The following is a 41,645-nucleotide window of genomic DNA, read 5'->3' on the forward strand; positions in this document are numbered from 1 at the left end:
ACTTTAAATCAGAAAGGACTGTACGGATATGAAAGGTCGGATGCCGATTGTTGAAGCACTGTATGCTCATGTAGAAAGGAAAGCTACTTCTTGGCACGTTCCCGGTCATAAAAACGGAACAGTACTAAACGGCTTACCTTCTTTTTTAGAATGGGATAAAACAGAGTTGGCTGGTTTGGATGATTTTCATCATCCTGAAGAAGCCATCTACGAAGCAAAACTTTTGTTGCGTCAAATCTATGATGCCTCGGACAGTCATTTTCTGGTGAATGGATCGACTGTCGGAAATTGGGCGATGTTAGCGGCAGTTGCGAGTCGTGGAGACCGGATCTATGTGCAACGGAACTCACACAAGTCTGTTTTTAATGCGTTGGAATGGTTGGGGTTATCGCCTGTTTTAATGGAACCGGACTACCATGCAACAGGAATCAGCGGAAATGTTTCACGTGAAACATTAGAAGAGGCCTTGAAGCTGTATCCCGGAGGAGTAGCAGTCTTTTTGACGTCACCCACCTATTATGGAGAAAGCGCCGAGATTGATAAATGGGTTCAATTGACGAAGTCGCACGGGTTACCCTTACTCGTCGATGAAGCACATGGTGCACATTTTGGGGAAGCTTTTGGAGTCCGTTCTGCTTTTGAGTTAGGTGCAACCGCCGTTGTTCAATCTGCCCATAAGACCTTACCTGCATTGACGATGGGGGCATGGATCCATGAACGTTTCACGGATGACGAACGAAGACGGCTAACACGTGCGCTTCAAGCCTTTCAAACGTCCAGTCCTTCCTATTTGCTTATGGCTTCGCTTGATTTTGCCCGTGATTACCGTCAACAATTTACGGTTGAACAGATGTTGGAAATACGGAACAGCCATGAAGACTTTCACGAACAACTCAATCAAAACACTGAGTTGGACGTATTTACGTTTGATGATTGGTCGCGGATGATTGTGTCCTGCCGCGGGTATTCCGGGAGTCAAGTGTTAGCAGCATTGGCCAAGCAGGGGATAGATGCAGAGTTTGCTCTCGGGGAACATGTCGTTTGTATTTTACCGTTGCGCCTCTTACCGGAATCCGAACGAAATGCATGGATTGAACAAATCAAACAGGCACTTGATATGATGAAAACAGAAGGAATTCCCGATAAAAGGTATATGGAACAACCTATTATGGGTAAAATAAAGGTATCATCACTTGCTTGTCCACTCGATCAACTGGAGCGTACCGTGGCAGTCGAACGGTCTCTTGAAGAGGCAGTCGATTTTGTTTCACTTGAGACGATCATTCCCTATCCCCCCGGTGTTCCACTCTTACTACGGGGCGAACGGGTGACGCAAGCACACATCGAAATGATGAAGCAGTATATGACCACATCCGTCCATCTCCAAGGTGGAGAGCTTCTATATGAAGGGAAATTGCGTGTGATACAGGAAGGAATTACAGAATGACAGGAACTTTTATTACCGTAGAGGGGCCAGATGGCGCCGGAAAAACGACTCAATTACAACTACTTGCAGATCATTTGAAAGCCGAAGGATATGAAATCGTGATGACGCGGGAACCGGGCGGCACACGAATCGGTAATGAAATTCGATCATTGATTTTGAATCCGGATTTTAAAGAGATGGATGAGATGACCGAAATTCTACTGTACGCAGCGTCACGCGCGCAACATGTCAATGAATTGATCCGTCCGGCTCTTGCCGCCGGGAAAATCGTGTTATGCGACCGGTTCATCGATGCATCGATTGCCTATCAAGGGTATGGACTGGGTTATTCCATTGAACAGGTGCAGGAAATCAACCGGCAAGCTACAAACGGTCTGACACCCGATCGGACTTATCTGTTTGACTTGACGGTCGCGGATTCGAAACGACGGATGGTGGAGCGGGGGGCGCTCGATCGGATTGAGCAACGAGATGACGGCTTCCGTCAACGGGTATATGAAGGATTTTTGACATTAGCCGAACAGGAGCCGGAGCGGATTCAACTGGTGGACGCCAACCACTCAATCGATGACTTACAACAAATCTTGCGTCAGGATGTCCTGACCTATCTAGAGAAAAGGGAGCGATTATCATGAAAATGGTTATTACGATTGTTCAAGATAAAGACAGCTTACGTTTAGCAGAAGCATTAGTCGAACATGATTTCCGAGCGACAAAACTTGCAACGACGGGTGGATTCCTGAAAGAGGGAAACACGACGTTCATGATTGGTGTTCAGAGTGAACGCCTGGATGACTTGATGCGTCTGATTAAAAAGAATTGTTCGAGCCGGGAACAGATGGTTTCGCCAATCTCCCCAATGGGCGGTCATGCTGATTCCTATATCCCTTATCCTGTTGAAGTACAGGTCGGTGGGGCGACGGTGTTCGTCTTGCCAATCGAAGGGTTTCATCAATTCTGATGCAAACATTCCATGAACTAGAACAAACACAATCGGTCATCGCGACCATTTTACAAAATTCGTTACGGACCAATCGGATCAATCATGCTTATATCTTTACCGGAGACTATGAGCCGCTTCTTTTGGAGGCGGCTCAGTTGTTCGCCAAGAGTCTGTTTTGTGAGAAAAAAGATCAAATCGAGCCGTGTCAAACATGCCGGAGTTGCCGCCGGATGGACAGTGGGAACTTGGTCGACTACTATCAAATCGAACCGGATGGGGCGACCATCAAGAAGGAACAAATTCAGCAGTTGATGCATGATCTGTCGTTGCGTGGTCTCGAAGGGGATCGCCAAATCTACGTCGTGACACAAGCGCATAAGATGACGCCCCAAGCTGCGAACAGTTTATTGAAGTTCTTTGAAGAACCGGGTGCGGGAAAAGTGGCGATTTTAATCACGAATCAGCCGCAGTTGTTGTTACCGACGATTCGTTCACGCGGTCAATTGTTAAGTTTTCGACCGGCGGATCGCCTGTTGATCGGACAGGTCTTATCCGAAAAAACGGGACGGGATAGCGAATTAACCCAACTCGCAGCACGGGTCTATCCGAAAATCGAGGATGCGGAGCAGGCATTGGTCGAAGACTGGTTTGTAAATGCGCGAGTGTCAGTGTTACAATTGATGGAGGAATTAGCGAATCGTCCGGCCGATTTACCTCTGTTCGTCCAAGAGAAATGGATCACTCAATTTAAAAACCGGCAAGATGCGCGGATTGGTCTGGAACTGGTGACGTGTTTCTTTGAAGATGTCCTGCATCTTAAACTGAATCCGTCATGGGAAATGATCACCTATGCGAACAGCCGACCATTACTTGAACAGATGGGTGGAAAAAGTCAGACGACGATCACACGTTGGTTGCAGGCAGTACTCGCAGCCGTTAAACGGATCGAAGCAAATGTTAATCCTCAATTAACAGTTGAGCGTCTCATGTTTGACTTACAGAAAGGGTAGAGCGATATGCTAGAAGTAGTAGGCGTTCGCTTTAAAGAAGCGGGCAAAATTTATTATTTTGCACCTGGACAAGAGTCATTATCACGAGGACAATCCGTCATCGTTGAGACAGTGCGGGGCATTGAATATGGTGAAGTGGTAATTGCCGATAAACAAATGGACGAAGATGATGTGGTCTTGCCGCTGAAATCGATTCTTCGCGTCGCGGATGATAAAGACGCGATGATTGTCCGTGAAAATAAAATGGCGGCGTTTGATGCGCACGCTGTCTGCGTCGAAAAAATTCGGGAGCACAAGCTCGATATGAAATTAGTCGACGTCGAATATACATTTGATCGAAATAAAGTCATTTTCTATTTCACAGCGGAAGGTCGTGTCGACTTCCGTGAACTCGTCAAAGATTTAGCCGCGGTCTTCCGGACCCGGATTGAACTACGTCAAATCGGCGTACGGGATGAAGCGAAGTTGCTTGGTGGAATCGGTCCGTGCGGCCGCGTCCTCTGTTGTTCTTCTTTCTTAGGAGAATTTGAACCCGTCTCGATCAAGATGGCAAAAGATCAAAATCTATCCTTAAATCCAACCAAGATTTCTGGTGTGTGCGGTCGCTTGATGTGTTGTCTCAAATACGAAAATGACACGTACGAAGAAATGCGACGCGATTTGCCGGATTACGGAAAACGTCTGACCGTTCCTGAAGGGGAAGGACGGGTCGTTGGTCTGAATATCCTCGATCAAATCGTCCAAATCGAATTAAAAGACCGTTCCCGGGTCCTCACATACTCGATGGAGGAATTACTGTCCGTCGGTGCCGTAAAACAAAAACGACCAAAAGAATGACGGGGTGCATACGCGTGGAGAGAGTCGATAAAAAAGAAATCATTACGCGTGTCGATGCGATCGAGCAACAGATTCACTTGCTGACGGAGCATCTGAGCGTGTTAAAAGATCAGCTTGCTTATATGATGGAGGAGAATCAACACCTTTATCTTGAGAATCACCACCTCCGTGAGAAAGTGGAGCGTGATGAACAACAACCGATCACGGAAGAAGCGGAAGCGGAAGCCGGGGTTGGAGCCGGTTATGACAATTTAGGACGGCTCTATCAAGAAGGGTTCCATATTTGTAACCTGCATTATGGTCAAGTCCGTAAAGACGGAGACTGTCTGTTCTGCTTGTCCATGTTAACGAAACATTGAGAGGCTGACTTCCTAGGAGTCAGTCTTTTTTTCAGAAAGGAAGAACTGTATGGCTGAATTACTATCAGATGAGCGACTTGATCATCTGCTTGGAAAAGAAGGGCACATCATTCAAAGTCCCAGCGTATTTTCATATTCGCTTGATGCCGCGTTACTCGCACAATTCGCCTGGGTACCGATCCAACAAGGGAAATTAGTGGATCTTTGCGCCGGCAACGGGGCCATTCCGTTATTTTTATCGTACCGGACCAAAGGGACGATCACCGGTCTTGAAATTCAACCGCGTCTGGTCGACATGGCACGGCGCAGCATCGCGTTTAACGAAAAACAGGACCAGTTGAAGATGATCGAAGGAGATGTCAAGGAAGCAGGAAAACAGTTGGGATACGGGCTGTACGATGCCATCACGTGTAACCCGCCATACTTCTTGGCTAACGAATCCTCGAACCGGAACCAAAGTGAACATTATACGATTGCCCGGCACGAAGTCTTGTGTACGCTGGAAGATTGTATCCGGTCGGCCGCCGATCTCCTGAAGCAAGGCGGGAAAACGGCATTTGTCCATCGCCCGGAGCGTCTGCTCGACATCGTGACCTTGATGCGTCAGTACCGGCTCGAACCGAAGCGGATGCAACTGATTTATCCGAAAGAAGGCAAAGAAGCCAACATGCTGTTGATTGAAGGCATCAAAGACGCCAAACCGGGGTTGAAAGTATTGCCCCCGTTCATCGTGTATGAACAGGATGATACGTACACCGAGCAGATGCGGAACCAGTTCGATGTCTGAGCACCACGCCGTCTATATCGTCCGTTGTCGGGACGGCAGTCTCTATACCGGATATGCCGTCGATGTTGAAAAACGGCTGGCGACACATAATGCCGGACAAGGGGCAAAATACACCCGGGCCAGACTGCCGGTCGTGCTCGAATACACCGAAACATTCACGACGAAGTCAGACGCCTTGAAACGAGAGTATGCAATCAAACAACTGACACGGACCAAAAAGGAACAACTCATTCAAGGAGGGATGACATCGCATGAAAGCAACCAGCAGCTTTAAAGGACAAACGGCGGGACTGTACATCGTTCCGACGCCGATCGGAAACTTAGAAGACATGACGTACCGGGCTGTCCGGATTTTACAAGAGTCGGATCTCGTCGCGGCGGAAGATACACGACAAACGATGAAACTCTTTAATCATTTTGAGATCGAGACGAAACTCGTCAGTTACCATGAACACAATAAACAGGTCAGCGGAGCACGTTTGCTCGCGGACTTACAGGACGGCAAACAAGTCGCACTCGTCTCGGACGCCGGGATGCCGGGCATTTCCGACCCGGGCAGTGATTTGATTCGCTTGGCGATCGACGCCGATGTACCGGTCATCGTCTTACCCGGAGCGAATGCAGCTTTGACGGCACTTGTCGCATCCGGTCTTGCGACGGAACGGTTCCTCTATTACGGGTTTTTACCGCGCAAGAAAAAAGAACGCCGGGAGGCACTGGAAACGGTTCGGTATGAGAGCGGCACCCTGATCTTCTATGAAGCACCCCATCGTTTAAAAGAGATGCTGGGGGCCTTGCGAGACGTACTCGGTGACCGTCAGCTGACGTTAGCCCGGGAACTGACGAAACGGTATGAAGAATACATCCGTGGATCAGTGACGGAAGCCCTCGAATGGGCGGGAGAAGACGTCCGCGGCGAGTTTGTCGTCATCGTCGAAGGAACAACCGAGGAACGGCCGAGCGAAATCGCGCAAGAAGCCGATCCGCTGCAACAAATCGAACGGTACATCGAACAAGGGGAAAAACCGAATGCTGCCTTGAAACGAGTGGCCAAGGAGCGGGGACTTGATCGTCAGGAACTGTACCTCCGTTATCATGAATCCTAAAAAAAGAAGCGACTCCGTTTGGAATCGCTTCTTTTGGCTTATTCGTTTCCTGCGTAATGACGATCGAGGAAATCTTTTAACTCAACGAGGACACGTTGTGCGCCGTCTGGAGAGAGAATCAATTTACCGTCTGCCAATTTGAAGTTATCTTCTGATACTTCGCCTGTTACTTGGCAAGTCATGTTTGGTTTGTATTTTTTAAGGATGATCTGCTCGTTGTCGACATAAATCTCGAGTGCATCCTTCTCTGCGATTTGAAGAGTCCGACGAAGTTCAATTGGAATAACTACCCGACCGAGCTCGTCTACTTTACGTACAATACCTGTTGATTTCATTTTGTTGTTCCTCCTCTGATGTCTAGGTTCTCTTTTTTTTTGGAAAATCGTCAAAATTCGACATCACTTCTATAGAATGTAGAATACTAAACTTTCCAAAAGTAGTCAACCAATCTGAATAGCTTGAAATCAAAATGTCATTTATTTCTCAAAAAAACCATATCTGAAACGATTTATTAATAGTTTTTCCCTTTTTAAAGGAAACGAAACTATTGAGTGTGTTTTTCTGTAATTTGATGTCTGATGTCAAAAAATGTTTCGATTCGACAAAAAACGAGTTTCGACACAGACGACAGAACAGCGTATAATAATGAAATGAAATACAGAACGGAGGAATATCATGGCAAAAACATTTTATATCACGACACCGATTTATTATCCTAGCGCAAAGCTACATATCGGTCATGCATACACGACGGTCGCGGGAGACGCGATGGCACGTTATAAACGCCTTCAAGGATTTGATGTTCGTTACTTAACAGGAACAGATGAGCACGGACAAAAAATTCAGGAAAAAGCAAAAGAAGCGGGCGTGTCGGAACAAGAGTTTGTCGACGGCGTCGTTGAACAGATCAAAGTCTTGTGGAATCGCCTGGATATCTCGTATGACGACTATATCCGGACGACAGAACCGCGTCACAAGGAAGTCGTGGAACGTGTGTTTGAGACGTTACTCGAAAAAGGGGACATCTATCTCGGCGAATATGAAGGATGGTATTCCGTTCCGGACGAAACGTATTACACCGAGTCACAACTCGTTGACGGCAAAAGCCCGGACAGCGGTCATCCGGTCGAACTCGTTCGGGAAGAGTGTTACTTCTTCCGAATCAGTCAATACGCGGATCGTTTAGTCGAGTACTATGAAGCGAACCCATCGTTCATCCTACCGGAATCGCGGAAACATGAGATGATCAACAACTTCATTAAACCAGGTCTTCAGGATCTTGCGGTCTCCCGGACAACATTCGATTGGGGCGTAAAAGTACCGTCGAACCCGAAACACGTTGTCTACGTCTGGGTCGATGCGTTGACGAACTACATCTCATCGCTTGGTTACGGGACGGATGATCAAGGAAACTTCGATAAATACTGGCCGGCGGATGTTCATCTGGTCGGAAAAGAAATCGTCCGCTTCCATACAATCGTTTGGCCGGCATTGCTGATGGCGCTTGACCTGCCGCTTCCGAAGCAAGTCTTTGCACACGGCTGGTTACTGATGAAGGATGGGAAGATGTCGAAGTCAAAAGGAAACGTCGTCGATCCGATTCCAATGATCGACCGGTATGGACTCGATGCGTTACGTTATTATCTGCTTCGTGAAGTGCCATTTGGATCAGACGGGATGTTCACACCAGAAGCATTCGTCGAACGGATGAACTTTGACCTTGCGAATGATCTCGGTAACTTACTCAACCGGACGATTGCGATGATCACAAAATACTTCGACGGTGTCATCCCGACCTATGTCGGAAATGTCACGCCGTTTGATGAGACATTGTCGACGCTTGCGAAAGAAACGGTCGAGAAAGTCGAAGCATCAATGGAGCATATGGAATTCTCGGTCGCTTTGTCGCACATCTGGCAATTGATCAGCCGGGCGAACAAGTACATCGATGAAACACAGCCGTGGGTGCTTGCAAAAGACGAAGCGAAAACAAACGAATTGGCTTCTTCGATGGTCCATCTGGTCGGCGCATTACGCCACGTTGCGATCATGCTGCAACCGTTCATGACACGTTCTCCAAAAGAAATGTTCCTTCAGCTTGGTCTTGAAGGACAGCCGATGGACTGGACAGCCCTTGAACAATTCGCAGCAATCGAGGAAGGAACAAAAGTGGGCGTCGCCCAACCGATCTTCCCGCGTCGCGACATGAAAGAAGAAGTCGAGGCAATCGTCGAGATGATGAAACAAGCGTCTGCTGCACGTGTCGAAGAAGAGACTGTCGAAGAAGAGGTCGATGCCGACGAGCGTCCGGAGACGACGATTGATGTCTTCGATCAAATCGAACTGCGTGTCGGGGAAGTCGTAACGGCTGAAAAAATCAAAAAAGCAAAAAAATTGTTGAAGTTAACCGTTGATATGGGGAAAGAGACCCGTCAAATCGTCTCTGGAATCGCTGAATGGTACGAGCCGGAAGATTTAGTCGGTCGGAAAGTCATCGTTGTCGCCAATTTAAAACCGGTCACATTACGGGGAGAATTGTCACAAGGAATGGTGCTGGCTGCTGAAAAATCAGGTAAGCTTGAACTAGCGACGGTCCCATCAACGATGGCAAACGGAGCAAGCGTAAAATAATTCAGATGCCTGTGGACTTCATGTCGCAGGCGTTTTTTTGAAAGAGGGAGTCGAACGGTATGTTAATTGATACACACACACATTTAAATTCGGATCAATTCGACGGTGACGTCGAGGAAACGATTGAACGGGCACGCGCAAACGGCGTGTCACCGATGATTGTCGTCGGATTTGATCATAAGACGATTGACCGGGCGATGGAACTGGTCGAGCACTATGATGATCTTTATGCGGTCATCGGCTGGCATCCTGTTGATTCGATTGATTTCGACGACGCGGCCTATCAGAAAGTCGAACGGTTGATGGATCATCCGAAAGTCGTCGCCCTAGGGGAAATCGGACTGGATTACCACTGGGATACATCACCGAAGGATGTCCAAGAAGAGGCGTTTCGAAAACAAATCCGCTTGGCGAAACAAAAAAATAAACCGATCGTCATTCACAACCGCGAGGCGACGGAAGATACACTCCGTATCCTCGAAGAAGAAGACGCCAAGGAAGTCGGTGGGATTTTGCACAGCTACAGCATGAGCGCAGAACTGTTACCGCGCTGTCTGGCGATGAACTTCTATATCTCACTCGGTGGACCCGTGACGTTTAAAAATGCGAAGACACCAAAACGGGTGGCGCAAGAAGTGCCGCTCGATCGTTTGCTCGTTGAGACGGACTGCCCGTACCTGACACCAACTCCATACCGCGGAAAACGAAACGAACCGGCGTACGTCCGATTCGTTGCGGAAGAAATCGCACAGTTGCGCGGGATGATGTATGCGGATATCGAACAGGCGACGACTGAAAACGCAAAACGCGTCTTCCGGCTTCCATGATTCGATCGGTCGCTTATATGACGATTGGCGCGACGCTGTTGCTGATCGCCAGTCTACTGTATCTGTCGATGGATCACCCCCGTACGGTTACGATCATGGTGGATGGACGCGAAACACAGGTCGAGACGCTTGAGACTTCGGTGTACGGCGTGTTGCAGGAAGCGGGGATTTCCGTCCGCGCTCAGGATGAAATCGAGCCGGCGCTCAGTGCCGATCTTCCGGACAATGATTTGATTGTCGTTCAACCGGCGAAAGAAGTCACCTTGATCATGGGGTACGGGGAAGCACAAACCGTCAGAACCCAAGCACGGCGGGTGGATGATCTATTGAAGGAACGCGGCATTAAACAAATGGAGACCGACGACATTTATCCGGCAAAAGATGCGGTCTTGACGACCGGGATGACGGTCCGGTACCGGGAAGCGTTCCCGGTCGAATTGATCGTTGAAGGAAAAGCCCGGGAAATCTATACGTATCAGACGACAGTCCGGGAGCTGTTGGCGATGCAGGGCGTGAAGCTGCAAGCGGAAGATAAAGTATTGCCGAGTCTTGAGACGACGGTCCAAAAAGATATGCTCGTCACGGTCAATACGACGCGGCGTGCTGTTTTGACGGAAGAACAGCTGTTACCGTTTGAGGTCGAGACGATTGAAGACGATACACTGCCGGTCGGCGAACAGTTAGTGACGAAAACCGGACGCCCCGGGATCCGGACGCAAAAGTACCAATTGACGCTTGCGGACGGTCTGAGCAAAGAAAAGAAATTAATTGCGAATGATGTGACGAGTCAACCGGTTAAACAAGTCGTGAAAGTCGGAACAAAACCCGTCGAGGCGGTTGCCGCCACACCGGCACCGGTCTTCGATACGGAAAAAGCGACAGTGCCGTTAGCGGAAGCACCTCAGGCTGCAACGGATTTGGATTTTAAAGAAGCGAAAACCCTGATGGTGGAAGCAACAGCCTACACCAATGATCCGGCATCGAACGGAAGTCGGTTGTATGATGGACGTGCCTTGACGGCAACCGGTTACGACGTGACGGATACGATCACGTACCAAGGGTTACCAATCATCGCCGTCGATCCGAAAGTCATCCCGCTCGGCACAAAAGTTTATGTCGAAGGAGTCGGGCTTTCGATTGCGCTTGATACCGGCGGTGCGATCAAAGGCAATAAAATCGATGTTCTTGTAGACGGTGAAACGACAGCGAAACAGTTTGGTCGAAAAACGATTCAGATTTGGGTCATTCCGAACGAAGCAGAGACGGAAGCGGGCAATTGACGCTTCCTTGTTTTTTTTGTGGAAACAGGTACAATTACGGAAGTGTTTGAAAAAGGTGGAGAAGAAACGATGCGGAAACGCTTAAAAGAAGTCATCGTCGTAGAAGGACGGGACGATACGACACGGTTACAGGAAGTATTCGATGTCGATACAATTGAAACAAACGGTTCTGCTGTCAACGAACAGACGTTGCAACGCATCGCGAAAGCGCTCGAACGGCGCGGTGTGATCGTCTTTACGGATCCGGACTTCCCCGGGGACCGGATCCGGGCACGGATCAACGAGCGGGTTCCGGGATGTAAACAGGCTTACTTGCCACGGGCGGATGCCAAAGACAAACGCGGTAAAATCGGCGTCGAACACGCGTCACCGCAGGCGATTGAACGAGCCCTCAGCGCAGTGTATGAGACAGAAGAACAGCAGGAAGCGGAAGTGACGCGGGACATGATTCTCGCAGCCGATTTGATTGGCGGACCTGCTGCTTCGAAACGTCGCAAACGGCTTGGACAGGTGCTTGCAATCGGAGAGCCGAACGCGAAACAACTCGTCAAACGGGTGGCGTCGATTCGGATTACGAAACAAGAATGGGAAGATGCTTTGAGACAGATAGAGGAGGAACAGGATTGAAAGACATTGCAACATTGCACCGGACAAAGGAAATCTTGGCAAAACACGGATTTTCCTTCAAAAAGTCGTTAGGGCAAAACTTTTTAATTGATTTAAATGTACTGGGGAACATCGTTGGTGCCGCCGATTTAACACCGGACAGCGGAGTGCTTGAAATTGGTCCCGGGATTGGCTCGTTGACGGAGCAATCTGCGAAACAAGCGAAAAAGGTCGTGGCCCTTGAAATTGATCAACGGCTTTTACCAATCCTGGATGATTCACTGGCACCGTATCCTCACGTCAAGGTCATCCACGGTGATGCGCTTGAGCTCGATCTTGAGACAATCGTCGATCAGGAATTCACGCAACAAGGCATTACCGATCTTGCGGTCGTCGCGAACCTTCCATACTATGTGACGACGCCGATCATCATGCGGATTTTGGAAGCACGGACACCGTTCCGGACATTGATCATGATGATTCAAAAAGAGGTGGCGGAACGAATCGGAGCGAAACCGGGGACAAAAGCCTACGGCTCGTTATCGATTGCCATTCAATACTATGCGGAAGCGGAAGTGTGCTTCACGGTTCCGAAACACGTGTTCATTCCGGCACCAAACGTCGATTCGGCTGTCATCCGTCTGAACATCCGAAAGGAACCGGCCGTTAAGACGTTGGATGAGAATTTGTTCTTTGAAGTGACGCGTGCCAGTTTCGCGCAACGTCGGAAGACGATTTTGAATAACTTATCCAGTCACTTCGGAAAAGCCGAGAAAGAGGCGGTTGAGGCAGCGTTGCACGAAGCGGGAATCGATCCGCGCCGTCGCGGTGAGACACTCAGTCTGCAGGAATTCGCACAGCTGGCCGACGCACTTTTGCCGATTAAAAAACGTTGACGGTAGACAAAAGAACGGATATAATATTTGCCCTTTCTAATATTTAATTCATATGCTATAATAAATATTAGTGAGGTGAAGCGTATGCCAAAGACGTTGAACGAAATCAGACATGTTTTTGAAACACATGTTGGTGAAAGACTGACGCTAAAAGCAAGCGGCGGTCGTAAAAAGGTCGTAACCCGAATCGGAACGCTCGTTGAGACGTATCCATCGGTGTTTGTAGTCAAGCTAGACGCAGAGCGCCACAATGTCGAGCGAGTTTCTTATAGCTATGCCGACGTATTAACCGACTCCGTACAAATCGAATTTGCGAATTCGTAAACTTACCTTCCGAAGCGGACAGAAATGTTCGCTTCTTTTTTTGTGCAAAGGTTGATACAATTCGTACAGGATACGTACTAGAGGAGGAACGGCACGATGACGATTATTGTAAAAGCACCAGCAAAAATCAATTTAGTATTGGATGCGACGGCGAAACGTCCGGACGGTTATCATGATGTACATATGGTGATGACGACAGTTGATTTGGCAGACCGGCTCGAACTAACGGAATTAGCTTCGGGTGAGATTCGGATGAATGCGCAACATGCGTATGTGCCGAACGACGAACGCAACTTAGCGTACAAGGCGGCAGCGGTCTTGAAAGAGCGCTTTGATATCAAGAGCGGGGTCGAGATCTACCTTGAGAAACACATTCCGGTCGCAGCCGGATTAGCGGGCGGCTCGAGTGATGCGGCAGCGACGCTGCGTGGGCTGAACGAATTGTGGAAGCTCGATTTAACGCTTGAACAATTGGCGGAAATCGGAGCAGAAGTTGGTTCCGATGTTCCCTTCTGTGTCATGGGCGGAACAGCGATCGCGACCGGACGTGGTGAGAAACTGGAGAAACTCGTGTCTCCTCCGCCGTGCTGGGTCGTCCTCGCGAAACCGACGATCGGTGTCTCGACGGCAGACGTGTACGGGGCACTGGATTTAAAGACAGCCGAGCGCCCGGATGTCGAGGCGATGATCGAGGCCGTTAAAAACCAGGACTTCACGGCGATTTGTGATGCGCTGGGCAATGTTCTTGAGTCGGTGACCTTACCGATGCATCCGGAAGTCGAACAGATTAAAGCATTTATGACGAGTTGCGGCGCGGAAGGCGTCTTGATGAGCGGGAGCGGACCAACTGTCTTCGCTTTGACGGAACATGAGAATCGTGCACAACGGCTCTATAACGGATTACGAGGTTTTTGCAACGAAGTCTACGTCGTTCGTCTTTTAGGGGAAAACCATTGATAGTTTCCGTATGAAAATGATATATTCACTAGTGAATATTCGGAATTACGGAGAGGTGGAACAATTTAGATGAAAATTCGGAGAAGCGGTCGGCTCGTAGACATGACACGTTACCTGCTGGACCATCCGCATCATCTGGTCTCATTGACGATATTCGCGGAACGTTATAAATCTGCGAAATCTTCGATCAGTGAAGATTTAGATATTGTCAGTGAAATGTTAGAGCATGAGGGGACAGGTCGACTCGTCACCGTTCCTGGGGCAGCTGGAGGCGTCATGTTCATTCCGACGTGGAGCAGTGCGAAGGCGTTACCGTTTATCGATGAGTTATGTGAACGGGTCGCACGACCGGACCGTTTGTTGCCGGGCGGATACTTATATCTGACGGACTTGCTCGGGGATCCGCGGATGGTCAAACAGATGGGGCAAGTCTTCGCCTCTGTCTTCAGTCAGAAGAAGGTCGACGTGGTCATGACGATCGCGACGAAAGGGATTCCGCTTGCGTACGCAGTCGCCGAACAGTTGGGTGTTCCGTTCGTGATCGTCCGCTCGGACAGCCGGGTGACGGAAGGATCAACCGTCAGCATCAATTATGTCTCCGGCTCGTCAAAAGCGATTCGGACGATGGCGCTGGCACGGCGGAGTCTTCCCCGTGGTGCGAATGTCCTGCTGATTGATGACTTCATGAAAGCCGGCGGAACGATTCGCGGCATGATGAGTCTGCTCAGTGAGTTTGAAGCGAACGTCGCGGGTGTCGGTGTGCTGATTGAAGCAGAAGGTGCCGAGAAAAAGATGGTCAATGAGTACGTCAGTCTGATGAAGCTTGCGGACGTCGACGTGGATCTTGGACAAATCCAAGTGAAGCGAGGAAATGTCGACCAGTATTTCACAGATGGTGACAATACCTGAATTTGACACACGATTTTTTTGTAACTATACTGTAATTATCAAACTTTTGGAAATTATGCGTAAAAAGATTGGCAAAAGCTAAACCTTTGAATGTTTTAAGCCGTAAGTAGAAGTAGACAACGAAGAGTTGTGACAACGGTTATAAAAAGGGGTGCGGACAAAATGAATGTCACCGACGTCAAGATTCGTCGCGTCGTAGCAGAGGGTCGAATGAAAGCACTTGCCTCGATTACGCTCGACCACGAATTTGTGGTCCATGATTTACGCGTGATCGAAGGGAACAGCGGTCTTTTCGTCGCGATGCCAAGCAAACGGACACAGGAAGGCATCTTTCGTGATGTCGCCCATCCAATCAATGCATTAATGCGAAAAAAGGTCGAAGATTCAGTATTAGAAGCATACGCGGTTCGTGAGGAAAATGCTGAAACGTCAGAGCTTGAGTTGACGCCACTTGAAGCGACCGATCGATCGTAATTCAATAGACAGGTTTCCGTTCATGGGAGAACCTGTCTTTTTTTGTGCTTTTTCATGACTTCCGCCCTGTCCTGTCATTGATTCGGTGCGCTATTTTCGTTATAGTGGGAACGAGTGGACTATTTCAGAAAGAAATCAACACTAATTTACATGGAGGAGCGACAAGGATGAATCATTTCGCGGTAATTCTAGCAGCGGGTAAAGGCACTCGGATGAAATCAAAGCTCTACAAAGTACTTCACCCAGTAGCTGGGAAGCCTATGGTACAACATGTCGTTGATCAGTTGACGACACTTGGTGTCACACGTCAAGTCGTTATTGTCGGTCACGGTGCAGAGTCTGTAAAAGAAGTGCTCGGCACATCGGTGGAATATGCACTTCAAAGCGAGCAGCTTGGCACGGGTCATGCTGTTCAAATGGCAGAACCTGTACTTGGGAACGAAACAGGCTCGACACTCGTCGTATGTGGAGATACGCCACTCCTGACGAGCACAACGCTTGAGTCACTCTTGCAGCATCATGCGGAAACAGGCGCAAAAGTGACGGTCCTAACCGCACATGCAGATGACGCCACAGGCTACGGTCGCATCGTTCGCGGCGAGGACGGAAACGTCTCGAAAATCGTCGAGCATAAGGATGCGAACGAACAAGAACTGGCAATCACAGAAATCAACACCGGAACGTACGTGTTTGATAACGAGATGTTGTTTGCGGCTTTAAAACAAGTCAAAAATGATAACGTACAAGGTGAATATTATTTACCGGACGTCATCGAAATCGCAAAAGCAGACGGCGAAACGATCGCTGCGTATGCCGCACCGACATTTGAAGAAACGATTGGTGTCAATGACCGTGTTGCGCTCGCGCAGGCGGAAACATCGATGCGCAAGCGGACAAATGAGCATTGGATGCGTCAAGGTGTCACGTTTGTTGACCCCTCTTCAACGTACATCGGACCGGACGTCGTGATCGGTTCGGATACAGTCTTGTACCCGGGTACGCAATTGCTTGGAAAAACAACGATCGGTTCTGAATGCATCATCGGACCCAACTCGGATATTCGGGACAGTGAAGTCGCGGATCATGCCGTCGTCCGCCAATCGGTTGTGACGGACAGTCAAATTGGAGCAGCCGCACAAGTCGGTCCATTTGCCCATCTGCGTCAACAAGCTGTACTTGGTGCCAACACGCGCATCGGAAACTTCGTTGAAGTGAAGAAATCAACGTTCGGAGAAGGCAGCAAGTCTGCTCACTTAAGTTACGTCGGCGATGCCACAATCGGCAAAAACGTCAACTTAGGATGCGGTTCGATCACTGTCAACTACGATGGAACAAATAAATTCCAAACGGTCATCGAAGACGATGCCTTCATTGGCTGCAACGTCAACTTGATCGCACCGGTCACTGTCGGTAAAAATGCGCTTGTCGCAGCAGGATCGACGGTTACGGATGATGTTCCGGAAAACGGACTGGCAATCGCACGTGAGCGTCAGACGACCAAACCTGATTACCGTTAATTTTATTCGTTCATTACCTGTCGCTCTACTCGTCTAAACCCAAACAAATGGAGGCCACCTAACCATGTCTACTGTCTTAGAACATGAAATTCGTATTTTCGCACTTAACTCGAACAAACCACTGGCAGAGGAAATCGCTAAAGTCATCGGGATTCCGGTCAGCGAAAGTTCAGTCAAACACTTCAGTGACGGCGAAATTTCAATGAACATCGAAGAAAGTGTCCGGGGGGATGATATTTACATCATTCAATCGACAAGCCAACCGGTCAATGAAAACCTGATGGAGTTGCTCATCATGATCGATGCGTTAAAACGAGCTTCCGCACGGACGATCAACGTCGTTATTCCGTATTACGGCTATGCGCGTCAAGACCGTAAAGCACGTTCACGTGAGCCGATCACAGCGAAGCTTGTTGCGAACTTGCTTGAAGTTGCCGGTGCGACACGCGTCGTGACGATGGATCTCCATGCAGCTCAAATCCAAGGTTTCTTCGATATTCCAGTAGATCAATTAATGGGTGTTCCCCTGCTTGCTTCTTACTTCGAGAAGAAGAACATCGACCCGAACGAACTCGTCATCGTTTCTCCAGACCATGGCGGTGTGACACGGGCACGTAAATTAGCGGAACAATTAAAAGCACCAATCGCGATCATCGATAAGCGTCGTCCAAAACCAAACGTGGCGGAAGTCATGAACATCGTTGGCCAAGTCGACGGAAAAATCGCGATCATCATCGATGACATCATCGATACAGCAGGAACGATCACACTCGCTGCCAACGCTTTGATTGAAAACGGGGCGAAGCAAGTGTATGCCTGCTGTACACACCCGGTTCTGTCGGGTCCTGCGATGGAACGGATCGAAAACTCGGCGATTGAAGAACTCGTCGTCTTGAACACAATTGATTTGACGAAACGTGAATGCGCAAGCAAAATCAAACAAATCTCTGTCGCACGTTTGCTTGCAGAAGCAATCATCCGTGTCCATGAGCAAAAATCAATCAGCCCGCTCTTCAGCTGATTTCAAACAGATATGAACGCCAAGGTCCGGTTTTTAGAAATCGGACCCTTGTGCGTTGTTGTTTTTCCATCATCTGACGGATTGAAGGATCCGGCAGGAGAAAGCAGAGGAGGTGACGGTATGAAATGTATCGTCGGTTTAGGCAATCCAGGCGCCAAGTACGCCAATACACGCCATAATATCGGTTTTTTGGCAATCGATGCACTGGCCAAGGAACACGGAATAAAATTAACCGAGTCGAAGTTTAAAGCGGTCTTCGGAACGGGAATGATTAAAGGGGAGCGCGTGGTCCTCGTTAAACCATTGACGTATATGAACTTGTCGGGTGAAGCGGTCCGTCCGTTACTCGATTTTTATAAAATTGCGGTCGAAGACGTCCTTGTCATCTATGATGATCTGGATTTGCCACTCGAGAAAATGCGTTTGCGTTCAAAAGGGAGTGCCGGAGGACATAACGGAGTCAAATCGTTGATCCAACATCTCGGTACACAAGACATTAAACGATTAAAATTAGGCGTCGGCCGGCCACCGGCACCGATTCAAGTCATCGACTGGGTCTTGATGCCGTTCGCAAAATCAGAACAGGTGACGTTGCAACATGTGTTATCTGATTCGGTTCATATCGCAACCGATTTTATCGATACGCCGTTTTTGGCGTTGATGAATCGTTATAACTGAACAAAACGCTTTGGACATCCAAAGCGTTTTTGCTGTCGTCCTAGGAGGGAAAGTATGAAACAACTACAAAATCTGTTACTCGGTATTCCGGAGATTAAAACCGTCCGGGAACGGTTCCGTGACGGCGTTAATGCCCAACTGATCACAGGACTGATGAACAGCGGGAAAGCTTTGTTCGTCGCGGGTATTTATCAGGAAACAAAAAAACGGTTCGTCATCGTGACGCACAATATGTTCCAAGCCCAAAAATTGTACGATGATCTGATTGAATTGGTCCCGGAACAAGACGTGATGTTATATCCGGTCGACGAGACACTCGCGGCCGAACTGTCTTACGGCGCGAGCCCGGAACTCCGGGCGACACGCATCGAGACGAGGCACCGTCTTCTGACGACGGATGACGGAATACTGATCATTCCGCTCGTCGGTCTGAGACGGTACGTCCCGACAGCGTCCGAATTTTTAGGGCATACGAAACGGATTAAACCCGGCGACATCTTGTCGATTCCGGATTTTATTCAAGAATTGGTTGATGCCGGATACGAACGGACCGCTACGGTCACGACGCCGGGCGAATTTGCGGTGCGCGGAAGCATCATTGATTTGTATCCGTTGACGGTGGAACGTCCGTATCGCTTGGACTTGTTTGATGAAGAAGTGGATTCGATCTATACGTTCGACGCGGAAACACAACGTTCGCTTGGTGTCATCGCGGAAGCGTTAGTACCGCCTGCCGCCGAACATTTTGCGACCGGTGAAGGCTTGCGGACCGCCGGGGAACAGTTGCGCCGGTTGTATGACGTGACAAAGGAGCGGGTCCAAAGTACGGAAGTCTTGGCGGCGCTCGAAGAAGGCATAGCCTACGATGTCGAAGTGCTTGAAAGCGGCGAGCGACCAAAACAGCTTGCGAAATACGCACCAATGCTTTATCAAACGACGTTACTTGACGACATTAAAGATGCCGTCTTGATCGTCGATGAAATTGCCCGGATCGAAGAAGCGGCGGAAGTCCAGGATACGGAAGAAGCGGAATGGATGGCTTCCTTGATCGAACGGGGACAGAGTGTCAGTGAGTACACGTTAGCCGTTCCGATGATGAAGGTGTTTCAGCAACGGCAACTGTTGTATCTGTCCTTGCTCCCGACACGCCGGAGCGGTGTTCCGGAGAGTGCTGCCATTCATTTCAGCATCAAACCGATTGCCCCGTTCCATGGTCAAATGGAGCGTCTGAAGCAAGAGGTAGATCGGTACGGTCGCGCGGATATGTGGATGGTCTTTTTAGCGAGTAACCGGGAACGGGCTGAAAGGATGCGGCAGACATTATCCGATTATGGGGTCGAAGCGTCGTTGCATACGACAGAAGACGATATTCGCCGCGGGCATCCATCGATTCTGATCGGCGGCATCCACGGCGGATTCGAGATGACGAACGCACGCCTCGTCGTCATCACAGAAGAAGAAGTCTTTAAACAACCGGCACGGCGACGCAAACAAACGACCAAACTGACGAATGCCGAACGGATCAAAAGTTATCAGGAATTGAAAACCGGTGACTATGTCGTCCACATTCATCACGGGATTGGACGGTACCACGGGATTAAGACGATTGATGTCGCGGGGAACCACCAAGATTACCTGCATCTGATCTATGCCGGAGAGGACTCGTTGTACGTTCCGGTCGACCAGATTGATTTGATCCAAAAATATGTCGGGGCTGAAGGCAAAGAACCGAAAATCTATAAGCTGGGCGGAATGGAATGGAAAAAGGTCAAAGCGAAAGTCCAGAAATCCGTCGAAGACATCGCGGATGAGCTGATCAAATTGTATGCGGCACGCGAAGCAGCGGTCGGATTTGCTTTTCCGGAAGATGATGACAGCACGCAGGCATTCGAAGCCTCATTCCCATACGAAGAGACGGTCGACCAGTTGCGGTCAATCGAAGAAATCAAAAAAGACATGGAACGTTCCCGTCCGATGGACCGCCTGTTGTGCGGCGATGTCGGTTACGGAAAAACGGAAGTCGCGATCCGGGCGGCCTTCAAAGCCGTCATGGCCGGCAAACAAGTCGCCTTGCTTGTCCCGACTACCGTCCTTGCGCAACAGCATTACGAAACGATGCTCGAACGGTTCAGCGACTGGCCGATCAACGTGTCCGTCATGAGCCGTTTCCGCTCGGCGGCAGAGCTAAAAGCGACGAAAAAAGGATTGAAGGAAGGAACGGTTGATGTCGTCGTCGGCACACACCGTGTCTTATCCAAAGATGTTCAGTTTGCCGATATCGGCTTGCTGATCATCGATGAAGAGCAACGGTTCGGAGTGAAACATAAAGAACGACTGAAACAGCTGAAAACGAATGTCGATGTCCTGACCTTAACGGCGACACCGATTCCACGGACGCTGCATATGTCGATGATCGGTATTCGGGATTTGTCGGTGCTTGAGACACCACCGGAAAACCGTTATCCGGTTCAAACGTATGTGATGGAATATGACGGAATCGTCATGCGCGAAGCGTTGGAGCGTGAACTTGGTCGCGGCGGACAAGCCTTTTTCCTCTACAACCGGGTCGAAGGGATCGAACGCAAAGCAGAGGAAATCCGGGCACTCGTTCCGGAAGCACGTGTCGTGACGGCTCATGGCCGCATGACGGAAAGTGAACTCGAAAGTCAGCTCATTACCTTCTTCGAAGGGGACGCCGACGTCTTGGTCAGTACGACGATCATCGAGACCGGCATCGATATTCCGAACGTCAATACGTTGATTGTCAACGATGCGGATCAAATGGGGCTCTCCCAGTTGTATCAACTGCGGGGACGTGTCGGTCGGTCAAGCCGGGTCGCCTATTCCTACTTCACATACCGTCCGCAAAAACGGTTGACCGAGGTTGCGGAAAGCCGTCTGCAGGCGATCAAGGAGTTTACGGAACTCGGCAGTGGTTTTAAAATCGCGATGCGCGACTTATCGATTCGCGGGGCAGGGAACTTGCTCGGATCGCAACAATCAGGCTTCATCGATTCCGTCGGATTTGATTTGTATTCGCAAATGCTGTCGGAAGCGGTCGAAGAACGCAAAGAGCGGATGAAAGGAAAACGGAGAGTCCAAAAATTCGTACCGGACTTTACGTTCAGCCTGGATGCCTACATCCCAAGCCATTATATGGCCGACTCCGAATTGAAAATTGAATTCTATAAACGATTGAAGTACGTGGACACACCGGAAAGTCTCGAGTCGCTCGAGTCCGAGATGTTGGAACGGTTCGGGGAATTCCCGGTCGAAGTCGCCCGGTTGATTCAGTTGACACGGATGCGGATTTTTGCAGAGCGGGCACGGATCGAACGCGTCAAACAGACGGATCCGAAAATCGAAATCGTCCTTTCGGCACAAACGACTCAGTCGCTTGATGTCGCTGACTTCGTCAAATGGACGGTTCCGATCGGGCGTGGTCTCGGGATGGGACAAGAGGACGGGAAATTGGTGTTGACACTGAATCGCGGCAAACAAACGTTGCAGCAGACGACGGAGCAAGCGGAACGGTTGCTCGCTGAGATTGATCGCCGGATCCTGCAATGAGTAAACGAATGACCATTGCTCAGGGCGCAGCACTCCTGGCGATTTCGAGTTACGTCTCCAAACTGTTGAGCTTTTTCTATCGCATCCCGTATCAAAATATGGCGGGAGACGTCGGTCTGTATGTCTATCAGACCGTCTATCCGTTATTTGCGATTGCAGCAGCACTTGGTATTTATGCGTTGCCGGTCGTTGTCGCGAAGTTGACGTTACATCATCCGGAAGAGAAACGGGAAGTGTTATGGGCAATCTTTTTCGTCTTGTCCGGCATGTCGTTGATCCTCGGGACGCTCGGTTGGTGGATTGCTCCTGAAGTGGCCCGGTTATTTGGGGACGCACAACTGGTAGAACCGCTCCGGGCAGTTACGTTTACGTTTTACCTGTTGCCGGTCATCGCCGTCTTACGGGGGATGTTTCAGGCGGATCTTGAAATGCGGCCGACGGCGTTTTCACAAATCACGGAAAATGCCGTTCGTGTCTGCCTGCTGTTACTTGTGACCTACTACGGTGTCCAAGTCGGGGCGAATCCGTATCAGATCGGAGCATCGGCCCATATGACGGCACTCGGCGGCAGCGTTGCGTCGCTCATCTTATTGTTACGGTTCGCGAAAGGGCGGATTGGTCGCCCGGTCGTGTCGAAACAGCATATCCGTCGTGTCGGACGGGTCCTGTTGACGAGCGGGATGGCGGTCAGCATTGCCTCGCTCGCGCTGTTATTGATGCAGTTGATTGATGGTTTGACCTTTGTGAATCTGTTAGGCGATTCCATCGAAACAAAAATGGAAAAAGGGATATTCGACCGAGGTTATCCGTTGCTGCAGTTTGCGATTTTGTTTGCGACGTCGATCAGTCTCGCGAGTGTACCGACATTACTGTTAGAATATCGGAAGCGCAATGACACCGCGACGAAACATCATTTGGAGACGTTGTTGCGTTCCGGTCTGCTGATTGCGGCCGCAGCGACGGTCGGACTCGTCGGTGTGATGCGGCCGTTAAATATCGCACTCTATCAGGATGACAATGGGACGATGGCGCTCAGTTGGCTTGCGGCAACCGGATTCACGGCGTCCTTGTCGATGATCATTGTCTCCTGTCTCCAATCGGTGGATGCGGAAAAGTACGCCTTTGCAGGTGTCATCGTTGGTCTGTCGGTTAAATTCGGGCTGAACATCTGGTTGATTCCGGCATATGGCATGACCGGTGCCGGGATGGCGACGTTCGGTGGATTTGCTGTCATGGCGGCAGCACAATTGATCTTATTGAACCGGAAGTTTGGTCGCGTGACGGCTGGTCGGGCGTTTTACATCAAGTTGATCAAAGCGGTCCTCCCGATGGCGATTTTCTTATATGTGATCGAACAACTCTTTCAGTTGTCCGGTTGGGAGAGTCGGATCGGAGCGACGATTGAGGTTGGATTGTTGGTCCTAGGTGGAGCCGTCGTCTTTTGTATCTTCGCGTTACGGATCGGTGTTTTGACCGAACGCGAGTGGGCGCTGTTGCCTTTTGGAGAGAAACTATATCGTATTCATCAACGTAGGGGGATTATATGACACATCAAATCACGGTCGTCGGCTTAGGCGTCGGCGAACTGGAACAATTACCGTTTGGCATCTACAAGTTACTCAAGGAAACGACATTACCCGTTTATTTGCGGACAGCGGATCATCCTGTCGTTTCAGAACTGATGGCAGAGGGAATGGAATTTACATCGTTTGATTTTATTTATGAGAAACACGACCGCTTTGAATCGGTCTACAGTGAAATCGTCGCCACCCTGCTTGAACAGGCCCGGACGGAACCTGTCATTTACGCTGTCCCCGGTCATCCGCTGGTCGCGGAAAGTACGGTTCAGCAACTCTTGAACCAATCGGACAACATCAAGATCGTCGGAGGACAAAGTTTTCTGGATCCAATGTTTGCCGCAGTGGGCGTCGATCCGATCGAAGGTTTTCAATTGCTGGATGCGACGGCGTTCGACATCGATGAAGCCCAAATCCGGCAACATCTGTTGATCGGACAAGTCTACGATCAGTTGGTCGCGGGTGATCTGAAAGTCATGCTGATGGAACGTTATCCCGATGAACATGACGTGACACTCGTCACGGCGGCCGGCACCAGCCGGGAACATGTCGTGACCGTCCCGTTGTATGAGTTGGATCATGTGACGACGCTCAGCAACTTGACGACGGTGTATGTACCACCCGTCACGGATCAAACGATTTTAAATCGAGATTTTACGACGCTCAAACAAATCATCGCCAGATTGCGTGGTGAAGGCGGCTGTCCGTGGGATCAAGAACAGACACACGAGTCGCTGAAAAAACATTTAATTGAAGAATCGTACGAATTACTGGAAGCAATCGACCTTCAGGACGATAACTTAATGATTGAAGAATTAGGCGACGTCTTGCTGCAAGTCATGCTTCATGCCCAAATCGGTTTGGATGAAGGCTATTTTGATGTGCGGGATGTCATCGGCAGTGTCAGCGAGAAGATGATCCGCCGGCATCCTCACGTCTTTGGAGACGTGAAAGTCGACTCGGCAACCGACGTCGTCAATAACTGGCAGGACATCAAAGCACAGGAAAAACCGGAGCGGACCTCTCTCTTGGATGGTGTCACGAAGGGGGCTCCTGCCTTGATGCGGGCAGAACAGATTCAAAAGAAAGTCGCGAAGGTCGGCTTTGAATGGGAAACCGTCGCCGGGGCACTTGATAAAGTCCGGGAAGAGATTCAAGAACTGCAAGAGGCACCGGCGGAAGAGCAGTTAGGGGAATTTGGAGATATCCTGTTTTCGTTAGCGCTCGTCGGAAAATATATGGAGTTGTCGGCAGAAGATGCGTTACAGCAGACCAATGACAAATTCATTCGCCGCTTTACCCGAATGGAACAATTGGCAGACCGTCCGTTAACGGAGTTATCGTTAGCGGAACAAGATGCCTTGTGGAATCAATCAAAGCAGGAGGAACAGTCATGAGACTTGATAAATTTTTAAAAGTATCCCGTCTGATCAAACGCCGGACACTCGCGAAAGAGGTCGCGGACCAAGGTCGGATTACGATTAACGGACTTGTCGCCAAAGCGAGCAGCAACGTGGCGGTCGGAGACGAGATGACAATCCGGTTCGGAAACAAGATCGTCACCGTCCAAATCGACGGCATTAAGGAACACGCCAAAAAAGAAGATGCGTCGGAGATGTATCAAATCATTCGTGAAGAAAAAGTGAATTCCGAAGAATCGATGTAATTTGGTTGAAAAAGGAAGTATACTAGAGAGTGTCAGAGATGACCACTCGGATAAGGAGGGATGATATGCCAGCACCGTTGGAATCAGGGCGCGATACGCCGCCCAAGATCAAACCGCTTAATGACCGGAAAAAACAGTTGAGTCAAAATGCAATCGAAAACCGTTTACGTCTGAAGAGGCGCTTCTTAGTCTGTATGTCGATCTTTCTTATTGTCCTGTCCCTGATGGGGTGGTCATATATCGAAAAGAAACAACTGATCGCTGAACAGAAGCAGTCGTTTCAGGTTGCGCATCAAGAACAGGCAAAGGCGGAAAAAGAGTCCGCTCGTCTGAAAGAAGAAATTGAACGGTTGAATGATAAGAAGTATGTTGCGAACTTAGCGAGAAGTGAACTGCTGTACTCGAAAAAAGGCGAAACGATTTTCTATTTTTCACCGGAAGATTAAACGAAGCTTGCCGATTGATTGAAAAAATGTAGAATCACTCGTATAATAAGAAAGAATCAACTAAAAAGGAGCAATACAATTTATGTCGATTGAAGTAGGCAGCAAAGTACAAGGGAAAGTTACAGGCATCACCAATTTCGGCGCGTTCGTAGAATTACCGACGGGTAAGACAGGTCTTGTTCACATCAGTGAAGTAGCAGATTCTTACGTCAAAGATATCAATGATGTCTTGACAGTCGGACAAGAAATCACGGTTAAAGTGTTGAGTGTAGAGAACGACGGAAAAATCGGTCTTTCAATTAAGAAAGCCGTCGATCGCCCAGAAGGTGAACGTCCACGTCCTCCAGCTCGTCAATTTGATCGCGGACCACGTCCTGCAGGTCAAGACCGCGGACCACGTTCGTTTGATAACAAAGGACCACGTGGTGGAAGCGGCGGCGGTGGAAACCGTGGTGGCTTTAACAAAGGTGGCCGTGGCGCACCGGCTCCACGCAAAGAGCAAACGTTCGATACGTTGATGACTAGTTTCCTTAAAGACAGTGAAGATCGTCTTGCGACATTGAAACGTCAAACGGATTCAAAACGTGGCGGACGCGGTGCTAAACGTCAATAACTTGCTGACCTGTTCTTTATAAGAATAGAGGTGGAATGACGCTGTTCATTCCATCTTTTATTTTTTTAGAATTATTTTTAGAAAAAGCGTTGACAATCATTTGACTCCCAAGTATTATAGAAAATGTGCTTAGGACACAAACATTCAAAATATGGCGGTGTAGCTCAGCTGGCTAGAGCGTACGGTTCATACCCGTGAGGTCGTGGGTTCGACTCCCTCCGCCGCTACCATATTTTTTTGGCCCGTTGGTCAAGCGGTTAAGACACCGCCCTTTCACGGCGGTAACACGGGTTCGATTCCCGTACGGGTCATTCTGTAAAAAAGCTATCTCTATTTCATATAGAGATAGCTTTTTTCGTTTAGATTAATGCAAAAGGGAGGATGAAGACGTGACAGTAGAGGTAAAACTTCCAAGCGTACCCTTGCTTGTTGCCGTATCCGGCGGCTGTGACTCGATGGTGTTAGCCCATCTGTTGTATGAAGCAGGTCACGATATCATCATCGTTCATGTGCACCATGGACTTCGTGCCGAATCCGATGCAGAAGCACAATCGATTCAAGCCTGGTCGCAGGCACGCCAACTCGATTTTCGGATGACGCGTCTTGAATGGACAGACGAGACGGCGACTCAAGAGAAATGCCGCAGCAGACGGTATGCTTTTTTTCAAGAGGTGATGCGGGAGACTGGACGCGATCAGCTGGTCCTCGCCCATCACCGGGACGATCAACTGGAGACGTTATTGATTCAATTGCTCCGCGGGGAAGCGCATATCGACGGGATTCCAGTAGTCCGACCGTTTGCACACGGGCAGATCCACCGTCCGTTATTGACGTATACGAAGCAGCAGCTGTATGACTATGCGGCGGAACATCAAGTCGCGTGGCACGAAGATGCGACGAATGCGGAAACGAAGTACCTTCGCAATCAGATTCGGCATCAAGTAATGCCCGTGCTCGCTGCCTTACGTCCCGGTTATGAAGCCGCGACCGTTCGCGCTGCGATGCTGCGACATGAACAAAAACAAGAACATCTTGCCTATGTCGCGGCGCTCGTCAAAGACTGGACGACGGAACAGGGACTTCCGCTGAAGAACGTTCTTCAACTCCCTTCCGACTTCAGACGCCTGGTCCTGCGTGTGCTCGTGCCGGACGCAGAACTCACACCGAACGATTACAATCGATTTTTGACACTGCTACGAGTAGATATGCCGTCCGGTGAAGTGTATTATGGAAACTGGAGGATACAGCGTACATATGGCTACTTGACATGTGTTCCCTGTCCTGTGAGACACTCTGTACCTGAACCGTTTGAAGTGGGGGAGCGTTTGGGTACCTATTATTATGGTGAACAAATGGTTAGGTTTTCCCGTGCGACCACCGGCATTCCGTTTTCGGCCATCAGATTCCCGTTAACGGTTCGACCACCGTTACCCGGGGATCGGATTCAACTGGCGGTCGGCACTAAAAAAGTCAGCCGAATTTTGATGGACGCTAAAGTTCCACGGACACTTCGAACACAAATCCCGGTCGTCGTGGATGCAACAGGGCAAGTTCTGGCAGTCATCGGACATCGAATTGCAATATTCGGGTCATTTGAACTCCTCGCAGAATCAGGTTTAATGATAGAATGGTAATGTAGTGTTTAAAATGGAGGAGGAATACCTAGCATGACCTTAATGAATGATATGGAAAAAGTACTGATTTCGGAAGAAGAGATCCAACATAAAGTCGGTGAACTCGCGGGTGAACTGACAGCGGATTATGGAGATCGTTTCCCACTGCTTGTCTGTGTATTAAAAGGCGCAATGCCGTTCATGTCTGATCTCGTCAAAAAGATGGACATGCATCTTGAAATGGACTTCATGGATGTGTCGACTTACCACGGTGGGACGACATCGACAGGGGAAGTCAAGATCGAGAAGGATTTAAACACATCAGTAGAAGGACGTGACATCCTGATTGTCGAAGATATCATCGACAGCGGATTAACATTAGGGTATCTCGTGGACCTCTTCAAATACCGGAAAGCAAAGTCGGTTAAAATCGTGACGTTGCTGGATAAGCCGAGTGGTCGTAAAAACGATTTACACGCCGACTACAGCGGTTTCGTCATTCCACATGAGTTCGTTGTCGGTTACGGTCTTGACTATGAAGAAAAGTATCGGAACCTTCCTTATGTTGGAGTATTGAAGCCAGCAGTCTACGGCGGCTAATTATTTTTAATCTTGACTGTCACATGATAAGATGAAACCAATTACAAAGCGCGCTTTGCCGCGTTAGGATTCGTATCGATTGAGTAAGTTTAATCAGTTGGTGCGGAGAGGAGGCCTACGATGAACCGAGCAGTGAAGAATACCCTCGTGTTTGGGGTCATTTTTCTAGCTTTGATCTTGTTTCTGCAATACTTGCAGAGTCCAGTGAACAAAAGCAAAGAAATCAATTACACACAGTTTGTCGAGTCTGTTGAAAAAGGTGATGTGAAGACGGCGACGTTCCAGTATGAGGGACAGACGTATAACGTCACGGGTGAATTACGTGAAAAGGATACGACATATGAAACCGTCGTACCGGCTGTTGATACGGAACTGACGGATTTGTACACGCAATTGCGTAGCCAAAACGTCAAGATGGACTTCAAAGCAGCAGAAACAAATGGCGGTTGGATCGCGTTACTGACGACGATCGTGCCATTCATCATCATCTTCATCCTGTTCTTCTTCTTGATTAATCAAGCACAAGGCGGTGGCGGCGGTGGCCGTGTCATGAACTTCGGGAAATCGAAGGCGCGCCTGTATGATACAGAAAAGAAAAAGATTACGTTTGACGATGTCGCGGGAGCGGATGAGGAGAAACAAGAACTCGTTGAGGTTGTTGAATTCTTGAAAGATCCACGCAAGTTTGCCCGTCTCGGTGCCCGTATTCCTAAAGGTGTCCTCCTTGTAGGTCCTCCAGGTACAGGTAAAACATTGCTTGCCCGTGCAGCAGCTGGTGAAGCCGGCGTACCGTTCTTCTCGATTTCAGGTTCTGACTTCGTTGAGATGTTTGTCGGTGTCGGTGCATCACGTGTACGTGACTTGTTTGAAAATGCGAAGAAAAACGCCCCATGTATCATCTTCATCGATGAGATCGATGCGGTTGGTCGTCAACGTGGAGCCGGTCTTGGCGGCGGACATGATGAGCGCGAACAAACATTGAACCAACTTCTCGTCGAGATGGATGGATTCAGTGAAAACGAAGGTATCATCATGATCGCAGCAACAAACCGTGCGGATATCTTGGACCCGGCTTTACTCCGTCCAGGTCGTTTTGACCGTCAAATCACGGTTGAGCGTCCAGATGTCGTCGGACGTGAAGCGGTCTTGAAAGTACACGCACGCAATAAACCACTTGATACAACGGTTGATTTAAAAGCCATCGCACAACGCACACCAGGTTTCTCTGGTGCGGATCTTGAAAACCTGTTGAACGAAGCAGCACTTATTGCCGCGCGTACCGACCGTGACAAGATCTCAATCGTCGATCTCGAAGAAGCGATCGACCGTGTCATCGCTGGACCAGCGAAGAAGAGTCGGATCATTTCACCAAAAGAGAAAAAGATTGTTGCATGGCATGAAGCTGGTCATACGATCATCGGTGTCACACTCGATGATGCGGATGAAGTGCATAAAGTAACGATCGTTCCTCGCGGGAATGCAGGCGGTTACGTCATCATGCTTCCAAAAGAAGACCGCTACTTCATGACAAAACCGGAACTTGAAGATAAGATCACTGGATTACTTGGTGGTCGTGTCGCGGAAGATATCGTCTTTGGTGAAGTTTCGACTGGAGCGAGTAATGACTTCCAACGTGCCACAGGATTAGCACGGAAAATGGTCATGGAGTTCGGGATGAGTGAAAAACTCGGACCACTTCAGTTTGGTTCCGGTCAAGGCGGAAACGTCTTCTTAGGACGTGACTTCCAAAACGAACAGAACTACTCTGATGCGATTGCCCATGAAATCGATAAAGAAATTCAAGCGATCATCAACAAGTGTTACCAAAAAGCGAAAACGATCTTAACAGAAAAACGCGATCAGCTTGATTTGATTGCGACGACGTTACTTGACGTGGAAACACTTGATCAGAAACAAATTCACCATCTCTTAGAGACAGGCGAATATAAAAAGCATCAACCTGAAGTGATTGCAGAACCAAAAGCGGACGAGAAAACGCCGGAATCGACGACACCTGTCATCGATCAACCGACAGAATCTCCGACACAACGCGGCTCTGTCATCGACGAAGGGGAAAATGTCGATACGGAAAAACCAGATCAACCACGCCGGGATGATCAAATCTAATCACTCATGAAACACCGTTCGGATGAATCGGTGGACGGAGTGAAAGATCAATGGATTTCGTTTGACGAAGAGGTCAGTATTCCGAATGGGATGCTGACCTCTTTTTTTGTAGGCAGGTTGCAAGGCGCACTTCGGTAGGTGAAGCCCCGGCTGCATGGTATAATCACAACGTATGCAACAGTTATCGTCAGAGAAAAGTGGGGAAGCAGATGATTTTAGTAATTGATGTGGGAAATACGAATATCGTACTTGGCGTCTATGATGAACAGACACTTGTCCAGCATTGGCGCATTGCAACGGATCGTACACGGACAACGGACGAGTACGGCATGTTGGTCAAAGCCCTGTTTCGGGATGCAGACTTAAACGTGGAAGACATTGAGGGAATCGTGTTATCATCTGTCGTACCCCCTGTCGTGTTTCCACTCGAGAACATGTGCGTCCGTTATTTCAACCGACGTCCATTCGTGATCGGACCGGGAATCAAGACGGGACTCGATTTAAAAGTCGATAATCCAAGAGAAGTCGGGGCAGACCGGATCGTCAATGCCGTCGCTGCGACGGCAAAATATGATGGTCCTTTAATCATCGTTGATTTTGGAACAGCAACGACATATTGTTACATCGATTCACAAAAACGCTACTACGGTGGAATCATTTCACCGGGTGTCATGGTGTCGACAGAAGCCTTGTATAACAAAGCGGCGAAATTACCACGAATCGAGATTGCCAAACCGCAGTCGACGATTGGTCGAAATACGGTACATGCGATGCAGTCCGGTACGTATTTCGGATACGTCGCGCAAGTCGATGGGCTGGTCCATCGGATGAAAGAAGAAATGGGAGAAGCGACTGTCATTGCGACAGGTGGACTCGCCCGATTAATCAGTGAGGAATCCGCGACGATTAAAATCGTTGATCCATTTTTGACGCTGGACGGGTTGCGGATTATCTACGAACGAAATAAGTGAGGGAAAAATAATGAAACGTGAAGAATTATTAGCACAATTAAAAGATGATTATTTAGTCAGAGCCTTAGGGTTTAACGGCGAAGTCCGCGCGTTTGCGATTCGTTCGACAAAAACCGTTTATGAAGCACAACTCCGCCATCAGACGACACCTGTCGTCACGGCAGCACTCGGTCGGACGTTAACGATTGGTGCAATGATGGGAACGATGCAAAAAGGGGATACCCGTGTGACGCTGAAAGTCGAAGGGGATGGTCCAATCGGAAAAATCATCGTCGATGCGGATGCGAAAGGACAGGTCCGGGGATATGTCAGTCACCCGCGTGTCGAAATGGACACATACGTCAACAGTGACGGTCTGACAAAACTGAAAGTCGGCGATGCAGTCGGGCGCGGAAACATTTCCGTCATCAAGGATTTAGGTCTGCGTGACTTCGTCGGTGGACAATCGCCGATTCAAACAGGTGAAATCAGTGAAGACTTTACGTATTACTTCGCGGTTTCCGAGCAAAGTCCATCTGTCGTCGGAGCAGGCGTCCTCGTCTATCCGGAAGATGAGTCGGTCATCGCAGCAGGCGGATTGATCGTTCAACTGATGCCGGGTGCGTCGGAAGAAACGATTGCGGCACTGGAACAACGAGTTGCGGCATTAAAACCCATCTCGATTCTGGTCGGTGAAGAAAAAACACCGGAAGAGATGTTAAGTCTTGTATTAGGAGAATCGTTCGAAGTGCTCGATACGATTCCGGTGTCATTTAACTGTACGTGCGAACGTGAAAAGTTAGCGACGGCGATCGTCGCTCTCGGACCGGATGAGATTCAAGCGATGATTGATGAAGATGGTGGAGCGGAAGCGGTCTGTCATTTCTGTTCGGAACATTACCAATACGATGTCGAAGAATTACAAGCACTTCGCGAAAAATCACTCGAAAGAGCATAAGAGGGTCTGAAAATGGGAACTGTAAACTCTAAGTACTTGTGGATGTTGATTTTCATTTTATTACTGACAAACTTTTTGACGGGTGCTTACGCGTTCATGGGAGAATTGCCGAAAGTAGATTCTCCGAAGGTCGTTCAAGATAGCATCGGCGGACCACTCGAAGATGTCGTCGCCAAAGTCGGAGATCAGGAAATCACGCGGGCGGATGTGTATCAAGTCATGCGAAACGAGCATGAACAAGAAACGATTGACCGTCTGATTGCGGAAGCAGTCGAAAAACAGTCGGAAAATGGATCAAAGCCGACTGTAGAACGCTTTGATTGACAATTTTCATCCAGTCCGTGGATAATTGATCTATCGGATTACTTGGAATTAAAGTTTTTCATTATGAGGAGGAATGGTCATGCGCATTGCGAATTCAGTATTGGATTTAGTCGGCCGCACGCCGATCGTTAAATTGAATCATTTGACAGGACCGGAAGATGCGGACGTGTACTTGAAATTGGAATATATGAATCCGGGTTCAAGCGTCAAAGACCGAATCGCCTTAGCGATGATCGAATCGGCTGAGTCAGCGGGACATCTCAAAGCAGGAGATACCATCATCGAACCGACGAGTGGAAACACGGGCATCGGACTCGCAATGGTGGCTGCTGCAAAAGGCTACCGTTCGATTCTCGTCATGCCGGAAACGATGAGCATGGAACGTCGAACTCTTCTTCGTGCGTACGGTGCGGAGTTGATTTTAACACCCGGTCCAGAAGGAATGAAGGGTGCGATTGCTCGGGCAACGGCAGAAGCGGAAGAACACGGTTATTTCATGCCGCAACAGTTTAACAATGAAGCGAACCCGGTCGTTCATGAAAAAACGACGGGACCGGAAATCGTCGAAGCGTTTGAAGGATTATCCCTCGATGCTTTCATCGCGGGAATCGGCACAGGCGGTACAATCACCGGCGCTGGAAAAGTCTTGCGTGAGGCGTTCCCTGGCATCGAAATCATCGCGGTTGAACCAACGGATTCACCTGTTCTGTCGGGTGGAAAACCCGGTCCACACAAGTTGCAAGGCATCGGTGCCGGATTCGTTCCATCGATTCTCGACACACAGATTTATGATGGTGTCGAGCAAGTGACGACGGAAGAAGCGTTTGATCATGCACGTCGCGCGGCCAAGTCGAACGGAGTCCTCGGCGGAATTTCTTCCGGTGCAGCGATTGCAGCTGCTTTGAAGACGGCGAAGCGTTTAGGAAAAGGCAAAAACGTTCTGGCGATCATTCCGTCAAACGGAGAACGCTACCTCAGTACACCGTTGTATCAGGTGGAAGAAGAAGCGGACAGCTCAAAACTATAATCTTAGCAGACTCAGAGGTTCATTCCGGTTGTTCGGAATGGACCTCTTTTTCCTCGTCGGAAAGAGTGGGACTTGCGTTTGAGTCGTCCGTCTGACTGATTTTTTGCGTATAATGAAAACAGAATAGCTCGGAAGTGGAGGAACAAGCGTGCGACAGACAGTATACGAAGCATTTACATGGACGAAGGAACAATTTTATAACCGGTACGTCGAATTGACGGCAAACCGGACCGGACACGTCTGGCTCGAAAGCGGCCGAATCGGAGCTTATACGATGGCAGGGGTCCGACCGGTGGGACACATTCGGACAAAAAATGGTCTCACGACGGTGACGGTGTCCGGGGAAGAAACAGACACGACGGATGCTCCATTCACAATCTTGGAGGACATCCGTTCACGTTACGCCTCGGCTCGACCGGCGGGAATGCCGCCGTTTTTTGGAGGACTGGCGGGATACGTCAGTTATGATGCTGTCCGTTATTTAGAACGCCTGCCGCAGCAAGCGGCGGATGATCTGGAGACGGCTGATCTGTCGCTCTATTGGTACGATGAGGTGGCCGTCTTTGATCATGAAAAAAATCAATTATTTGTTGCCGTCACCCGTGAGACAGAAGCGGAAGCCCGTCTGGCCTTAGTCGAAGAAGTCGCCTCGTGGCGGCAAATGAGTCCGGCACCGGTCTTTCAGGTTCCGGACGTCAAGCGTCCTCAGCGGGACCGTTCCTTTAAACGGCGTGATTTCATTCACGCCGCCGATCGGATCAAACAGTATATCGAGGCGGGCGATGTCTTTCAAGTGAATCTCGCTGTCCGCCAGCAAGAGCCGCTCCAGACGACACCAGCGCATATTTATGACGTGTTGCGAACTGTCAACCCGTCTCCTTACATGGGCTATTTTGCAGATCAGGAACTGGTTCTCGTGTCGGCGTCACCTGAGTTGCTCGTCGAAAAAATCGATTCAGCCCTCGCGACCCGCCCGATTGCAGGAACCCGTCCGCGCGGCAAAAATGAAGAAGAGGATTTTGCTTTAGCGAAAACGTTGCTTGATAACGAAAAAGAACGGGCGGAACACGTGATGCTCGTCGATCTCGAACGAAATGATTTAGGACGGGTCAGCCGCTACGGTTCGGTTCATGTTGATGAGTTGATGGTGATCGAAAAATATTCACACGTTCAGCATATCGTCTCAAACGTCCGTGGTGAGATTGCGGACGGGGAGACCGGAAGCAGTGTCCTTGCCGCCATGTTTCCGGGAGGCACGATTACCGGTGCGCCTAAAATCCGGACGATGGAAATCATCGAAGAGCTTGAACCGGTCCGCCGGGGGATTTATACCGGCTCACTCGGTTTTATCAGCTGGGCGGATGATACAATTTTCAACATCTTGATTCGGACGCTTGTCGCAAAAGACGGGATGGCGTATATTCAGGCGGGAGCCGGAATCGTGACGGATTCTGACTCGGAAAGCGAATATGAAGAATCACTCAGTAAGGCGAAGGCGCTTTGGGTGGCCAAAGAATTAGCGGAGGGAACGACATGATTGTACTGATCGATAATTATGATTCATTTACGTATAACTTAGTGCAGTATTTTGGAGAGCTTGGACAAGAGGTCCGTGTTTTCCGGAACGATGCGATTACGATTGAGGAAATTGAAGCACTGGCTCCGGATCATTTGGTCATTTCCCCGGGACCGTGTACTCCGAACGAAGCCGGAATCAGTTTGGAAGCCATCCGCTACTTTGCCGGTCGTCTGCCGATCCTCGGTGTCTGTCTTGGACATCAGGCAATCGGTCAAGTGTTTGGTGGAAAGGTGGTCCGGGCAAAGACATTGATGCACGGGAAAGTGTCCTTGCTGACCCATGACGGTTCCGGTATGTTTGCCGGAATTGAACAGAAGACGCCGGTGACGCGTTATCATTCACTTGTCGTCGAACGGGAAAGTTTCCCGGACGCCCTGACGATGACGGCAGAAGCAGATGGGGAAATCATGGCCCTTCGTCACAAGGAGTTGCCGATCGTCGGCGTCCAGTTCCATCCGGAAGCGATTTTGACACGTGACGGGAAACAGATGTTAAAAAACTTTTTGGAGTTGACACACTATGTATCTTTGGCATGATGGACAGATAAAACAAGAAGAAGACGTACGCATCTCGCCGCTCGATCATGGATATCTATACGGGATGGGGGTCTTCGAGACATTCCGGACTTACGCGGGTCATCCGTTTCTCTTTGATGATCACATCGAGCGTCTACAGATGAGTTGTGCGGCAATCGGCATCAAATTGCCTTACGGACGTGATGATTTATTGGCGGCGGTTGAAGAATTGTGTCGTGTGCACGGAACGGGAGATCTCTACTTTCGTTTAAACGTCTCTGCCGGTGCCCGTGAAATCGGTCTTTCGATTGAACCGTATGAGCAGCCGACCGTTCTGTTGTATGCGAAATCGATCGGTTCCAGACAGATGGCGGAACGGGCGCTTGAAACCGTTCGTTTGCCCCGGAGTACACCGGAAACGAGTTATCGGTTGAAATCACATCACTACATGAACAATCTGGTCGCCAAACGTCAGTTGTTTAATCAGGAGGCAGAAGGTCTCTTTTTGACAAAAGACGGTTTCATCTGTGAAGGCATCACGTCCAATATCTTTTGGCGTTATGGAGAACGATGGTACACGCCGCCACTTGAGACAGGTGCCCTCAATGGCATCACCCGTCAATTCCTGATGGAAGAGCTGCCTGTCGAGGAACGGCTGGCGTTGTTGCCGCAATTGACGGAAGCGGATGAAATCCTTTATACGAACTCGGTTCAAGAAGCAGTCGCGGTCTCTTCCTTGGATGGGCGGACGTTCCCCGGTCTTAATGGACACGGATATCAAGCAGTTCGAAGATTGTTTGATGACGCCGTCCAGTCGAAGTGGTCAAGGAGGGAAAAAGGATGACGAAAATCATGGGGATTCTTAACGTGACACCGGACTCTTTTTCCGATGGCGGGAACTATGTGGACATCGAGCAGGCAGTCCGGCATGCGAAACAACTCGTCGCGGACGGAGCGGACGCGATTGATGTCGGCGGTGAATCGACGAGACCGGGCGCTTCATTTGTCTCGGCTGAAGACGAAATCGACCGTGTTGTCCCGGTCATTCGGCGCTTGAAACGTGAACTGGATATATTGGTGTCGATTGATACGTATAAACCGGAAGTTGCCGAAGCTGCTGTTCGTGCCGGAGCAGACATCATCAACGACGTCTGGGGATCAAAATGGGGGGACGGCTCGATGGTCGAGGTGGCAGCCCGGCATGATGTCCCGATTATTTTAATGCACAACCGCTCAGAACCTCATGGACCGGATATGCTGGCTGAAGTACGGGCCGATTTGGAAGATTCGATTCGATTGGCGAAACAGGCCGGAGTGTCGGAAAACCACATCTGGTTGGATCCCGGCATCGGGTTCATGAAGACGCATCAAGAAAACCTGTTTTTAATGCGCCATCTGTCGATTACGACGGACTTTGGTTATCCTGTCCTGCTCGGGACATCCCGGAAGTCGATGATTGGTCTGACGCTTGGCTTGCCGGCTGATCAGCGTGTCGAAGGGACGATTGCGACAGTCTGCTACGGCATTCAACAAGGATGTGAATGGATGCGGGTGCATGATGTGCAGGCGGTCAAACGGGCAGCCGTCATGATGGATACGATGTTGGCTGCGGAATTACCGGGAGGAGAATGAAGATGGATCGGATACAGGTGACCGGTATGCGTTTTTACGGATACCATGGTGTGTTTGCAGAAGAAACGAAGTTGGGTCAACGCTTTAACGTTGATCTGACGATTGGTCTTGATTTATCAAGTGCCGGTAAGACGGATGATTTACGTGAAAGCGTCAATTATGCGGAGTTATACGAAGTCACGAAGCAGGTCGTCGAAGGGAAGCCGCTGCAACTCGTTGAAGCGCTCGCAGACCGCATTGCAGAGCAGGTGCTGTTGCTCGATCCCCGGATTCTTGAGACGACGATCAAGGTCATTAAACCGGATCCGCCGATTGCGGGACATTATGAACATGTTGCCGTTGAAATCCACCGGAAACGGGGCGATTATGCATGAATCGTGCCTACGTCGCACTAGGATCGAACATCGGCGATAAAGCAGCTCACCTGCAAGCGGCCATCCGGTTGATCCGTGCCTTGCCAACGACGAAAGCAGTGCGTGCTTCGTCAATCTATGAGACGGCACCCGTCGGCTACGTGGATCAAGATCTTTTTTACAATATGGTCGTCGAACTGGATACGACCTTATCCGCCGAACACTTATTGACGGAGCTACAACAGATTGAACACCAGGAAGGGCGGAAGCGGTTATTCAAGAACGGACCGCGGACACTCGATCTCGACATCATTTTGTATAATGACGAGACGATTCAGTCGGAAGGGTTGACGGTACCGCATCCACGGATGAACAATCGGGCATTCGTCTTGGCGCCGTTGCGTGAATTAAATGCTGCCTATTTCGTGCCGGGGTGGGAACGAACCGTCGACGAGTTGTATGTCGACTTGCCGGAAGCGGAACGGGCGGATGTAAAACGAATCGAACTTAAGTCGCATTCAGAGCAGAGAAGGGAAGAGCGTGATGACAGGTTTTAAAATTGGTGATGTTGAACTGAATAACCGTGTCATTTTAGCACCGATGGCGGGTGTCTGTAATCCTGCGTTTCGTTTGATTGCAAAAGAATTCGGGACAGGTCTCGTCTGTGCGGAAATGGTCAGTGATAAGGGGATTCTGTACGAAAATGAACGGACGATGCAGATGTTGTACGTTGATGACCGGGAAAAACCACTCAGTTTGCAGATTTACGGCGGTTCGAAGGAAACGTTGGTCCAGGCAGCACAGTATGTCGATGCCAATACGAATGCCGATATCATTGACATCAATATGGGTTGTCCCGTTCCGAAAGTGACAAAGTGTGATGCCGGAGCGAAATGGTTGCTTGATCCGGATAAAGTGTACGAGATGGTCCATGCCGTATCGCAAGCAGTCGAGAAACCCGTGACGGTCAAGATGCGGACCGGTTGGGACAGCCATCATATTTATTGCGTCGACAATGTCCGGGCGGCAGAAGCCGGTGGAGCGAAGGCTGTCGCCATCCACGGACGGACCCGTTCCCAAAAGTATGAAGGGGTTGCCGACTGGAACATCATCGGCGAAGCGAAGCGGGCAGTCAACATTCCGATTATCGGTAACGGAGATGTCCAGACGCCGCAAGACGCCCAACGGATGATTGATGAGATCGGAGTAGACGGTGTCATGATCGGTCGGGCTGCACTCGGGAATCCGTGGATGCTGTATCAGACGATCCAGTATCTTGAATCCGGAACGTTACCGGCGGAGCCGACACCACGTGAGAAGATTGATATTTGTCTGTTGCATGCCGCGCGTCTCGTCGCACTAAAAGGGGAAAAACTTGCCGTGCGGGAAATGCGCACCCATGTTGCGTGGTACCTTAAAGGATTAAGCGGAAACGGACAAGTCCGCAAAGCGTTATTCGATATTGATACTCATGCGGGTCTGCAAGAGTTGTTGCGTCAGTATGTCGAAACATTGGAAACGACCGCAGTACATGCGTGACACGTAAAGTATGGTCGGGATTGCCCGTTTTATGGTACGCTAATGCCATTGAAGATGAGCGAATCGGTTTTTCTAAGAGCTGTCGGTCATGCCGGCAGCTTTTTCATCGAAGCGGATGAAAACCATCGTGAACCATTATAAAAGGAGTGAAGACAGTGAGTCAGGACATGGAAATGAATGATCAAATGCAGGTGCGTCTCGGTAAGATGAACGCCATGCGTGAACAAGGACTTGATCCGTTTGGTGCACGTTTCGAACGTTCAACGGATACAGCAAGTATTCGTGCTGCTTACGGCGAACATGAAAAAGAAGAATTGGCAGAACTGAAGCCGGACGTTTCCATCGCGGGTCGTGTCATGACGACACGCCGTAAAGGGAAAGTCGGTTTTACGAACGTCCAGGATGTAAACGGTCAGATCCAATTGTATGTGCGTAAGGACGACGTTGGGGAAGAAGCATATGAGATTTATAAAACATGTGACTTAGGGGACATCGTCGGAATCAGCGGTTACGTCTTCAAAACGAATGTTGGCGAACTCTCGGTTCACGTCACATCGTTTACGTTGCTGACCAAAGCATTACGCCCGCTTCCGGATAAATACCACGGATTAAAAGATGTCGAACAACGGTACCGTCAACGTTACCTGGATTTGATTACGAACAACGAATCACGTGAGACGTTTATTGCACGCAGTAAAGTCATTCGCGGTATTCGTCAGTACCTCGACAGCCTTGGATACTTGGAAGTCGAAACACCAATGTTGCATACGATCGCGGGTGGTGCTTCGGCGCGTCCGTTCATTACGCATCACAATGCACTCGATATGACACTTTACATGCGAATTGCCATCGAATTGCACCTCAAACGGTTAATCGTCGGTGGACTTGAAAAGGTGTATGAAATCGGTCGTGTTTTCCGTAATGAAGGAATCTCGACACGCCATAACCCTGAATTTACGATGATCGAACTGTATGAAGCTTACGCGGATTACAACGACATCATGAATTTGACGGAAAACCTGATTGCTCATGTGGCACAGGAAGTACTCGGTACGACACAAGTCACGTACGGCGAAGATGTCATCGACTTGTCTGTCGGCTGGAAACGTGCGCATATGGCGGATCTTGTCAAAGAAGCGACAGGTGTTGATTTCTTTGAAGAGATTTCGAAAGAGCGTGCCCATGAACTCGCACACGAACATGGTGTCGAAGTCCAAGCGCATATGACGACGGGACATATCCTCAATGAATTCTTTGAACAGAAAATTGAAGAGTCACTCGTTCAGCCGACATTCGTTTACGGACATCCGGTTGAAATTTCGCCACTTGCGAAGAAAAATCCGGAAGATCCTCGTTTTACGGATCGATTTGAATTGTTCATCGTCCGCCGTGAGCATGCGAATGCCTTTACGGAGTTAAATGATCCAATCGATCAACGGGAACGTTTCGAAGCCCAGCTGGTTGAAAAAGAAGCAGGGAATGATGAAGCCCATGAAATGGACAATGACTTCATCGAAGCACTCGAGTACGGCATGCCGCCAACTGGAGGACTCGGAATCGGAATTGACCGCCTCGTCATGTTATTGACGAATTCTCCTTCGATTCGCGATGTACTGTTGTTCCCAACGATGCGTCATCAACAAAACTAATTTGGAACGGTCATTCCCTCGTCTTTCTTCATATAGAAGGAAGCGGGGGGATTTTTACTTTGATTCATCTGATAAAAACCTTTAATTAATCAGGTGTTTATTAGAATAATCCTTATGAAAACCGGGAATAAGATTATTTTAAATGTTTTTCTAATAAAACACTTGTATAAACAAAAACTCCATGGTATATTACTTCTTGTGCCGCAAATGGTTGTGACACACCGAAAAAAATATCAAAAAAGTTATTGACAATCGTGTCAGTGACTTGGTAAGATATTAAAGTCGCTGAAAACGACAC

General features: G+C 49.3%; 43 protein-coding genes and 2 tRNA genes. 44 read left to right on the plus strand and 1 reads right to left on the minus strand.

Annotated features, from left to right (window positions below):
- The first annotated feature begins 28 nt into the window (after window positions 1-28).
- From D3D03_RS15710 to rsmI, 9 genes are read left to right on the plus strand one after another with little or no spacing between them, the layout of a single operon-like run.
- Complete coding sequence (locus tag D3D03_RS15710) at window positions 29-1,447, plus strand: aminotransferase class I/II-fold pyridoxal phosphate-dependent enzyme (protein ID WP_233550721.1); 1,419 nt, start codon at window positions 29-31, stop codon at window positions 1,445-1,447.
- Window positions 1,444-2,082, plus strand: a complete 639-nt coding sequence (tmk, locus tag D3D03_RS15715) for a dTMP kinase (RefSeq protein WP_028105334.1) — start codon at window positions 1,444-1,446, stop codon at window positions 2,080-2,082. Before D3D03_RS15710 ends, tmk begins: the two co-directional genes overlap by 4 nt.
- Entirely contained in the window at window positions 2,079-2,408 is a 330-nt protein-coding gene (locus D3D03_RS15720) for a cyclic-di-AMP receptor (RefSeq protein ID WP_012368937.1), read from the plus strand. Before tmk ends, D3D03_RS15720 begins: the two co-directional genes overlap by 4 nt.
- Window positions 2,408-3,400, plus strand: coding sequence for a DNA polymerase III subunit delta' (locus D3D03_RS15725; RefSeq protein ID WP_119924081.1), 993 nt, complete (start codon window positions 2,408-2,410; stop codon window positions 3,398-3,400). Before D3D03_RS15720 ends, D3D03_RS15725 begins: the two co-directional genes overlap by 1 nt.
- A 6-nt stretch (window positions 3,401-3,406) precedes the next feature.
- Window positions 3,407-4,237 (plus strand): PSP1 domain-containing protein, encoded by an 831-nt coding sequence (locus D3D03_RS15730; protein WP_026827009.1) that lies wholly within the window; start codon window positions 3,407-3,409, stop codon window positions 4,235-4,237.
- A complete protein-coding gene (yabA, locus tag D3D03_RS15735) occupies window positions 4,234-4,596 on the plus strand; it encodes a DNA replication initiation control protein YabA (RefSeq protein WP_026831563.1) in 363 nt (120 codons plus the stop codon). The genes D3D03_RS15730 and yabA overlap by 4 nt, the downstream gene beginning before the upstream one ends.
- 49 nt (window positions 4,597-4,645) lie before the next feature.
- Window positions 4,646-5,383 (plus strand): tRNA1(Val) (adenine(37)-N6)-methyltransferase, encoded by a 738-nt coding sequence (locus D3D03_RS15740; protein WP_119924082.1) that lies wholly within the window; start codon window positions 4,646-4,648, stop codon window positions 5,381-5,383.
- Complete coding sequence (locus D3D03_RS15745; protein ID WP_026831561.1) at window positions 5,376-5,657, plus strand: GIY-YIG nuclease family protein; 282 nt, start codon at window positions 5,376-5,378, stop codon at window positions 5,655-5,657. The genes D3D03_RS15740 and D3D03_RS15745 overlap by 8 nt, the downstream gene beginning before the upstream one ends.
- The gene (gene rsmI / locus D3D03_RS15750) at window positions 5,635-6,489 is read left to right on the plus strand and encodes a 16S rRNA (cytidine(1402)-2'-O)-methyltransferase (protein ID WP_026831560.1); all 855 of its coding nucleotides are present in this window, start codon (window positions 5,635-5,637) and stop codon (window positions 6,487-6,489) included. The genes D3D03_RS15745 and rsmI overlap by 23 nt, the downstream gene beginning before the upstream one ends.
- A gap of 38 nt (window positions 6,490-6,527) precedes the next feature.
- Here rsmI and D3D03_RS15755 read toward each other — a convergent pair whose 3' ends face one another.
- Window positions 6,528-6,824 carry a transition state genes transcriptional regulator AbrB gene (locus D3D03_RS15755; RefSeq protein ID WP_012368944.1) on the minus strand — a complete coding sequence of 99 codons (297 nt, stop codon included), beginning with the start codon at window positions 6,822-6,824 and terminating at the stop codon, window positions 6,528-6,530.
- 340 nt (window positions 6,825-7,164) lie between these two features.
- Here D3D03_RS15755 and metG point away from each other — a divergent pair, with 340 nt between their 5' ends.
- The 35 genes from metG (at window position 7,165) to lysS (ending at window position 41,347) form a co-directional block, all read left to right on the plus strand.
- Entirely contained in the window at window positions 7,165-9,120 is a 1,956-nt protein-coding gene (metG, locus tag D3D03_RS15760) for a methionine--tRNA ligase (RefSeq protein ID WP_119924083.1), read from the plus strand.
- 59 nt (window positions 9,121-9,179) lie between these two features.
- Window positions 9,180-9,947 carry a TatD family hydrolase gene (locus tag D3D03_RS15765; RefSeq protein ID WP_119924084.1) on the plus strand — a complete coding sequence of 256 codons (768 nt, stop codon included), beginning with the start codon at window positions 9,180-9,182 and terminating at the stop codon, window positions 9,945-9,947.
- On the plus strand, window positions 9,944-11,227 hold the full coding sequence (locus D3D03_RS15770) for a 3D domain-containing protein (RefSeq protein WP_119924085.1): 1,284 nt from the start codon (window positions 9,944-9,946) through the stop codon (window positions 11,225-11,227). The genes D3D03_RS15765 and D3D03_RS15770 overlap by 4 nt, the downstream gene beginning before the upstream one ends.
- A 69-nt stretch (window positions 11,228-11,296) precedes the next feature.
- Window positions 11,297-11,854, plus strand: a complete 558-nt coding sequence (gene rnmV / locus D3D03_RS15775) for a ribonuclease M5 (RefSeq protein WP_026831556.1) — start codon at window positions 11,297-11,299, stop codon at window positions 11,852-11,854.
- The gene (rsmA, locus tag D3D03_RS15780; RefSeq protein ID WP_119924086.1) at window positions 11,851-12,729 is read left to right on the plus strand and encodes a 16S rRNA (adenine(1518)-N(6)/adenine(1519)-N(6))-dimethyltransferase RsmA; all 879 of its coding nucleotides are present in this window, start codon (window positions 11,851-11,853) and stop codon (window positions 12,727-12,729) included. The genes rnmV and rsmA overlap by 4 nt, the downstream gene beginning before the upstream one ends.
- Before the next feature lie 84 nt (window positions 12,730-12,813).
- Window positions 12,814-13,053 carry a Veg family protein gene (locus tag D3D03_RS15785; protein WP_012368950.1) on the plus strand — a complete coding sequence of 80 codons (240 nt, stop codon included), beginning with the start codon at window positions 12,814-12,816 and terminating at the stop codon, window positions 13,051-13,053.
- Window positions 13,054-13,149: 96 nt separating this feature from the next.
- The gene (gene ispE / locus D3D03_RS15790) at window positions 13,150-14,010 is read left to right on the plus strand and encodes a 4-(cytidine 5'-diphospho)-2-C-methyl-D-erythritol kinase (RefSeq protein ID WP_028105329.1); all 861 of its coding nucleotides are present in this window, start codon (window positions 13,150-13,152) and stop codon (window positions 14,008-14,010) included.
- Window positions 14,011-14,079: 69 nt separating this feature from the next.
- Window positions 14,080-14,919: a pur operon repressor gene (gene purR, locus D3D03_RS15795; protein ID WP_026831553.1), complete on the plus strand. Its 840-nt coding sequence runs from the start codon at window positions 14,080-14,082 to the stop codon at window positions 14,917-14,919.
- Window positions 14,920-15,081: 162 nt separating this feature from the next.
- Window positions 15,082-15,393, plus strand: coding sequence for a septation regulator SpoVG (gene spoVG / locus D3D03_RS15800; RefSeq protein ID WP_026831552.1), 312 nt, complete (start codon window positions 15,082-15,084; stop codon window positions 15,391-15,393).
- Between the two features lie 167 nt (window positions 15,394-15,560).
- Window positions 15,561-16,910, plus strand: coding sequence for a bifunctional UDP-N-acetylglucosamine diphosphorylase/glucosamine-1-phosphate N-acetyltransferase GlmU (gene glmU, locus D3D03_RS15805; RefSeq protein ID WP_028105328.1), 1,350 nt, complete (start codon window positions 15,561-15,563; stop codon window positions 16,908-16,910).
- Between the two features lie 64 nt (window positions 16,911-16,974).
- On the plus strand, window positions 16,975-17,931 hold the full coding sequence (locus tag D3D03_RS15810) for a ribose-phosphate diphosphokinase (RefSeq protein ID WP_014969100.1): 957 nt from the start codon (window positions 16,975-16,977) through the stop codon (window positions 17,929-17,931).
- Window positions 17,932-18,051: 120 nt separating this feature from the next.
- Complete coding sequence (gene pth / locus D3D03_RS15815; RefSeq protein ID WP_026831550.1) at window positions 18,052-18,609, plus strand: aminoacyl-tRNA hydrolase; 558 nt, start codon at window positions 18,052-18,054, stop codon at window positions 18,607-18,609.
- Between the two features lie 54 nt (window positions 18,610-18,663).
- Complete coding sequence (mfd, locus tag D3D03_RS15820; RefSeq protein ID WP_119924087.1) at window positions 18,664-22,179, plus strand: transcription-repair coupling factor; 3,516 nt, start codon at window positions 18,664-18,666, stop codon at window positions 22,177-22,179.
- An 8-nt stretch (window positions 22,180-22,187) separates the two neighbouring features.
- Window positions 22,188-23,726 carry a putative polysaccharide biosynthesis protein gene (locus D3D03_RS15825; RefSeq protein WP_233550722.1) on the plus strand — a complete coding sequence of 513 codons (1,539 nt, stop codon included), beginning with the start codon at window positions 22,188-22,190 and terminating at the stop codon, window positions 23,724-23,726.
- A complete protein-coding gene (yabN, locus tag D3D03_RS15830) occupies window positions 23,723-25,153 on the plus strand; it encodes a bifunctional methyltransferase/pyrophosphohydrolase YabN (protein ID WP_119924089.1) in 1,431 nt (476 codons plus the stop codon). The genes D3D03_RS15825 and yabN overlap by 4 nt, the downstream gene beginning before the upstream one ends.
- Complete coding sequence (locus D3D03_RS15835; RefSeq protein ID WP_028105324.1) at window positions 25,150-25,422, plus strand: RNA-binding S4 domain-containing protein; 273 nt, start codon at window positions 25,150-25,152, stop codon at window positions 25,420-25,422. Before yabN ends, D3D03_RS15835 begins: the two co-directional genes overlap by 4 nt.
- Before the next feature lie 65 nt (window positions 25,423-25,487).
- Window positions 25,488-25,868 (plus strand): FtsB family cell division protein, encoded by a 381-nt coding sequence (locus D3D03_RS15840; RefSeq protein ID WP_026831545.1) that lies wholly within the window; start codon window positions 25,488-25,490, stop codon window positions 25,866-25,868.
- An 82-nt stretch (window positions 25,869-25,950) separates the two neighbouring features.
- The gene (locus D3D03_RS15845) at window positions 25,951-26,481 is read left to right on the plus strand and encodes a S1 domain-containing RNA-binding protein (protein WP_012368962.1); all 531 of its coding nucleotides are present in this window, start codon (window positions 25,951-25,953) and stop codon (window positions 26,479-26,481) included.
- 153 nt (window positions 26,482-26,634) lie between these two features.
- A tRNA-Met gene (locus tag D3D03_RS15850) sits at window positions 26,635-26,711 on the plus strand.
- A 9-nt stretch (window positions 26,712-26,720) separates the two neighbouring features.
- Window positions 26,721-26,792, plus strand: a tRNA-Glu gene (locus D3D03_RS15855).
- Between the two features lie 78 nt (window positions 26,793-26,870).
- Window positions 26,871-28,115 carry a tRNA lysidine(34) synthetase TilS gene (tilS, locus tag D3D03_RS15860; RefSeq protein WP_119924090.1) on the plus strand — a complete coding sequence of 415 codons (1,245 nt, stop codon included), beginning with the start codon at window positions 26,871-26,873 and terminating at the stop codon, window positions 28,113-28,115.
- Between the two features lie 33 nt (window positions 28,116-28,148).
- The gene (gene hpt, locus D3D03_RS15865; RefSeq protein WP_012368964.1) at window positions 28,149-28,694 is read left to right on the plus strand and encodes a hypoxanthine phosphoribosyltransferase; all 546 of its coding nucleotides are present in this window, start codon (window positions 28,149-28,151) and stop codon (window positions 28,692-28,694) included.
- 120 nt (window positions 28,695-28,814) lie between these two features.
- A complete protein-coding gene (ftsH, locus tag D3D03_RS15870) occupies window positions 28,815-30,821 on the plus strand; it encodes an ATP-dependent zinc metalloprotease FtsH (RefSeq protein WP_026831543.1) in 2,007 nt (668 codons plus the stop codon).
- 209 nt (window positions 30,822-31,030) lie between these two features.
- A complete protein-coding gene (locus D3D03_RS15875) occupies window positions 31,031-31,792 on the plus strand; it encodes a type III pantothenate kinase (RefSeq protein WP_026831542.1) in 762 nt (253 codons plus the stop codon).
- 10 nt (window positions 31,793-31,802) lie between these two features.
- Window positions 31,803-32,729 (plus strand): Hsp33 family molecular chaperone HslO, encoded by a 927-nt coding sequence (gene hslO, locus D3D03_RS15880; RefSeq protein ID WP_119924091.1) that lies wholly within the window; start codon window positions 31,803-31,805, stop codon window positions 32,727-32,729.
- 12 nt (window positions 32,730-32,741) lie between these two features.
- Entirely contained in the window at window positions 32,742-33,053 is a 312-nt protein-coding gene (locus D3D03_RS15885) for a SurA N-terminal domain-containing protein (RefSeq protein ID WP_035387542.1), read from the plus strand.
- 79 nt (window positions 33,054-33,132) lie between these two features.
- A complete protein-coding gene (cysK, locus tag D3D03_RS15890; protein ID WP_119924092.1) occupies window positions 33,133-34,080 on the plus strand; it encodes a cysteine synthase A in 948 nt (315 codons plus the stop codon).
- Between the two features lie 148 nt (window positions 34,081-34,228).
- Window positions 34,229-35,617, plus strand: coding sequence for an anthranilate synthase component I family protein (locus D3D03_RS15895; RefSeq protein WP_119924093.1), 1,389 nt, complete (start codon window positions 34,229-34,231; stop codon window positions 35,615-35,617).
- Window positions 35,614-36,195 carry an anthranilate synthase component II gene (locus D3D03_RS15900; protein ID WP_119924094.1) on the plus strand — a complete coding sequence of 194 codons (582 nt, stop codon included), beginning with the start codon at window positions 35,614-35,616 and terminating at the stop codon, window positions 36,193-36,195. The genes D3D03_RS15895 and D3D03_RS15900 overlap by 4 nt, the downstream gene beginning before the upstream one ends.
- Entirely contained in the window at window positions 36,179-37,018 is an 840-nt protein-coding gene (locus tag D3D03_RS15905) for an aminotransferase class IV (RefSeq protein WP_026831536.1), read from the plus strand. Before D3D03_RS15900 ends, D3D03_RS15905 begins: the two co-directional genes overlap by 17 nt.
- Window positions 37,015-37,806 (plus strand): dihydropteroate synthase, encoded by a 792-nt coding sequence (gene folP, locus D3D03_RS15910; protein WP_026831535.1) that lies wholly within the window; start codon window positions 37,015-37,017, stop codon window positions 37,804-37,806. Before D3D03_RS15905 ends, folP begins: the two co-directional genes overlap by 4 nt.
- 2 nt (window positions 37,807-37,808) lie before the next feature.
- Window positions 37,809-38,180 carry a dihydroneopterin aldolase gene (gene folB, locus D3D03_RS15915; protein WP_028105317.1) on the plus strand — a complete coding sequence of 124 codons (372 nt, stop codon included), beginning with the start codon at window positions 37,809-37,811 and terminating at the stop codon, window positions 38,178-38,180.
- Window positions 38,177-38,716, plus strand: a complete 540-nt coding sequence (folK, locus tag D3D03_RS15920; protein WP_035387541.1) for a 2-amino-4-hydroxy-6-hydroxymethyldihydropteridine diphosphokinase — start codon at window positions 38,177-38,179, stop codon at window positions 38,714-38,716. The genes folB and folK overlap by 4 nt, the downstream gene beginning before the upstream one ends.
- A complete protein-coding gene (dusB, locus tag D3D03_RS15925) occupies window positions 38,703-39,698 on the plus strand; it encodes a tRNA dihydrouridine synthase DusB (protein ID WP_028105316.1) in 996 nt (331 codons plus the stop codon). Before folK ends, dusB begins: the two co-directional genes overlap by 14 nt.
- 167 nt (window positions 39,699-39,865) lie before the next feature.
- The gene (gene lysS, locus D3D03_RS15930) at window positions 39,866-41,347 is read left to right on the plus strand and encodes a lysine--tRNA ligase (protein ID WP_174544521.1); all 1,482 of its coding nucleotides are present in this window, start codon (window positions 39,866-39,868) and stop codon (window positions 41,345-41,347) included.
- The last annotated feature ends 298 nt before the right edge of the window (window positions 41,348-41,645 follow it).

The organism is Exiguobacterium sp. RIT452, assembly GCF_003598705.1.
GTDB classification, from domain to species: Bacteria; Bacillota; Bacilli; order Exiguobacteriales; family Exiguobacteriaceae; genus Exiguobacterium_A; species Exiguobacterium_A undae.

Excerpts from the sequence above, each read along its gene's own strand:
- D3D03_RS15710 (WP_233550721.1), top strand. The coding sequence starts at position 29 with ATGAAAGGTCGGATGCCGATTGTTGAAGCACTGTATGCTCATGTAGAA.
- tmk (WP_028105334.1), top strand. The coding sequence starts at position 1,444 with ATGACAGGAACTTTTATTACCGTAGAGGGGCCAGATGGCGCCGGAAAA.
- D3D03_RS15720 (WP_012368937.1), top strand. The coding sequence starts at position 2,079 with ATGAAAATGGTTATTACGATTGTTCAAGATAAAGACAGCTTACGTTTA.
- D3D03_RS15725 (WP_119924081.1), top strand. The coding sequence starts at position 2,408 with ATGCAAACATTCCATGAACTAGAACAAACACAATCGGTCATCGCGACC.
- D3D03_RS15730 (WP_026827009.1), top strand. The coding sequence starts at position 3,407 with ATGCTAGAAGTAGTAGGCGTTCGCTTTAAAGAAGCGGGCAAAATTTAT.
- yabA (WP_026831563.1), top strand. The coding sequence starts at position 4,234 with ATGACGGGGTGCATACGCGTGGAGAGAGTCGATAAAAAAGAAATCATT.
- D3D03_RS15740 (WP_119924082.1), top strand. The coding sequence starts at position 4,646 with ATGGCTGAATTACTATCAGATGAGCGACTTGATCATCTGCTTGGAAAA.
- D3D03_RS15745 (WP_026831561.1), top strand. The coding sequence starts at position 5,376 with ATGTCTGAGCACCACGCCGTCTATATCGTCCGTTGTCGGGACGGCAGT.
- rsmI (WP_026831560.1), top strand. The coding sequence starts at position 5,635 with ATGAAAGCAACCAGCAGCTTTAAAGGACAAACGGCGGGACTGTACATC.
- D3D03_RS15755 (WP_012368944.1), bottom strand. The coding sequence starts at position 6,824 with ATGAAATCAACAGGTATTGTACGTAAAGTAGACGAGCTCGGTCGGGTA.
- metG (WP_119924083.1), top strand. The coding sequence starts at position 7,165 with ATGGCAAAAACATTTTATATCACGACACCGATTTATTATCCTAGCGCA.
- D3D03_RS15765 (WP_119924084.1), top strand. The coding sequence starts at position 9,180 with ATGTTAATTGATACACACACACATTTAAATTCGGATCAATTCGACGGT.
- D3D03_RS15770 (WP_119924085.1), top strand. The coding sequence starts at position 9,944 with ATGATTCGATCGGTCGCTTATATGACGATTGGCGCGACGCTGTTGCTG.
- rnmV (WP_026831556.1), top strand. The coding sequence starts at position 11,297 with ATGCGGAAACGCTTAAAAGAAGTCATCGTCGTAGAAGGACGGGACGAT.
- D3D03_RS15785 (WP_012368950.1), top strand. The coding sequence starts at position 12,814 with ATGCCAAAGACGTTGAACGAAATCAGACATGTTTTTGAAACACATGTT.
- ispE (WP_028105329.1), top strand. The coding sequence starts at position 13,150 with ATGACGATTATTGTAAAAGCACCAGCAAAAATCAATTTAGTATTGGAT.
- purR (WP_026831553.1), top strand. The coding sequence starts at position 14,080 with ATGAAAATTCGGAGAAGCGGTCGGCTCGTAGACATGACACGTTACCTG.
- spoVG (WP_026831552.1), top strand. The coding sequence starts at position 15,082 with ATGAATGTCACCGACGTCAAGATTCGTCGCGTCGTAGCAGAGGGTCGA.
- glmU (WP_028105328.1), top strand. The coding sequence starts at position 15,561 with ATGAATCATTTCGCGGTAATTCTAGCAGCGGGTAAAGGCACTCGGATG.
- D3D03_RS15810 (WP_014969100.1), top strand. The coding sequence starts at position 16,975 with ATGTCTACTGTCTTAGAACATGAAATTCGTATTTTCGCACTTAACTCG.
- pth (WP_026831550.1), top strand. The coding sequence starts at position 18,052 with ATGAAATGTATCGTCGGTTTAGGCAATCCAGGCGCCAAGTACGCCAAT.
- mfd (WP_119924087.1), top strand. The coding sequence starts at position 18,664 with ATGAAACAACTACAAAATCTGTTACTCGGTATTCCGGAGATTAAAACC.
- D3D03_RS15825 (WP_233550722.1), top strand. The coding sequence starts at position 22,188 with ATGACCATTGCTCAGGGCGCAGCACTCCTGGCGATTTCGAGTTACGTC.
- yabN (WP_119924089.1), top strand. The coding sequence starts at position 23,723 with ATGACACATCAAATCACGGTCGTCGGCTTAGGCGTCGGCGAACTGGAA.
- D3D03_RS15835 (WP_028105324.1), top strand. The coding sequence starts at position 25,150 with ATGAGACTTGATAAATTTTTAAAAGTATCCCGTCTGATCAAACGCCGG.
- D3D03_RS15840 (WP_026831545.1), top strand. The coding sequence starts at position 25,488 with ATGCCAGCACCGTTGGAATCAGGGCGCGATACGCCGCCCAAGATCAAA.
- D3D03_RS15845 (WP_012368962.1), top strand. The coding sequence starts at position 25,951 with ATGTCGATTGAAGTAGGCAGCAAAGTACAAGGGAAAGTTACAGGCATC.
- hpt (WP_012368964.1), top strand. The coding sequence starts at position 28,149 with ATGACCTTAATGAATGATATGGAAAAAGTACTGATTTCGGAAGAAGAG.
- ftsH (WP_026831543.1), top strand. The coding sequence starts at position 28,815 with ATGAACCGAGCAGTGAAGAATACCCTCGTGTTTGGGGTCATTTTTCTA.
- D3D03_RS15875 (WP_026831542.1), top strand. The coding sequence starts at position 31,031 with ATGATTTTAGTAATTGATGTGGGAAATACGAATATCGTACTTGGCGTC.
- hslO (WP_119924091.1), top strand. The coding sequence starts at position 31,803 with ATGAAACGTGAAGAATTATTAGCACAATTAAAAGATGATTATTTAGTC.
- D3D03_RS15885 (WP_035387542.1), top strand. The coding sequence starts at position 32,742 with ATGGGAACTGTAAACTCTAAGTACTTGTGGATGTTGATTTTCATTTTA.
- cysK (WP_119924092.1), top strand. The coding sequence starts at position 33,133 with ATGCGCATTGCGAATTCAGTATTGGATTTAGTCGGCCGCACGCCGATC.
- D3D03_RS15900 (WP_119924094.1), top strand. The coding sequence starts at position 35,614 with ATGATTGTACTGATCGATAATTATGATTCATTTACGTATAACTTAGTG.
- D3D03_RS15905 (WP_026831536.1), top strand. The coding sequence starts at position 36,179 with ATGTATCTTTGGCATGATGGACAGATAAAACAAGAAGAAGACGTACGC.
- folP (WP_026831535.1), top strand. The coding sequence starts at position 37,015 with ATGACGAAAATCATGGGGATTCTTAACGTGACACCGGACTCTTTTTCC.
- folB (WP_028105317.1), top strand. The coding sequence starts at position 37,809 with ATGGATCGGATACAGGTGACCGGTATGCGTTTTTACGGATACCATGGT.
- folK (WP_035387541.1), top strand. The coding sequence starts at position 38,177 with ATGAATCGTGCCTACGTCGCACTAGGATCGAACATCGGCGATAAAGCA.
- dusB (WP_028105316.1), top strand. The coding sequence starts at position 38,703 with ATGACAGGTTTTAAAATTGGTGATGTTGAACTGAATAACCGTGTCATT.
- lysS (WP_174544521.1), top strand. The coding sequence starts at position 39,866 with ATGGAAATGAATGATCAAATGCAGGTGCGTCTCGGTAAGATGAACGCC.